This is a genomic window from Tychonema sp. LEGE 06208 (assembly GCF_015207505.1).
Classification (GTDB): Bacteria; Cyanobacteriota; Cyanobacteriia; order Cyanobacteriales; family Microcoleaceae; genus Microcoleus.
In genome coordinates this window covers 1-57671 of sequence record NZ_JADEWT010000010.1, presented here as the reverse complement: position 1 = coordinate 57671, position 57671 = coordinate 1, and the positions used below count along the sequence as shown (strand labels likewise).

The window sequence follows — 57671 nt, the reverse complement described above, 5'->3', positions numbered from 1 at the left end:
TGTGGCAGCAACGGAAGCCAGCTATTTGAATGCTGACTTTGCGGGTATGGAACAACTAGCGGCATTAGTTTTGCAGCAAGCACAGACCATTTTCGACAAAGTAAAAATCTACGAGATTCAAATTTCGGCACTAACTGCTCAGGGCAAAATGTTAGAGGCGATCGCGGTGGGAACAGAGGCTCTAGCGCAATTGGGGGTAGAATTCCCTACCGAAGTAGACGCAGCCAATATTGGCAAAGCCTTACAAGACCTTAAGCACCTACAAAGCGGTAGAGAGATTGCCAAACTGATTGACCTGCCCGTGATGAGCGATCGCACCGCCCAAGACGCAATACAACTGTTAGGAATATTATTTGCCCCAGTGTACATGGGAAGGCCAGGTTTAGTACCCCTCTTGAGCGCGACGATGGTGCGGTTGTCGCTCTCCTTTGGCAATGCTCCCGCCTCGATGGTCGGATACACGATTCATGGCTTGGTGCTGTGTGCCTTTTTCGGCGAAGTTGAAACAGGCTACGGGTTTGGTAAATTAGCACTCTCGTTGCTAGAGAGGTTGAATGCTCCGGGAATGAAGTCCATGATTCTAGCCCAGTTTGGGTGTTTTATCCAACATCACCAGCAAGCGCTGTTAAGAATGCTACCGACACTGAAAGAGGGCTACAGGACTGGCATGGAAACTGGCGATTTTCTCTACGCTAGCTACAACTTGTTAGTTTACGCCTATATTGCTTTTTTCGCAGGTGTAGACCTGGAAACGTTGTCATCCGAATTGGCTGCTTACAGTGCTGCTATGGTTCAAATGAAACAAGATTCGGCTCATCTTCTTATGTCATTCGTGCGACAAACGATGCAACAGTTGACAGAAACGGTGAGCCAACCAGATTGCTTAAGGGGTACTGCCTACGATGAAACGGTGATGCTGCCGAAGCATCAGCAGGATAATAATCTCACGGCGATCGCCTATACCTACATTTTCAAGCTGCAACTTGCTTACTGGTATGGCAATTATCAGGCTTGCCTCGACTATATCACCCAAGCCAAGTCCTGTTTGATGGCAGTATCAGGAATGGTTTTGATTCCCGTTTTCCATTTCTATGCTGCCCTGACGCACCTGGCAGTTGTTCCTACAAATCAACCAGAGCCAGCCTCCATGCTTGCTGATGCAGAAACTCATCAAATGATTCTGCATCAGTGGGCACAAAATGCCCCAATGAATTACTTGCATAAATGGCATTTAGTTGAGGCAGAAAAGTATCGGATTTTGGGCAACAAAGCAGAGGCGATCGAACATTACGATCGCGCCATTCAACTTGCCAAAGAAAACCAATTCCTCAACGAAGAAGCCTTAGCCAACGAAGTTGTCGCCAAATTCTATCTCGATTGGGGCAAAGAAAAAATCGCTCAATCCTACATGACTGATGCCTATTACTGTTACAGCCGCTGGGGAGCAAAAGCTAAAGTTGTTGATTTAGAAACCCGCTATCCCCAACTACTCGCACCTATACTGTCAAGACAGCCACAGTCTGCCAATCCGACCGAAAGGATGATTTCTCCAACGATCCAAAGTTCCACCTTCAATAAAACTAGCCTCTCAGAAGCCCTCGATCTAGCTACTATTATCCAAGCCTCTCAATCTCTGTCGAGTGAAATTGAGTTGGAGAAATTACTCTCAACCCTACTTCAGGTAGTACTCAAAAATGCGGGAGCCGATAAATGTGCGTTGCTGATGCCAAAAGGCAATCTCTGGGTAATTGAGGCATTATCCCAACTCGAACAGCCTGCCATTGTTTTGCGTTCGCTGCCCTTGGACGATGGTCAAACAGTACCTGTTAGCCTCATCAATCGGGTCAAAAATACTCTCTGCTTGGCTGCGATCGAGAATGCAGCGATCGAGCCAACCCTAGCGGCCGATCCCTATATTCTGCACCATTCACCCAAGAGTATTCTGTGTGCGCCAATTCTTAACCAAGGTAAGTTGATTGGCATTTTATATTTGGAAAATAACCTTACCGTGGCAGCATTTACGCGCGGGCGGCTCGAAGTTTTGAATTTATTAATGTCACAAGCAGCAATTTCCTTAGAGAATGCTAGGTTGTACACCGAACTAGAAGACAAGGTGCAAGAACGCACCAAAGCATTAAACCAAAAAAATGACCAACTGCAAACGACCTTAAAAGAATTACATCGTACCCAGACCCAGATGGTGCAAAGTGAAAAAATGTCGGCTTTGGGACAACTGGTAGCAGGGATTGCCCATGAAATTAACAACCCGATTAACTTTATTCATGGAAACGTAAATCACATTCATCAATATACACAACAGCTATTACAGTTATTAAGCTCCTATCAATCCCACTATCCTAATCCACCGGCATCCCTGCAAGCAGAGCTAGAAACTGCTGAATTGAATTTCTTGACAGAGGATTTACATAAAATACTTGAATCGATGCAACTCGGTTCTGAGCGAATTCGGCAAATTGTTCTATCTTTACGCAGCTTTTCGCGCTTGGATGAATCAGAATACAAAGCAGTGAATCTCCATGAAGGTATTGATAACACCTTAATGATTTTGCAGCATCGACTCAAAGGACAGGCAGAACATCCGGCGATTGAAATTGTCAAAAACTATGGCGATCTGCCCTTGGTCGAATGCTACGCCAGAGAAATTAACCAAGTGTTTATGAATTTGATACTGAATGCAATTGATGCCTTGGAAGAGACCAATCGAAAGCGTAGTTTCCAAGAGATTAGTACCAACCAGAATCGGATTTGGATTAGCACAGTCAAGACAGAACAAAAACAAGTGCAGATTATCATCGCCGATAACGGAGTCGGTATTCCAAAGAAAATCCTATCGCGCATATTCGATCCTTTTTTCACAACTAAACCCGTGGGTAAAGGAACAGGGTTGGGGCTGTCAATTAGCTATCAAGCGATCGCTGAAAAACATGGCGGTTCAATTAAGGTTAAATCGACACCAGGTCGAGGAACAAAATTTATTATCACCTTACCAATTCAAGCAAAACAAACAAGTTAATTTTTACCTGGCACTCAGACTCATTTGACCCACTATTCACTCATCAATTGTCAAACAAAAACGGCTATGAATAACTCCCATAAAAACAGCAACTCTCCCACAAGCATTCAAATTCCCAACTATCAAATCACCCAAACAGTTTATGCAGGGAGTCGAACAATAGTTTATCGGGCAGTCCGTACCGATGACCAATTACCTGTAATTATCAAGCTGATGAAACGGCAATATCCCACTTTTAGCGAACTGGTGCAGTTTCGCAATCAGTATAGCATTGCCAAAAATTTAGACATTCCCGGCCTTGTCAAACCCTACAGTTTGGAACTGTATCATAACGGATATGCCCTGGTAATGGAAGATTTTGGCGGCATTTCCTTAGAACAATTTACGCATAAAAAACCACTAACAATAGAGGAGTTTCTTCCTATTGCTTGGTCCTTGACAGATATCCTCCATTCCATACATCAACAGCGCGTCATTCACAAGGATATTAAGCCTGCCAATATCCTTATTCACCCGGATACAAAGCAAGTTAAATTAATTGACTTCTCCATCTCGACTCTACTACCGAGAGAAACCCAACAAATTCAGAGCATTAATGCCTTAGAAGGAACCCTAGCATACCTCTCCCCAGAGCAAACCGGACGGATGAATCGAGGTATAGACTATCGCAGTGACTATTACTCATTAGGTATCACCTGGTTTGAATTACTAACTGGAAAACTTCCGTTTCAGTCTGACGATCCAATGGAGTTGGTGCATTGCCATATTGCCAAACAACCGCCCAATTTAAGAACAAGGGGGAAAGGAAAAGGTATTCCTCAAGTTCTCTGCGATATTGTGATGAAATTAATCGCCAAAAATGCCGAAGACCGCTATCACAGTACATTGGGACTCAAACATGACTTAGAACAATGTCTGTTGCAATTGAATGAAACAGCAAAGATTGAATATTTTCAAATTGGACAGAGAGACTTAAGCGATCGCTTTTTAATACCAGATAAACTTTTTGGACGAGAAGCGGAAATAGAAACCTTAATCCAAGCATTTGGACGAGTCGCCAATGGCGCATCTGAGCTAATGCTAGTGACAGGCTTTTCGGGGATTGGCAAAACGGCAATTGTCAATGAAGTGCATAAGCCAATCGTGCGATCGAAAGGCTACTTCATCAAAGGCAAGTACGATCAGTTTCAACGCAATATCCCGTTTTCTGGATTAGTACAAACATTCCGCGATCTGATGGGGCAACTGCTGAGTGAAAGCGATGCTCAGTTAGAACAGTGGAAAGCCAAAATCTTGTCTGCTTTGGGTGAAAACGGGCAAGTCTTGATCGATGTAATTCCTGAACTAGAAGAAATTATTGGCAAACAACCATCTGCGATCGAACTTGCTGCTAGTGCGGCACAGAATCGCTTCAATTTACTGTTTGTGAAGTTCATTGAGGTGTTTGCCACGTTAGAGCATCCATTGGTGATGTTTCTGGACGATTTACAGTGGGCAGATTCAGCATCTTTGGGTTTGATGAAGTTGTTGATGAGTCAAGCAGAGGGGGGCTATCTATTCATTATTGGTGCTTACCGCGATAATGAAGTTTTTCCAGCTCATCCGCTGATGCTGGCGTTGGAAGAAATCCAAAAAACAATGGCAACTGTCAACACGATCGCATTGACTCCGTTAAGCCAATCTGACGTGAATCTTATGATTGCAGACACTTTGAGTTGTGCGATCGAACGGGCAATGCTGTTAACAGAGTTAGTCTATCAAAAAGCCAAGGGCAATCCGTTTTTTACGACGCAGTTTCTCAAGGCGTTGTATGAGGATGGGCTGATTGCGTTTGACTGGAATACAGGCTCCTGGCAGTGTGATGTAGCGCAAGTGCGATCGCTTGCCCTCACCGATGATGTGGTGGAATTTATGGCGCAACAGCTTCAGAAATTGCCACCCAACACTCAAGATATTTTGAAACTGGCAGCCTGTATTGGCAATCAGTTTGATTTGGGGACGTTGGCGATCGTCTATGAAAAGTCTCAGATCGAAACCGCTGCGGACTTGTGGAAAGCATTGCAAGAAGGATTTGTAATTCCAATTAATGAGGTATACAAGTTTTATCAAGCCGAGGAATCAGCCACAGTTCAAATATTATCAAAAAAGGTTGATACCTGTTCCTACAAGTTTCTGCACGATCGCGTCCAACAAGCTGCTTATTCCCTAATTCCTGACGATCGCAAACAAGCAACTCATCTCAAAATCGGACAATTAGTCCTACAAAATTCCTCAGAGATAGAGCAAGAGGAAAAACTGTTTGATATTGTCGGGCATTTGAATTTAGGAATTGAATTAATCAGCAAACCAACCGAACGCCAAACATTAGCTCAACTGAATTTGAAAGCTGGAGTTAAGGCGAGAAATTCTACAGCTTACGCCGCAGCAAGGATTTATTTACAAATAGGGATTGATTTACTCACAAGCAACTGCTGGGTTAATCAGTATGAATTGACTCTAAATCTCTATGTTGCTGCTGCCGAAGTTGTCTATTTGAATCATGACTTTGATGGCCTGGAACAGATGGCCACACTGGTGTTGCAATCAACTCAGACAATTTTAGACAAAGTGAAAATTTACGAACTTAAAATCGCTTCCCAGACAGCCCAAGGCAAGATGTTAGAAGCGATCGCGGTAGGGAGAGATGCACTGGAGCAATTAGGTGTTAAAATCCCCACCGAAACTGATGAAAATAAAATTGGCAAAGCACTACAAATCCTTGGCAGCCAACAAGGTGACAAACTGATTGAAGAACTGGTTGACCTACCAGTGATGAGTGATGCCACAACTCAGGCAGCAATACAACTATTGGGAACTTTATTTCCGCCCGTTTTTCTGGCAAGGCCAGGATTGCTACCCATCCTTAGCTCCATGATGGTGAGTTTATCGATGGACTTTGGGAATGCACCCACATCGACGGTGGGGTATGCAATTCACGGAATGGTATTATGTGCCTTTTTGGGAGAGGTGGAAACAGGCTATAGCTTTGGTAAATTGGCGATGAATTTGCTCGATAGGTTCAATATCCGCGAACTTGAAGCCACAATTCCAGCTTTTTTTGGGAGCTTTATTCAGCATCGCCAAGAAGCTATAAGGGCAACGATACCGACGCTGAAAGGTAGCTATACGGCTGCTATGGAAACAGGAAATTTTTTACAATCTGGCTATAGCATACTCAATTATCTCGAATCCAACTTTTTCGGTGGGGTGGAACTAGACACTTGGGAGACCGAAATAGCAATTTATAGTGCTGTGATGGCACAGGCGAAACAATATTCGGCTCAGACTTATTTTGATATGATGCAGCAGACTGTGAATAACTTGAGAAAAGTCTGTATTCCGTCGGATTGCTTAATCGGCAAGGCCTACGATGAAACGGTGATGCTTCCTAAGCATCATCAGAATAATGAACTTACGGTGCTCGCTAAGGTCTATGTTTACAAACTTTTACTTGCCTACTGTTATGGCAACAACAAGTCTGCCCTAGATTACATTGCCCAAGCGAAGCCGTATTTGATGGCAATATCGGGATTAATTCAAGTTCCTATTTTTCATTTATATGCAGCCTTGACGTACCTGGCAATCTTCCCCACAAAGCCAAAGCAGGAGCAATCTGAAATACTCGCCCTGGTGGAAAGTCATCAAACTATTCTGCAACAGTGGGCGCAAAATGCGCCCATGAATCATCAGCATAAATGGTATTTAGTTGAAGGAGAAAAATATCGGATTTTGGGTAATAAAGCCGATGCCATAGACTTGTACGATCGCGCCATTTCGCTCGCTAAAGAACATCTATTTCTCAACGAAGAAGCACTAGGTAATGAACTTGCCGCCAAATTTTATCTTGACTGGGGTAAAGAAAAAATTGCCCAAGCCTACATGATTGAAGCCTATTACTGTTATGCCCGATGGGGAGCCAAAGCTAAAGTGACTGATTTAGAAAAACGTTATCCTCAACTCCTCGCGCCCATCCTTCTGCAACCTCATACCTCTGTCTCCTTCAAGGAAACTATCGCACTGGGAACGATCGCTTCTACCAAAACCTCTAGTAGCGTCTCGGAAGTTCTAGATTTGGCAACTCTGCTTAAAGTATCTCAAGCTATTTCAGGGGAAATTGAACTCGATCAACTCTTGACTACTCTGTTACAAATAGTGATGACAAATGCTGGGGCAAGTAAGTGTGTGTTATTGCTTAAACAAGATATTGAGTTACAGGTAGCAGCCTTTGTGGAAGAGGGACAAGAACCGCAGCTATTACCGCCGATGCCGCTAGAATCAAGTCAGAATGTGGCGATCGCTTTGGTGAATACTGTTAAGCGGAGTTTGAAACCTCTGGTACTGGTTGATGCTAGGTTATATCCTGAGTTTTCTGGCGATCGCTATATTGAAAAACACCAGCCTAAAAGTGTGCTTTGTAGTCCAATTCTCAATCAAGGTAAGTTGATTGGAATTTTATACTTGGAAAATAATCTGACAATTGGAGCATTTACGAGCGATCGCGTCGAACTGCTCAATCTGCTCTGCTCCCAAGCAGCAATTTCCATCGAAAATGCCCGCCTCTATCAACAGTCACAACAAGCTTTGACAGAACTCCGTGCCAGCGAAGCCCGCTTCCATAAGATGGCTGACAATATTCCAGGGATGGTCTTTCAATTACAGTTGGCTGCGGATGGTGCTAAGTCTATAACCTACGCAAGTTCTGGTTGCATCAATCTGTATGAAGCTGAGCCAGAAATGGTGATGGCAGGAATCATCAATGTCTTCGATCCAGTTGATGCCGGCGATCTTGCTGATGTTGAACAAGCAATTACCAAATCTGCCCAAACCCTGACCCCATTTAATCATGAATGGCGCAGTGTCACCCCGTCCGGCACCATGAAATGGGTGCAAGCGATATCCCAACCAGAACGACGAGGCGATGGGTTAACTGTATGGGATGGTGTTGTCTTTGATGTGAGCGATCGTAAACGCAGCGAAGCTGAATATAAAGCTGCGGAAACTGCCCTACAAATTTCCGAGCAGAACCTCCGTACCATTTTCAACAACGTTAGTAGTGCCATCATAATTCACGATCTGGATGGCAAGGTGCTAGATGTTAATAACAGAGTATTAGAAATGTTTGGTGTGGAGCGAGAGCAAGCGCTGCAATGCTCGATCTTGAATGACTATTCTACACCGGATAATCCGTTCCATCTGGTAGAAGACTGGTGGAGAAGGGTATTAGCTGGGGAAACAATTCAATTTGAGTGGAATGTCAGAAAAATTGATTCTAATACAGTCTTTGAGGTCGATGTCACGCTCAACCGCATTATCCTCGATGGCAAAGCAGTGATTCTTGGTAATGTGTTAGATATTAGCGATCGCAAACGTGCTGAAGCCGCCATCATCCAAAAATCTCAAGAATTAGAGCAAGCCTTACAAAACTTGCAGCAAACCCAATTGCAAATGATTCAAAGCGAAAAAATGTCAGCATTGGGTAACTTAGTAGCTGGCGTTGCTCACGAAATCAACAACCCTGTCGGCTTCCTGACTGGTAATATTACCCCAGCCTTAGATTACATTAACGATTTGTTTGGATTGATCGATCTAGTGCAACAAAAATATCCCCAACTAGATCCAGAAATTCAAGAGGAACTTGAAACTATTGAGCTTGACTACATCCGGGAAGACTTACCCAAGTTAATTGAATCGATGCAAGAAGGCGTGAAGCGAATTCAAGACATTAGTATTAGTCTGCGGACATTCTCGCGTGCGGATAGCGATCGCCCCGTTGCCTGCAATATCCACGAAGGCATTGATAGTACAATTATGATCCTCAAACATCGTCTGAAAGCCAACGACACTCGCCCCAAAATCCAAGTTATTAAGGACTATGGCGATCTCCCAAAAATTGAATGCTATGCCGGACAATTAAATCAGGTATTTATGAATATTTTGGGGAATGCGATCGATGCTTTGGATGAGTTAAATATTGGACGTAGTTATGCAGAGATTAAAGCCAATCCTAATCAAATTATTGTCACTACAGAATTATCGGGAGATAGAAAACAGGTTGTAATTCGGATTACAGACAATGGCATTGGTATGAATGAAGCGGTGCGGCAGAAAGTTTTTGATAATTTATTTACTACTAAGATTGTAGGGAAAGGAACTGGTTTAGGGTTGGCGATCGCGCGTCAAATCGTTGAGGAAAAACATGGCGGTTCCCTGAAGGTTAACTCTATACTAGGAAAAGGAACAGAATTTATCATCACCTTACCCATCAAGGCGGTATAAACAAGTTAATTCTTCCCTAGTATTCGGACTCATGTAAGCGATCGCTCACTCATAAATCCTCAAAAAACTATGACCATTAATAACTCTGACCAAAACAGCAAACCTCACACAACCGTTCAAATTCCCAACTATCAAATTGTCGAGACAGTTTATTCAGGAAGTCGAACCTTAGTATATCGAGCCATCCGTAACCACGATCGATTACCTGTCGTCATCAAGCTGCTAAAAAATGACTATCCTACCTTTAGCGAACTCGTGCAGTTTCGCAATCAATATACCATTGCTAAAAATCTTCATAAACCTGGAATCATCCAAACTTATAGCCTGGAACCTTACCAAAATGGCTATGCGTTAATCATGGAAGATTTTGGTGGGATTTCCCTTCAGGAATGGGCGATTAAAGGGAAGAACGCACTATCTTTGAGGGAGTTTTTAGTAATAGGGATCGCACTCTGCAATACCTTAGATATATTGTATCGCGATCGCGTCATTCATAAAGATATTAAACCCAGTAATATTTTAATTAATCCCCAAACTAAACAAGTCAAATTAATCGACTTTAGTATTGCATCTCTACTACCAAGGGAAACCCTAACACTAATTAATCCCAATGTGTTAGAAGGGACACTTGCTTATATTTCCCCAGAGCAAACAGGCCGAATGAATCGGGGAATTGACTATCGGACTGACTTTTATTCTTTGGGTGTTACCTTCTTTGAATTACTAACCGGAAAGTTACCTTTTGAATCCAACGATCCAATGGAGTTGGTACATTCTCATATTACCAAATCCTCGCCATTAATACATGAAATTAACTCGGAAATTCCCTCTGTACTATCAAAAATTGTCAGCAAATTGATGGCAAAAAATGCCGAAGATAGATATCAAAATGCTTTGGGATTGAAGTTTGACTTAGAAAAATGTCTAACTCAACTTCAAGAAACTGGTGAAATTCAGAGTTTTGAAATGGCGCGAAGGGATGTATGCGATCGCTTCCTCATCCCTGAGAAACTCTATGGTCGAGAAACTGAGGTTCAAGCATTACTTAAAGCCTTCGATCGCGTTTCCCAAGGCAGTTCAGAACTCATGCTAGTGGCGGGATTCTCTGGGATTGGCAAAACCGCCGTAGTCAATGAAGTCCACAAACCCATTACCCAGCAAAAAGGCTACTTCATCAAAGGCAAATTCGACCAATTCAACCGCAACATTCCCCTGTCAGCCTTTGTCCAAGCACTGCGAGATTTGATGAATCAACTACTCTCAGAATCCGATCGGCAGTTACAAACCTGGAAAGAAAAGCTGCTCAAAGCACTAGGAGATAGCGGTCAAGTCCTCATCGATTTGATTCCTGAACTCGAATGGATTATTGGGTCACAACCTCCCACTCCAGAACTTTCCGGTGAGGCAGCCCAAAATCGCTTTAACCTCCTGTTCCAAAACTTTATTCAGGTTTTTGCGAAGGTAGAACATCCCCTAGTCATCTTTATCGATGACCTGCAATGGGCTGACTCCGCCTCCTTGGACCTCATGCAAAGTTTGTTGACGGAAGCCCAATCTCACTCTCAATGTCTCTTGGTCTTAGGAGCCTATCGAGATAATGAAGTATTTCCCGGTCATCCCTTTTTGATGACAGTTAAGACCCTAGAAAATGCCGATGTTACCCTTGAAACTCTCACCCTCAGTCCCTTGAGTGCTGATAGCCTCAATCACCTAATTGCTGATGCTTTTCAAGCCTCACAAAGCGCTGTGCAGCCCTTAACCAACCTGGTCATACAAAAGACCCAGGGCAATCCGTTCTTTGCGACCCAATTTCTTAAGGCATTACATCAAGATAGTCTGATTACTTTTGACCGGGAGGTTTGTCACTGGCAATGCGACCTAGTGCAGGTACAGGATGCAGCCTTAACCGATGATGTGGTGGAATTCATGGCTTTGCAGTTACGAAAACTGCCCGTTACCACCCAAGAACAGCTTAAATTTGCCGCTTGTATTGGGGCAAAATTTGACCTCAAGACTTTGACGATTGTTTCAGAACAAGACGAAATTCAAGTAGCCTTGACTTTGTGGTCTGCGCTCAAAGAGGGGCTGATTGTGCCGGAGGGTAAAATCTATAAGTTTTATTTGGATGATAATCAACCCCAGGAGCATCGATCCCTGAGTGAAGAGATTTCGGAGCAAATTCACTATCGCTTTTTCCACGATCGCGTGCAACAGGCCGCCTACTCACTAATTCCTGAAGACCAAAAACAGGCCACTCACCTCAAAATGGGTCAGTTACTCCAAACTCGTTTGTCAGCAGCAGAGCGAGAGGAGAAGTTATTTGATATTGTCAGTCATCTAAATCTAAGTCGTGGGTTGCTAAGTCATCAAGCCGAACGTGAGTCTTTGATTCGACTAAATCTAGCTGCGATCGAAAAAGCGAAAAAGGCAACCGCTTATGGCGTGGCGAGAGACTTGGTGACGGTGGGACTGGAATTACTCTCGGAAGATAGTTGGCAAACTCAGTATGAGTTGAGCTTAAAACTCCATGGGATCGCCGCAGATGTGGCCTGTTTAAAGGCTGATTTTGAGGAAGCGATCGCCCAAGTTCAACAGGTTTTGGATAAAGCTCAGACGGTGTTGGATAAAGTGCCTGTTTATATGGTGCAAATCAGGGTGTTGACGGCTCAGAATCAATTGGCGGATGCGATCGCCATTGCTGCTCAAGCCGTCACTCAATTGGGGATAGAATTTCCCTCAGACATCACACCGAGCCTAAGCGAACAAACCATACAAAATGTGGAAGTCGAGCTAGAGGGGAAAGTCATTGAGGATTTGGTCAACTTGCCTGTAATGACTGACCCGACGACAATTGCTGCAATGGAACTGCTGGGAACGATCATGCCAATGGTATTACAAGCTCGACCTACATTTCTGCCCTTTGTTTGTGCAAAAATTGTGAGCTTGTCGCTCCAGTTTGGCAATGCTCCTGTTTCGAGTGTTGGCTATGCTACCTATGGCTTGGTCTTAACGACGGGCTTGGGTCAAGTCGAGCGGGGCTATCACTTGGGGAAAATGGCTTTAACTTTAATCGATCGGCTCAATACAAAAGCGTACAAGTGTTTGACAATACTTCATTTTGCTGCCTGTGTCCAGCATCAAAAAGAATCTATGATTTCTATGGCTGCTTTGCTCAAGCAGGGATATTTAGTAGGAATAGAAGTCGGTGACTTTTTGTATTTAAGCTATTGTATGGCCCACTATTTTTACGCTTATTTCTATGCCGGAAAGGAATTATCTGCCCTTCAATCAGAAATCGCTCAGTTTTGTTCGGTCATTGCTTCACTAAAGCAGGATAATGCCCTAGCCTTCTTAACAATGAACCAAGCATTGTTTGGGCGCTTGCTTGAAAAAACCCATCAACCAACTCTGTTGATTGGAGATGCTTATGACGAGACGAAAATATTTCCACAGTACCTTCAAAATAAGCAACTAACAGGTCTTGGGATTGCTTACACCTACAAGCTGATCTTGGCTTATTTGTTTGGTGATTATAACCGCGCCCTTGAATATCTCAATGAAGCTAGCCAATATTTAGGTAGTATTGTCGGAATGCTGCATATTCCCGCCTTGCATTTCTATGGGGGGTTAACCTATTTAGCGGTGGTAGCAGGTAAGTCTGAGGATGAGCAGTTACAACTACTTGCTTTAGCGGAACAGCATCACGCTAGCCTATCAACCTGGGCAGAGAATGCCCCTATGAATCACCAGCACAAGGTGGCTCTCTTGGCAGCAGAAAGATGTCGAGTTTTGGGCAATATCTCAGAGGCAATTGATGGCTATGAGCGGGCCATTGCGGGCGCTAAAGCCAATGGTTTTATCCAAGACGAAGCCTTAGCAAATGAACTTGCAGCTAAATTCTATCTCGATTGGGGTAAAGAAAAAATTGCCGCAGTATATATGCAAGAAGCTTACTACTGCTATGCCCGTTGGGGAGCAAAAGCCAAAGTCGCCGACTTAGAACAACGCTATCCCCAATTGCTTGCGCCAATATTAAAGCAAACCCGTTCGCTTCTTTCTACTCACGAAACTATCTTCACTTTGGGAACTGTGACATCTACCACTTCTTCCAGTTCTAGCACCAGTGTCTCAGATATTCTAGATTTAAAAGCGATTCTCAAAGCTTCTCAAACTCTCTCAAGCGAAATCGAACTCGAAAAACTGCTTGCATCGTTACTGAGAATCGTCATTGAAAATGCTGGGGCTGATAAATGTGTATTAATGCTGTTGCGAGACAGTCACTTGCTAATTAAAGGCTCAATTACCCAGGCAACACAGCCAGTTGTGTTGCAGAACCTTGGGGTTGAAGAGAGTCAAGACATCCCCCACAAGCTCATTTACAAAGTCAAGCACAGTAATCAAACTGTTGTGTTGATTGATGCAACAGCAGATCCGATTTTAGCGAATGACCCGTATATTGTGCGTCAACAGCCTCAGAGTATCTTGTGCAACCCGATTTTGCATCAAGGTAAATTATTGGGCATTTTATATCTAGAAAATAATTTAGCCAAGGGAGCGTTTACGAGCGATCGCGTGGAACTCCTGAATTTACTCTGTGCTCAAGCTGCAATTTCCCTAGAAAATGCCCAACTTTATGAACAGTCACAAACCTATGCTCAGCAGCTAGAGCAAGCCTTGCATGACTTACAGCAAACCCAATTGCAAATGATTCAAAGCGAAAAGATGTCGGCATTGGGAAACTTAGTTGCTGGCGTGGCTCACGAAATTAATAACCCCGTTGGCTTTATTTCTGGCAATTTGAATGAAGCTAAATCCACAGTTCAAGACTTAGTGGAGCATCTCAATCTCTATCGATCTCGCGCCCCGGAAACAGAGCTTGCAGACCATGCCGAAGATATCGATTTAGACTATATTATCGCAGACTTGCCCAAAATGATTGACTCAATGCAATTGGGTTGCGATCGCATCAAAGATATCAGCACGAGCCTCCGCACCTTTTCTAGGGCTGACAAAGACTACAAAGTTCCTTTTAATATCCACGAGGGGATAGATAGCACGATCTTAATTCTCAAATATCGATTGAAAGCTAACGATGAGCGACCCGCCATTGAAGTAGTCAAAGACTACGGGAATATTCCAGCGATCGAATGCTTCCCAGGACAGCTTAACCAGGTATTTATGAATATTATGGCGAATGCGATCGATGCCTTAGAAGAATCAAATATAGGGCGGAGTTTTGCTGAGGCTAAAGCAAATTCCAACAGAATTACAATTACAACTTCAGTAGAAGATAAGGTCGTTAAAATTGCCATTGCTGATAATGGCAAGGGAATGAATGAATCAGTCAAACAAAAAGTATTTGACCATTTATTTACTACTAAGAGTGTAGGGAAAGGAACTGGTTTAGGGTTGGCGATCGCGCGTCAAATCGTTGAGGAAAAACATGGCGGTTCCCTGAAGGTTAACTCTATACTAGGAAAAGGAACAGAATTTATCATCACCTTACCCATCAAGGCGGTATAAACAAGTTAATTCTTCCCTAGTATTCGGACTCATGTAAGCGATCGCTCACTCATAAATCCTCAAAAAACTATGACCATTAATAACTCTGATCAAAACAGCAAACCTCACACAACCGTTCAAATTCCCAACTATCAAATTGTCGAGACAGTTTATTCAGGAAGTCGAACCTTAGTATATCGAGCCATCCGTAACCACGATCGATTACCTGTCGTCATCAAGCTGCTAAAAAATGACTATCCTACCTTTAGCGAACTCGTGCAGTTTCGCAATCAATATACCATTGCCAAAAATCTCAACTCACCTCTGATCGTCCAAACTTATAGCCTGGAACCTTACCAAAATGGCTATGCGTTAATCATGGAAGATTTTGGTGGGATTTCCCTTCAGGAATGGGCGATTAAAGGGAAGAACGCACTATCTTTGAGGGAGTTTTTAGTGATAGCGATCGCACTCTGCAACACCTTAGATATATTGTATCGCGATCGCATCATTCATAAAGATATTAAACCCAGCAATATTTTAATTAATCCCGAAACTAACCAAGTCAAATTAATTGACTTTAGTATCGCCTCCTTGCTACCGCGAGAAACGCAAGCTTTGATAAATATCAATATATTAGAAGGGACACTCGCTTATATTTCCCCAGAACAAACAGGCCGAATGAATCGGGGAATTGACTATCGCACTGACTTCTATTCTTTAGGTGTGACCTTCTACGAATTACTCACCGGGAAATTACCTTTTGAATCAAATGACATAATGGAGTTAGTACATTGTCATATTGCCAAACAACCACCACTTTTACCGAACAGGGAAGAAATTCCGCAGGTGATTTCAGATATTGCGATCAAATTGATGTCTAAAAATGCCGAAGATAGATATCAAAGTGCATTGGGATTAAAGTTTGATTTAGAAAAATGTTTAACTCAACTTCAAGCAACTGGTAAGATTGAGAGTTTTGAAATTGCGCGAAGGGATGTATGCGATCGCTTCCTGATTCCAGACCAACTCTATGGACGAGAAACCGCAGTATCAACCCTACTGCAAGCATTTGAAAGAGTCAGCCTTGGTGCAACAGAAATGATGCTAGTAGCAGGTTTTTCGGGAATTGGTAAAACAGCAGTTGTCAACGAAGTTCATAAACCTATTGTTCGCCAACGCGGTTATTTTATCAAAGGGAAATATGACCAATTTCAGCGCAATATTCCCTTCAGTGCTTTTGTACAGGCATTTCGAGATTTAATGGGACAATTGTTAACCGAAAGTGATGCACAAATTCAGCAATGGAGGAACAAAATATTATCAGCAGTTGGAGAAAATGGACAAGTAATTATTGAAGTCATCCCTGAACTAGAAAGAATTATTGGTAAGCAATCACCCACACCAGAATTATCAGGAACATCGGCACAAAATAGATTTAATTTATTGTTCCAAAAGTTTACCCAAGTCTTTACAAGTTTTGAACATCCTTTAGTGATGTTTTTAGATGATTTGCAATGGGCAGATTCAGCATCACTGAAATTGCTACAATTATTAATGACTGAGACAAGTCATCTTTTGTTAATTGGTGCATACCGTGATAACGAAGTTAATCCGGCACATCCATTGATGTTGACTTTGAGTGAGATTCAAAAAAAACAAGCAACGATTAATACGATTACTTTGATGCCACTGAGTCAAGTCAAAGTAAATCAATTAGTTGCTGACACACTTAAATGTTCAGAAAATTTGGCATGGACTCTTTCTCAATTAATTTATCAAAAAACTCAAGGAAATCCGTTTTTTGTAACCCAGTTTCTCAAGGCATTGTATCAAGAGAATCTCATTCAATTTGATTTTGAATTAGGCTCTTGGCAATGTGATATTGCTCAAGTACATCAGCAAGCGGTAACTAATGACATTGTGGTTTTTATGGCATTGCAATTGCGAAAACTACCGTCATCAACTCAAAATATATTGCAGCTAGCTGCTTGTATTGGCAACCAGTTTGATTTAGCAACTTTGGCAATTGTTTCAGAACGATCGGAAATCGAAACGGCTGCGGATTTATGGAAAGCGTTACAAGAAGGGCTAATTTTACCGCTGAGCGATGTTTATAAGTTTTATGTCTGGCAAGAAAGTCAAGCAGTTACTACAGAAAAATCTCAGACTGTTACATACAAATTTTTACACGATCGAGTACAACAAGCTGCTTATTCGCTGATTCCCGACGATCGAAAACAACTGACGCACTTAAAAAGTGGGCAATTGCTTTTAAGTGTAATGAGCGAGACGGAAAAAGAGGAAAAAATCTTTGAGATTGTCAATCAATTAAATAAAGGAGCAGATTTAATTGTCTCAGAAACTGAACGCGAGGAATTAGCAAAGCTAAATCTAGCTGCTGCACAAAGGGCAAAATCTGCAACCGCTTACGTCGCAGCAATTGAATACGCCACTCAAGGCATACAACTTCTCACAGCAAGTTGTTGGCAGCAATGCTATGACATAACCTTGGCTCTGTACGATTTAGCCGCAGAAGTAGCTTGTCTGAGCGGTGACTTTAGGCAAATGGAGCAGATAGTTGATGAGGTAGTACAAAATGCTCGTCAATTACTAGACAAAGTTAAGGTCTATGAAGTGACAATTTTGGCTGACGTGGCCCAGAGCCAACAGCCCAAAGCCATTAAAACTGCTCTTTCTGCTTTGAAATTATTTGGAGTGTTGTTTCCTGAGCAGCCCACTGACGCAGAGATTACTCAAAGTTTGCAACAGACTCAATATCTATTAAAAGGAAAAGATTTAGAAGATTTGTTGGAACTGCCTGAGATGAAAGACGTCCAAGCTCTGGCAGCAATCCGAATTTTGGCGACTGTGACAGCCGCAGTCTATCAAGCGGTTCCAGAATTACTGCCGTTAATCGTGTGCAAGCAGGTTAGGTTATCAGTGGAATATGGTAATGCTGCGGTATCAGCACAGGCTTATGCTTGGTATGGAGTAATTCTGTGCGGTATTGGAGAAATAGATTTAGGCGATCGCGTTGGTCAAATGGCAATGGGACTACTATCACGCTTTGAGAGTAGAGAATTTAAAGCCAGCACGATTAATATGGTTTATCCCTTCGTGAAGCCCTGGAAACATCATATTCAAGATTCACTCGCTCCTTTGCTCGACGGATACCATAGCGGTCTGGAGATGGGTACTTTAGAATATGCTGCCTACTGTGCCTACAATTACTGTTCGCTGTCCTTTTTTCTAGGAAAAGATTTGTCAATCCTAGAACCAGAGATGAAGGTTTACAATCAGGCCTTAGCTCAACTCAAACAGGAAGTCGCTCATAACTATCTTAGAGTCTTTTACCAATCTGTATTAAATTTGCTCGGTCAGAGCAAGTGTCCGTGGGAAATTCAAGGTGTAATCTATGACGAACAAATGATGTTGCCATTGCATCAGAAGGCCAACGATCTTTACGCAATGGGAGCATTGTATATCAATAAATTAATTCTTTGTTACTTGTTTAATGAGTGGGAGCAAGCAATCAAAGTGGCAGTTGATGCCAAACAATATTTGAGTGGAGTATCCGGCTGTTTTAAGGTTCCGGTGTTTCACTTTTACGATTCATTGACCCATCTTGCTATGTTACCCAACGCCCAAGGTAGGGAATGCGATCGCCTCCCCCAGGAAGTTATTGACAACCAGAAGAAGCTCAAAGAATGGGCAAACCATGCACCCACAAACCATTTACACAAATTTTATTTGGTTGAAGCAGAGCAGTATCGGGTGTTGGGGCAGATGTATGAAGCAATGGATTACTACGATCGTGCGATCGCCTCCGCAAAAGAAAACGCATATATCCAAGAAGAAGCACTAGGGAATGAACTTGCCGCCAAATTTTACCTCAATTGGGGGAAAGAAAAAGTCGCCCAAGCATATATCCAAGAAGCATATTACTGCTATGCCCGTTGGGGAGCTAAAGCCAAAGTCGCTGACTTGGAACGACGCTATCGGCAACTTCTCGCCCCCATCCTCCAGCAAACCCGTTCTCCCCTCTCCACTCACGAAACTATCTTCGCCTTGGGGAGTGTCACCTCTACCAGTTCCGCCACGTCCAGCAGTAGCAGTGTCTCTACTGCTCTAGATTTAGCTGCTATTCTCAAAGCTTCCCAAACTATCTCAGGTGAAATCGAACTGGAAAAACTGCTGGCATCGTTACTTTCTATAGTCATCGAAAATGCGGGAGCAGATAAGTGTGTGTTAATGCTCTTGCGAGACTCGCGCCTGCTGATTAAAGGGTCAATTACTATAGGGACGCAGCCAGTTGTGTTGCAACGCCTTCCTGTTGATGATAGCCAGGACATTCCCCTGAAGCTGATTTACAAAGTCAAGCACAATCGGCAGACTGTTGTGCTGCTGGATGCGATCGCCGATCCGACTTTAGCTAATGACTCGTATATTATTCGTCAGCAGCCTAAGAGTATTTTATGCAGCCCGATTTTGCATCAAGGGAAGTTGCTGGGGATTTTATATCTAGAAAATAATTTAGTAACGGGGGCGTTCACGAGCGATCGCGTCGAATTACTCAATCTGTTATGCGCTCAAGCGGCAATTTCTATAGAAAATGCCCGACTTTATCAGCAAGCGCAAACCTATGCCCAACAGCTAGAACAAGCCTTACAAAACTTACAGCAAACCCAATTGCAAATGATTCAAAGCGAAAAGATGTCGGCATTGGGAAACTTAGTTGCTGGCGTTGCTCATGAAATTAATAACCCCGTCGGCTTCCTAACTGGCAATTTGAATGAAGCCAAGCGCACAGTTCAAGATTTAACAGAACATCTAGCTTTGTATCGCACCCAAGCATCTGCTGCTAACATTGCCGACCATGCGGTCGAGATTGATTTAGACTATATCATCGAAGATTTGCCCAAAATGATTGACTCGATGCAATTGGGCTGCGATCGCATCAAAGGTATCAGCACGACGCTCCGCACTTTCTCCCGTGCTGACAAAGACTACAAAGTGCCCTTCAATATCCACTCTGGCATAGACAGCACGATCTTAATTCTCAAATATCGATTGAAAGCCAACGATCGGCGACCCGCAATCGTTGTAGTGAAAGACTACGGGAATATTCCTGCGATCGAATGTTTTCCTGGACAGCTTAACCAGGTGTTTATGAACATTCTGGCCAATGCGATCGATGCTTTAGATGAGTCAAATATTGGGCGGACTTTTACGGAAATCAAAGTCAATCCTAATTGCATTACCATTACCAGTTCAGTCGAACATAATCTAGTTAAAATCACTATTGCTGATAATGGTATGGGGATGACTGAATCGGTCAAATACAAGATATTTGACCACTTATTTACAACCAAAAGCGTGGGGAAAGGCACGGGGTTGGGATTGGCGATCGCACGGCAGATTGTAGTTGAGAAACACTCTGGTATGCTAGAAGTGAACTCAACTTTAGGTCGAGGTACAGAATTTACGATTTCACTTCCATGTTGAGCGGCGCGGTGTTTTTCTACTCCCGGCGAGGGGAATAATATCATTTCCGGTAACACCATCAGGTGATGTTGACTGTTGACTGTTCACTGTTCACTGTCAACCGTCAACCGTCAACCGTCAACTGTCAACAATGAACTCGAATTTACTATTCCGATGCAACCGGAAACGATATAAATGGGTGATTGAGTTGCCGATAGGCGAGTTAAAACAAGCGTAAACTCGGAATTATCAAAGCGGGGTTTTTGATAAATCAGACTTCTGTTAAACTTTTCACGAAATTTAGCAAGTCGCGCGTTTTTTTTTTCAGTTAACTTAAAGCCTGAAACCACCTTAATTTTGAGCTAATTTTCCTATCGTTTCCGGTTGCATCGGAATAATAAAATCGAATCAACAGTTAACACTCAACCATTCAGTTTTTCCACCCGCCCGTCAACAGTCAACAGTCACGTGACGGTGCAACCGGACTTGATATCACTTCCTACTCCAGCAAATTCTCCTTTCTTAATAGTTATACCGCCCGCTTTATAGTCACCGATAACTTCGACCAAAGTCTTGATACTTCCGTCGGACCAATTCACAAAGGAAGTTCGATCGCAAATTCCGTCCCCTCACCCAAAACTGAACTACAGGTCAAGGTTCCGCCGTGTTTTTCAACAACAATTCGGTAGCTGATGGATAACCCTAAACCTGTGCCTTTTCCTAGGGGTTTTGTGGTGAAAAACGGGTCAAACAATTGGCTGCGAACGTCTTCTGTCATGCCTAGCGCATTATCGGCAATTTTGATGCAAATACTATTTTCGTTAAGGGCTTCGGTGCGAATACTAATAGTTGGTGTCCAGTCGCTGTCGCCCGCTCGCCTTTTGTGGTTGCAAGCATCTTCTAGTGCGTCAATACTGTTGCTCGCCAGATTCATAAATACCTGATTTAGCTGACCTGAATAACATTCAATTAATGGTAATTCACCGTAATCTTTAATTATTGTGATTTCGGGATATTCGGATCGGGCTCGCAGTTTGTTATGCAAAATTAGGAGCGTGTTATCTATCCCTTCATGAATGTTGGCCGGCTTCTTTACCGAGTCGTCTAAACGCGAGAAGTTTCGCAAACTCAGAACTATTTCGCGAATCCGATCGGCTCCCATTTTCATTGAAGATAATATTTTTAGTAAATCTTCTCTCAGAAATTCTAAATCGATGTTTTCAATATATTTTTGAACTTCTACCGTTGGCTGAGGATAATGTGTTTGATAAAGTTCCACAAGCTGCAACAAGTCTTTCATGTATTGGGTGGCGTAGGAAATATTGCCGTAGATAAAACTGACTGGGTTGTTGATTTCGTGAGCCACTCCCGCTACCATTTGACCGAGACTTGACATTTTTTCGGTATGAATTAGGTGAGATTGGGTTTCTCGGAGTTCTTTGAGAGCGATTTCTAGCTGCTGGGCTCTGTTGTTGGCGATCGCCTCGGACAGCCGCAAAGCGTCCTCGGCTGCTTTGCGCTCTGTGATGTCAAAAATAGCGCCGTTGAGGGATAACATTTGACCATCTGTGTGGAAAATGGCTTGACCTTTTTCTGCAACCCACCGCACATTTCCGTCGCTGTGAATCAGGCGATATTCGATCGCGTAAGGTTGCTTTGTCTGAATCGCGCGATCGATAAATTGCTCGATCGCCTCCGCATCATCGGGATGAACTATACTAGGAAAAGCCTGCACCGGTTGAATCATAAAGTTAGCTGCGGGGTAGCCAGAAATAGCTTCTATGCCGCTGCTGATAAACGTTAGGCTCGATCGCCCCGCCGCACTGCAACGATAAACTGCGCCGGGAATGTTAGAAACTAAGGATCTAAATTCTTCTTCCCTTTCGCGCAAAGCTGCCTCAATCCGCTTGCGTTCGCTAATGTCGCGAGCAAAGGCGCACTGATATTCTTTACCGTTAAATTCCAAATGGTCGATCGTAATTTCCACCGGAAAAATGCGACCGTACTTAGTAAGGTGGTGAACTTCAATATTAACGGAACCGCACCTTTTTAAGACTTTCCAGTGCAAACTCCAAGCAGTTTCTGGAAAATCGGGATTGATGTCGTGTATAGTGAGGTCGAGCAATTCTTCGGCAGAATATCCCAAGGAAGAGCAAGCCGCGTCGTTGACGTATACAAATTTACCGTCGGCTCCGATCCAGAATACCGCATCTGCCGATCGGTCGATCGCAAATTGAGCCAACTGCCACTTTTCCTCAACCCGGTGGCGATCGGCAATTTCTTTTTCTAACTGTTCGTTAAGCGAATTGACAATGGTTTCGGGATCGGCAAGCGCGATCGATTGTTTGGCAAATTCTCCTGTATGGATATCTGGGTTTTCGTAATTTTCTTCTACTTGTTTGAACAGCATTTTTTGAAGATCTTTTGTTTTATTTAAGGTTAATTGAGTCAGTGCTTTCGGCATCAGAGCCATCGTCGCTGCGGCTAACAATAAAAAAATTACAGCAGTTGCAGCTTTGAGAGTTACAGACAACCAATAAATAGAATGCCAAAGCATCCAAACTTGCATCAATTGAGCAGCGCCGCAGGCAAAAAGACCAACAGCAAACAGCCGTCCAATCTTGCTGCGAGAACCTTGGCGGGTAAAATAGACTAAAGATAGCGCGACAGAGCAATAAGCCAGAGCCGTCAGCGAGTCAAAAACAGCGTACAGTCGCAACTCCCGCAGCGCGTCACAGCCAACGGCGGAAGATACAGGAAGTGTGGAAAAAAAAATTGTTAATTGTTCTTGCATAAAGTTCAAGAAAATTTATCTGTACCAATGCAAATCCGCTCAAATACAATTATTTGATTTCTGGGAGTGAAATATTTAGATAATTATATACTTTTTTGAGTTGGTTTGAAACAACACTTCGGAGAGTTTTTGGACATCCCACCGTATAATCATGGTTTCGGGGGCGCTTGAGGCACAGGATATGCCTGATTGAAAATCAAGGTTTTCATACTGCGAGCTAAAAACTTAGTTGGCTGATGCGCGCTGAATTCAGAAACCGGGTTTCTTCGTCGTATATTTCTCGCTATCAAACGTAAATTGTGTAGAAACCGGGTTTTTCGCCCCTGCGCTTCAACAGCAAACAGAAAACAACAAACAGTAGACAATAGTCCCCGCTCGCGTGCTTTGTAAAGCACCAGAGTTCCCGACAGCACTGGGAGCATCTGGTGTTTTGTAAAAAGCATTTTTTTATTGAGCGTGCGATCGTCCCTGCAGGCGTATTGTACTCGCGAGCAGGGACGATCGCACTATAAATGCAAAACACCAGATGCTCCCGACAGCAATTTCCAGAAAAAATGCTTTTTCCCCAGCCGGAAATGCTCCCAATTAGCGGACTTTTAAGGCAGCGCAAATATCAATTTTTGCGCTCTATAATCCACAATTAATTAAGCGCCTCCAAGCACCCAATGCACCAAAGTCCGAACTCCAAAACCTGTAGCTCCGGGGCCGTTGTAGCCGTTTTCTTTCTCGATCCAAACCGGGCCGGCAATATCTAAATGCGCCCAAGGAGTATCCTTGACAAACTGCTTCAAAAAGAGCGCCGCTGTAATCGAACCACCGGGACGGGGCCCTGTGTTTTTCATGTCAGCGTGCAATGCTTTTAAACCATCAAAATACTTCTCTTCCATCGGCATTCGCCAAAACTTTTCGCCGGCCAATTCTGAGGCGGCGACTATTTCGGCGGCGACGCTATCTTGAGGACTCCACAAACCGGCGATATCTTCGCCCAATGCAATTACGCAAGCCCCTGTCAGAGTTGCTAAATCGACAATTGCATCAAGTCCCAATTTATCAGCAAATACCAAAGCGTCAGCCAGGGTTAAACGCCCTTCTGCGTCGGTATTGTTGACTTCTATTGTTTTGCCGTTGGAAGCTGTGAGGATGTCTCCAGGGCGCATGGCGCGACCGCTAATCATGTTTTCGGTGACGGCGCTGATAAAGTGAACTTCGACATCTGGTTTGATGTGTCCGATCGCCTTTGCCGCTCCCAGGGTAGCCGCAGCGCCGCCCATGTCTACTTTCATCATTTCAATGCCGCTGCCGGCTCCTTTGATGTTCAAACCGCCGGAATCAAAGGTCAATCCTTTGCCGACAATTGCTATTTTACGGCGCGGTGTGCCTGCGGGTTTGTAAGTTAAATGGATAAATTTAGGCGGCAAATCCGATGCTAGGGCAACGCCGAGAAAGGCTCCCATGCCTAGTTTTTCACAGTCTTCCCGCTCTAATATTTCTAATTCTAAACCGCATTCTGCAGCTAGACTTTGAGCGGTTTCGGCCATTGTAATTGGGGTGACATAATTGGCCGGCGCTGCGACTAATTCCCGTGCTAAAATGACTCCGGCAGTGATTTGGCGGGCGCGGGCGATCGCACTTTCGGTACCGGCAAAACCGAGCAACTGAATTTGTTCGACCTGCGGGGTTTTATTGTCTGGTTCCGATTTGAAACGGTTGTCTTGATGCAGGGAGAGTTCTACACCTTCGACGATGGCGCTTGCTGTAGCGTCCGGCGCGTTTTTCCAGAGAGGAAAGCTAATTCCGAGGGTTTTACATTTCTCTTTTTTGGCTAACTTGGCGCAAACGCCTGCAGCTTGCCGCACGGTGTCTAATTTTAAGTCTGGGGCTTTTCCTAAACCGACGATCGCAATTTTGCGAATCGGATTGTTGCCGCCGACTCTGGCGATCGCGCTGGTGCCGGTTTTGCCCTTAAAATCTACTTCCTGAATCAGCTCTTTTAAAGTGCCTGCGAGTTGTTCGTCTAATTGTGCCAAATCGCCCGTGAGTTCCAAAGCGTCCTCAAATAGACCAATTGCTAGGGCATCTCCCGTCCAAGCAGAACGGGGCGTATCGGTGACTAGAAATTCCATGTTTTGATTTACTGTTTAGATTTGAGATTTTTGATTGTACTTTGTTGTGGGCGGTTTGTGGTTTTTCCTTGGTGCGCGTAAATATATCGATCGCACAAATTCCCCGCTCCACATCAAAATAAATTCTGGTACTATATCAGCGTGGAACGGGCTCGATGCCAGCGATGGCATGGAACAGCCAGGATGCCTGTGATGCCTCTTGACAACAGATCGGTTTTCTATTCTTAATTATCTGAAATTTTCCCATGTTAAAGCAACGTAAAACCCAACTTTCTATTTTAATCAGTGTTTCAGTTTGCGTGATGGTGCTCGGCTCTTTGGTGGCTGCAGCAAAATTGATGGGTGTCGGCCCGTTCCAGAAGGCTCAGCAGCCCCTAGATGCAGCGAATTCTGCAGCGTCGTCGGTTAAGATGCTCGTATCGCTCTCACCCCAGGAGCGATCGGCGAAATTAGTTGAACTCGCCACCCTGCAGCCTGCAAGTACCAATCCCCAGCAGGAAGTCTCCCCTCAAAGTCGCGCCCGCTACCTGCTTGCGAGCGATTTAATCCAGCAAGGAGATGCCACCAAAGCATTAGAATTATTGGACAAACTAGAGCAACAATATCCTATTTTAGCCTCTCATATTGCCCAAAAACGCGCCCAAGCTTACGAATTAAGTGGCGACAAAGGCAAAGCACAAAAAGCTTGGCAAGAACTGCTAAAAAATTATCCCAACGACCCAGTAGCAGCGGAAGCTTTATATGTTTTAGGCAAGTCAAAACCGGAATATTGGCAGCAGGCAATTACTGAATTTCCCGCTCATCCGCGCAGCATAGAAATTGCCCTGAAGAAGTTAAAAGAAAATCCCAACCAGCCGCAGTTGATGCTGCTAGTAGCAAAACACGGTCATTATGTCAAAGATTACGGTACATTATTAGAACAATTGGTGCAGCAAAACAGCGCTAGTTTAAAACCAGAAGATTGGGAAGAAATTGCCTTTGGGTATTGGGAAAAACAGGATTACGGCAAAGGAGCAATTGCTTACGGAAAAGCTCCCCGCACCGCCAAAAATCTTTACCGGAAAGCTCGCGGTTTGTGGCTTGACGGCAAAATTCCCGAATCAAAAATTGCCTATCAAGAATTAATTGCGGCCTTTCCCGATTCCGAAGATACTGGTTTGGGTTTAATTCGGCTGTCGCGACTGAATGAGCCCAAGGATGCGATGGTTTTGCTCGATCGCGCGATTAGCAAATTTCCCAATTATGCCCCCGAAGCTTTGCTAGACAAATCCAAACTTCTCGACAAAGCAAGCAGTGCTAAATCCGCCTCAGATACCCGCAAGTTGCTATTGACAAAATACAGCAATTCTGATAAAGCCGGCGAGTTACGTTGGGCGATCGCCCAACAATATGCCAAAGCCGGAGATTTAAAATCAGCTTGGCAGTGGGCGAGGGAACTAACCACCAACAATCCCGACAGCGAACCAGCGCCAGAAGCAGCATTTTGGGTGGGGAAATGGGCGCAGCAACTCGGCCGCAACCAAGATGCAAAAACATCATTTGAATACACGATTTTACGCTATCCCGAATCATATTTTGCATGGCGGTCGGCCGTACTTCTGGGCTGGCCAGTAGGCGACTTCACCACAGTCCGAGATTTGTCTCCCAAGGTAGTGCGGCCGCTTCAGCGCCCGGAACCAAGCGCAGGTTCTCCAGCATTAAAAGAACTCTATCAACTAGGTCAAGATAGAGATGCTTGGACCCTGTGGCAAATAGAATTTACCAACCGCATTGAACCGAGTATTTCCGAACAATTTACCGACGGTTTAATGCGAATTGGAGTAGGAGACAACTTAGACGGTTTGTGGATGATTGGGAGTTTGCGGCAGCGCGAAAAACCAGACGATAGAACCGAATACCTCGCCCTCAGACAGCAGTCGGCCTATTGGCAAGCATTATATCCTTTTCCGTACCTAGAAACCATTGTTAAATGGTCTCAAGAGCGCCAAATAAATTCATTATTAGTGACAGCATTAATCCGGCAAGAATCGCGATTCATGCCTGGTATTAAATCAGTAGTTGGCGCGACAGGTTTAATGCAAGTAATGCCGGAGACAGCAACTTGGGTTTCTGAGAAAATTAATCTCAAAAAATATTCATTGGAGAATATAGACGACAATATTAAACTCGGAACTTGGTATTTGGATCACACTCACGACGAATACAAGAATAACTCGATGTTAGCTGTGGCGAGTTACAATGCCGGGCCGAATGCAGTAGCAGATTGGTTGAAGAGATTTAGCTTTAGCGATCCGGATGCTTTTGCGGAAAAAATTCCGTTTCCTGAAACGAAAGGATACGTAAAATCGGTGTTTGAGAATTACTGGAACTATCTGCGGATTTACAATCCAGAAGTTAATCAGTTAATGAGCGATAATTATGAGGCTTCACAGAAAAAAGCAAAGTAAATTATTCGTGGTGTGGGGGCGGGTTTATCTAAATTGTTGCTAATCGTTATATATTTTGGGTGAACCTGGCCTACAAAATAGGGTTTTTTAGGGGCGAGTTCACCAACCATAATCGCCCCAAACACTCTCAAAAACTATCCCCCACCAACAAACAATCATCAGTAATTGACCGGAGATGGTATCAGCGACATCCCAAGGAATCGCGAGTAGAAATGCCTGTTTGAGAATTAATTCCGCTGGCTTTCGCGCACAATTCTTTAACTTGTGCGCCATCCATAATTGCGTCAGTAAAATCAGCACCGGTGATATCAACTCCATCAAAAGTAGAACGCAACAAAATTGTTTCCACTAAAATGGCATCGCTTAAATCAGCCTTAGTAAATTTAATTTGATCGATCATGGCATTAGTTAAATTTGCGCCGTGTAAATTCGCCTCAGTCATCACCGAAGCGCTCATAATTGCTCCCCGCAAATCGGCATTAGAAAAATTAGTTAAGTCCATATTAGCGTTAGAAAACTCAGCAGCCCGCAGCATTTGACCGGAAAAATCGCGTCTTGTGAGTTCGGCGTTGCTAAAGGACAGCGGCGGGGCGTAATATTTAGATTGAGCCAGGGCTGGCCGCGGGAGGATGAAGATAGTTAGCGCTAAGAGGAATGCTGCTAGTTGCCGGAGTTTCATAAGTCTGATATTCTCACAAGGTGGGTATTTTGTAGTGTATCCCGAACTTTGGTCGATCGACCAAACAGTTACAATCTCAATTAATAGTGATGGAGATGAAAAAAGCGATATGTTAAGTTTTTTCTTAACTTGGATAGTGGCCGCAGTTTCGCTGGTGATTACAGCTAACATTGTACCAGGTATTGCGGTGGTTAGTTTTCCGGCGGCGATGGTGGCTGCTGTGGTGATCGGATTGGTGAATGCGGTTGTCAGGCCGATTATTACACTGCTGACGCTTCCTTTGACTGTGATTACTTTAGGTTTGTTTTTGTTTGTTGTGAATGCAATTTCGCTTTCCTTGGCTTCCTGGTTGGCGGGTATATTCAATATTGGTTTTGCGGTTAATGGTTTTTGGCCTGCTTTGTTTGGTTCGATTGTTTTGTCGTTTGTTTCTGGGTTGATTGGTCGTTTTGTGAATCCGGGCACTTTGGATTAGGAAGATATTATCCCAGATAGTCGATCGGGCAAACAGCAACCGCTACTGTAACAGAGCCTAGTTTTTTTTCCGATCGAAAGATTTTTTTGGGAACTAAGAGGGGATGGAAAACACCCCCAAACGCAGATAAACGCGGATGACTGATGGATATCTGCGTTTCTTGATGTTGGCGGGCGGTTACAATTTGGGCGATCGCACAAAGTGCAGCCGCTTCTGCTACGCTTTTAGTCCCGACCTTTTGCGCTACCACATTGGAAGGATTCGGAACTTCTACAGAATTTAAAATATCAGCAGCAAAGGTTTTTAGCGGCCAGTTTCGCCCAGCACAAAGTTCCAGCAAACCGACTTCACCTGCTTTAGTATCAACAGTAGCAATACCTGCGATCGCACTTTCGGCCAAATGAGCGCCCCGACAGACATTTTGAATCGCAGTTTCGATTAATTCCCGTGGCGTTCCGCCTTCGCAACCTATCCCTACCCACAACACTCGCGGGTGCAACTGAACCTTTGGTAAAGTAGATTCCGGTGCAAATCTTCTCTGGGTAAAACTAATCCAAATTCGCCCTTTGATAGTTGACAGATTTTCCCCTTCCCAATACAATGAATGATTGTCTGGCAAACTGTTTTGCCACAAAGTAGAACCAACTTCTTGAATTACTTCTACAGTTTCTCCTCTCTTCATAGTTGCCGCTATTCCCGCCCAGTCGCCTTCCCCCCGATTCCAAGCGCTGGGAAAGTCTAACATATCTAACGTAAATTCATCATTCATAAGAATTAATACGGGATGCGGGAAACTCAGTGACTTTAGTCCTGAGAGGTAAGCGACACGGGGGACTTCAGTCCCCGTGTTCTTTCCCTCTTAATTGGCCGAATGATGCGGAGCTTCTATGTATTTCTTCACAACTTCACTACTAATATTACCTGCGGTAGTAACAAAATAGCTGCTCGTTCACAAGGATGGCAGCTTTTTTAGTTCTGGAAATTCAGCCCTTAAATGATGGCTAGAACGCCCTTTGAATGCCTTAACGACTAGCGCAGGAGTATCCATCGGATTGACCGCGACAAATAAATGTACGTGATCTGAGGCCACTTCTAAAGCCAGAATATCCCAACCTTTCTCGGTCGAAAGCGCTAAAAATAACTCTCGCAGTCTAGTTGCTATACTACCTACCAGAACTTTCTTGCGACGTTTGGGAATGAAAACAAAATGGTAGTTAAGCAATAATTTAACGTGGTTGTGGGTTTTGTACTCCGGGAGTGGCAACATAAAGTTTTGTTGTTATGACTTGACCTCTCCACTATATTTATCTAAACTAAATAAATCAACTAAGTAGAAAGGCGTAAATATTTGTAGTTGGGATGAGGCAGGAGTCAGGAGACAGAATGCAGGAGGGATTGGGGTTTTAGCCTCATTTATCTTTCTTAACACAGTTGTGTTTTTCCCCACCGACTTACTTAATTTACAGGAAAAAGAGGTGGCTAAGGTCAAAAAAACGATGGGAGTACAGCAAGTATTGCTGTCTCCCACTAAAGAAGTTGAGGCAGTATTAAATTATCTTTGTCGGCAATCTGGGAAGCTGTACAACAGCGCTGTCTATTTGGCTCGACAGACATTTTTCAAAACAGGAAGGTTGCTGACCGGAAAGTTTGACTTGTCTTTTGAAACGTCAATCGCAAAGTCGATGGTTGCTAAGTCGCTGCCTTCAACACCCATGCAGCAAACTTTGATGTCGGTTGCAGAGGCTTTTAAAAGTTTTAAAGAATTAAGAGCCTTATACAATGAAGGTCAATTGCCTTTCAGACCTAAGCCTCCGGGGTACTTAGAAGGATCGAAACTGTTCAAAGTTGCTTACCCAAACTCTGGAGGATTAAAGCCAGTATTAGTTGGCAATCAGTTGAGATTTTCTTTGGGCTTGACAGTTAGACGCTGGTTTGGAATTTCAGAATTTCTTTTGCCTATGCCGTCAAATCTTGACTGCTCAAAGGTTAAAGAGTTTACTATTCTCCCAAAAAATGGCGCTTTCTATTTGGAGATGTCTTACGAAGTAGAATGTCAACAACACGTTTTAGATTGTACCCAAGCCCTATCAATTGACTTGGGAACTGCTGACAACTTAGCGGCTTGCGTTGATACGCTCGGAAATTCCTTCTTGATTGATGCTCGCACCATAAAAGCGATGAATCAGCTTTGGAACAAGAAAGTAGCAACTAGAAAGGAAGGAAAGCCCGTAGGTTACTGGGATAGCTGGCTAGACCGCGTAACCCGTAAGCGCAACCACCAGATGCGCGATGGTGTCAACAAAGCTGCAAAGTTAATCGTCGATCATTGTTTGAAGCACGGTATCGGTAATCTAGTAATTGGATGGAACCAAGGTTTTAAATCTAATGTTGATATGGGCAAACTGAACAATCAAAAGTTTATTCAGATGCCTCTGGGTAAATTGAAAGACCGATTAAAACAACTGTGTAACTTACACGGCGTTAAGTTCACTGAAACGGAAGAAGCATATACTTCCAAGAGTAGTTTTCTTGATGGAGACTCCCTACCCAAGTACGGTGAAAAGCCGGAAGGGTGGAAAGCATCTGGAAAACGAATTAAACGTGGTTTGTATCGCTCTGCCGATGGAACTGTAATCAATGCAGATCTGAACGGCGCGGCCAACATTCTAAGAAAAGTAGCCAGTAAGTTAGGTGTAAAACTTGATCGACTGTGTAGACGGTGTTTGACTACCGTAGCGAGAGTAAAACTTTGGGTGTTACCTAAAGCTGCTTTGTCCGCAGAATCTCAGTGGCTTAAGCCCGCTTGAGTGTCAATATTCAGTTATTTTTTATGTAGCTTCACTGCGACCGCAATCTTAAAAAAAATTAACACTTTGTTTCTTGAAAATTTTGGTATAATTGTAGCATAAACTACAAAAAATCCAACATTTAAGATGGTAGAACTAAATCAGTTACTGTTAGAGTTTGAAAGAAACGTCAAATCGGAACAAGTCACAAAAGAATGGAAAGAGCGCCGGGAAAGTTGGGTTAGCGATGTGGCAGCATCAGTTAACCTGACATATCTAGCAAAATTGCTAGTTGAATTTGAATCCAACTTGCAGGGGGAATCGGTTGATATTCAGTGGAAAGAGCGTCGGAACAGTTGGGTAGAAGAATGTCTGGGAGCATCCATTGTTCAAGAAGTATCAAGTTTATTGCTGGAACTAGAAACCCAGACAAATTCGGAAGCTATGGCTGATGAATGGCCGGATAATCGCGATAATTGGGTACAGCAAATGCACAAGTTTAAGGAGTAGTTTCGACAATTCAGAGCCTGTAGATATGCGTTTTCAGGCTCTAAAATTTCCTAAGGACTCATGACTAAAGCATTCGGATCCATCATCGTATTTTGACTGAAGCACGCGACTGCAAACATTCCCACAAATACCTGAGCGATAATCTTCGGATTCATCTTTGGATAAACTTGTTTTTGCATCGCCGTTTCCCAAAAAGCCTCAGCCACATCGCTCATTATAAAAAACAAACAGTCTAAATCAATAAAATTTGTAATAAAATAGCAAAAACTGCAAACAAGAAAACATTTAATATGGTAGAACTGAACCAGTTACTGTTAGAGTTTGAAAGCAACCTCACATGGGAAGCTGTGACGAAAGAATGGAAAGAACGTCGCGACAGTTGGGAGAGTAAAGTGCAAGCAGCCGTAGAACCGTCACAGCTAGCAGAATATCTAATTGAATTGGAATCAGAAATCGAGTGGGAAGCGGTACAAAATTACTGGAAGATTTACCGGAAAAGTTGGGTAGAAGACTGTCATTCAGCATCGACTATGGAAGAAGTATCAAGTTTATTGCTGGAACTAGAAAGCAATACAACTTGGGAAGTATTGTCCGATGAATGGCAGGATATTCGGGAGAATTGGGTGCAGCAAGTGTACGAGTTTAACGACGAGTAGTGTCAGCGAGGTAGAGCTTTGTTAGTATGGGTTTTAAACCCCTGTCTAAAAGCGAAAGTCTTCTTGCATAGGACTAAATAACTTATGGGAGCATCTCAGCATTTAGGTGTGCATTTCGGTTAGTGTTGACTTAGATGCCCGCTCCCCAGCGCCTGATATTAAATCGGGTAGCATCGGAATTATATAGTGGGAGTGTCCCCAAAGAGCGATCGACAAATTCGCTCTTCAATGACTAATGACTAATGATATCAATTCCGGTTGCACTCATACATGATGTTAACTGTTAACAGTAAATTTACTCTTGCGATGAAGAGAGGATTTGATATGACTACTGACTACTGACTAATCCTTAATTAAAACGCCGTTCAGAAAAATATCTGCTAATCCTTCGGCCATTTCCTGCATTTCTTGCGGAGAAGCATTTGGTTCCCCAATCGTATTTTGACTGAAACCAGCTACTGCAAACATTCCCAAAAATACCTGAGCGACAATCTTCGGATTCATCTTCCGATAAACTCCTTTTTCCATCGCCGTTTCAAAAAAAGCCTCAGCTACAACGCTCATTTTTCCGATGACTTCTAACTGAATGCGATCGCGCAAATCCGGGTGAAACTGAGCTTCCAAAAAACAGACCCGCATCATATCGCTATTTGCGCGGATATTCAGCATCCGCCGGCGCATCACCTGAGCCACTGCTTTGTAACTGCCCATCTCACTCAATTCTGTCAGCAAATCTGTCAGTATTTCCACCCATCCTTCCGTCGCCACTTGAATCAAAATCGCTTTTTTATTATCAAAATGCCGAAATAGCGTACCCTCCGCCACCCCTGCCGCCGCTGCTAAATCGCGAGTTGTCGTACCGTCGTATCCGCTGCGGGCAAACAACCGCACAGCCGCTTGTAAAATCCGCTTTTTGGTTTCTGTTTCTGAAGGAGGAGACTGATTAAAAATTCGCATGGCTTAATCGGTAATTGGTGACTTGGAATTGCGGGTTTGGGACGGGCGGGCGAAATAATGTTAAGTTTTAAGTTGTGCGCGGCTTTAATCTTAAACTTCAAACTCCTCGCCGAGATCCAGATTCTTTTTGAGATTGGCTGTATCAGCCTAACATCTGCGGCGCAACAGATCGCTTATGCCTCCAAAAATCTTTATCCTTAGAAAAGTATCGCTGGCATCGATCGCCAACATTTATTTGTTTGACAATCCAAAATCCCCAATCTAAAATCTAAAATCGAATGACCCCGCAGTTCCAAAAACCACGCGCGGCGAAGCTATCCCCTAGGGAATCGCCCCGCCCAACTCGATTCATCGCCTCCCTGCTGGCTGCTGTAATGCTGTGGTGGGGAATTTGCCCTCAAATCGCCTCCGCCCGCGAGATGCCCGCTAACGGCTCTCCAGCAATGTCTGTTCAACCGTCGCTCGATCGAGTAATCGAGCAAGTCACCGAATTCAAGCTCGACAACGGCATGACATTCGTGGTGCTCGAAAGGCCCCGATCGCCCGTAGCATCGTTTTTAATTCACGCTGACGTAGGAGGCGCAAACGAACCCGACGGTCAAACCGGAGTCGCCCACTATCTCGAACATTTAGCTTTTAAGGGTACGCCAAAAATCGGCACTACCGACTACAAAGCCGAAAAGCCGCTGCTAGAAAAACAAGACGAACTCTTCGAGCAAATGCAATCCGCCAAGGCGATCGGCAAAACCGAAGAAGTCGCCAAATTTAGAGCAGAATTGGACAAAGTTGAAGCAGAAGCAGGGCAATTTGTCAAGCGCAACGAATTCGGCAAAATAGTCGAACAAGCAGGCGGAGTCGGACTAAATGCCGCTACTTCTACCGACTCAACAATGTATTTTTACAGCCTCCCAGCTAACAAATTAGAACTGTGGATGTCGCTGGAATCAGAGCGATTTCTAGAACCTGTATTTCGGGAATTTTACAAAGAAAAACAGGTAATTTTAGAAGAACGGAGGCTGCGAACTGAGAATTCTGCGATCGGACAAATGGTTGAAGCTTTTGCCAGCACAGCCTTCTCGGTTCATCCCTACCGCCGCCCCGTAATTGGCTACACCGAAGACATTAAAAACCTGACACGAGAAGACGTGCAGAAGTTTTTTGAGACTCACTACATCCCCAGCAAGCTAACAGCAGCGGTGGTAGGAGACGTGAAAGCCTCGGAAGTGAAGCGGCTCGCTCAAATTTATTTCGGTCGCTACAAAGCGAAACCAGCGCCTTCTGAATTGGAAATTGTGGAGCCTCCGCAAACGCAAACCAAGGAAGTCACGCTGAAGTTAAAAACTCAACCTTGGTATTTGGAAGGATATCACAGGCCGGCGATGAATCATCCCGACAATGCGATTTATGAAATTATTGGTTCTTTGCTCAGCAACGGCCGCACTTCTAGGCTTTACAAGTCTTTGGTAGAGCAGCAGCAACTGGCGCTAGCGGCTCAAGGTTTCAGCGGCTATCCGGGGGAAAAGTACCCGAATTTGATGTTATTTTACGCTCAAACTGCTCCGGGAAAGACGGTTGATGAAGTAGCGGTGGCTTTGAGCAAGGAAATCGATCGCCTGAAAAATGAGCCAGTTTCTGCTATGGAATTGGAGCGGGTGAAAACTCAGGCGAGAGCGGGTTTATTGCGATCGCTCAATTCTAATATGGGCATGGCTTTTTCGCTGCTGGACTATCAAGTAAAAACTGGTTCGTGGAAAAATTTGTTTAAGGAATTGGATGCGATCGCGGCTGTTTCGCCTGCTGACATTCAGCGAGTTTCTCAGGCAACTTTCCGCCCGGAAAACCGCACGATTGGTAAGCTTTTGTCGCTTTAAGAAGTCATCAGTCATCAGTCATCAGTCATCAGTCATCAGTCATTAGTCATCAGTCATTAGTCATCAGTCATCAGTCATCAGTCATTAGCTCGTTTTCAGGCTCTGCCTGGGAACGCAGATAAACGCAGATCAGCGAGCAACATCCTTCATTTCAAATCAGCGAGGCAGAGCCTCTAGATATCGGTTCCCAGGCATAGCCCGGGAACCAGTTAAACCAGTTAAAAAGGTAAAAAAAACTCGTTTCCAGGCTCTGCCTGGAAATGCAGATCCCGAGGCTCTGCCTCGTCGAATTGTCAACAGATTAAACTTAGGAGAAAGAATGAAAAGGACTAAATTGAAACTAAAAAAAGTAAAGTTATTTCTGCTATCACTTTGCATTTTTACTGTTTCATTGGGCACGTTTAATTTGTTACCTTCCTTCGCGGCAGGGCCCAAACACTATGACGAATTAACATTCCCGGCGGTGCCAGAAATTAAACTGCCTAAATACACTCGCTTCGAGCTAAAAAATGGCATCCGAGTTTATCTGATGGAAGACAGGGAACTCCCGTTAGTCGGGGGAACGGCGCTATTTCGCACGGGCGATCGCTTTGAACCTGCAGATAAAATTGGATTGGGAGGTTTGACGGGAGAAGTGATGCGAACTGGCGGCACGGGCCGGCATACGGCTGATGAATTAAATCAGTTGCTAGAACAGCAAGCGGCTGCGGTAGAAACGGGGATTGATGTTACTTCTGGTAGCGCTAATTTTAGTGCTTTAGCTGAAGATTTGGAATCGGTGTTTGACTTGTTTGCGGAGGTGATTCAAGAGCCAATTTTTGAAGAGGAAAAGTTGGATTTAGCGAAGAATCAAACTCAAGGTGCGATCGCCCGCCGCAATGACGATCCTAACGATATTACCGGGCGCGAGTTTGAAAAGTTAATTTATGGCGATCGCAGTCCCTACGCCCGCACGGTAGAATACAAGACTATCGCAAATATTTCTCGCGACGATTTGGTGAGTTTCTACCAGAAGTATTTCCACCCCAAGAATATGATTTTGGGTATTTCGGGTGACTTTGATACTGCTAAAATGCGATCGCTCGTGGAGCAAAAATTCGGGAATTGGCAACCGACTCAAAATGCAGAAGTGCCAGCGCTACCAACGGTATCGCCCGCAAAGGAGGGCGGCGTATTTTTTGTAAACCAGCCACAATTGAGTCAAAGTTACGTGCAGATGGGACATTTGGGCGGAATGCTCAACAGTCCAGATTACGGTGCTTTGGACGTGATGAATGGGGTTTTGAACGGTTTTGGCGGGCGTTTGTTCAATAATGTGCGATCGCGCCAAGGTTTAGCTTACACAGTTTACGCCGCTTGGAGTCCGAGATATGACTATCCGGGAGTGTTTGTCGCTGGTGGCCAAACGCGATCGGACGCGACAGTACCGTTTATCAAGGCAATTCGCGCTGAGATCGATCGTATTCGCACCGAACCAATTACCGCCGAAGAATTAGCTTTTGCTAAAGATTCCACCCTCAATTCTTTCATCTTCAAATTTGAAAATCCGAGTCAAACATTGTCGCGATTAATGCGCTACGAATACTACGGTTATCCCGAAGATTTCATTTTTAGCTACCGCCGCAGCATCGAAGCAGCCACAATTGCCGACGTGCAGCGCGTAGCCAAGACTTACTTGAAACCGGAGAATCTGGTAACATTAGTAGTGGGAAATACTGCGGCAATTCAACCGCCACTATCGAGTTTGGGAACTGCGGTAAAAGTGCAATCTGTTGATATCACAATTCCGTCCGCGACTTAATCGATGATTCCTGTGACGCACCAGACTATTGTGTGGTGCGTCACTGTGAGATTGTGAATCTAATTTGTAATATCAATTCCGGTTGCACTCATACATGATGTTAACTGTTAGCTGTTAACTGTTAACTGTTAACTGTGAATTTACGATTCCGATGCTAACGAATTTGATATAAATTTTCGAGTGCGAACCTTACGGCTAATGAATAATATAATGAATATAACCACACAAGAGCAATTCGAGTTAATCCTAGGTTCTAGTATAGAAAGTCAAGAATTCATCAGATTAACTTTAGGAAAGTATAGAGGAGGAGAAGACGGTTTAACTAAAATTATTGTGAGAATTGTACAATTAAAAGCAAGCATAAAGCTTTCTTTCACCTATAGTTACAAAACTAAGGAAATAGTCAAAAATCACCCAATCGAAGAGGGATTAGATTTAATCAAAACCCTGATTGGCAGTGAATTTATGAGTATTAGATTATTCTCGATCGAGCAAGATGTTCAACTTGAGTATGGCAAAAATAAAAACCCTAAAATTAATTTTATCAAGCCCACTTTTACCAATCCTGTTGATACGACTCCGCAGCAACACGACCGCAGGAAGAAACGGTATATTGAATCAGAAAATAATGTATATCTCAGAGCATTAGGCATTACCAATAGTCAAGGTAATGTCGTAAGAACGATGGAAGATAAGTTCAGACAGATAAATAAGTTTGTGGAAATCATACATGGCTTAGTTGAATCATCAGGATTGGCAGAAAAAAGTCATATTTCTGTAGTTGACATGGGTTCAGGCAAGGGATACTTAACCTTCGCAATATATGATTTTCTGAACAATATTTTAGACAAGGAAGCATCGGTGATTGGTATAGAAAGCAGAATACATTTAGTGGATTTTTGTAACTCTGTTGCCCAATCAGTTAATTTTGAAAGGTTATATTTTAACCAAGGAAACATCAGTAACTATAGCGCAGAAAAATCAGACATAACCATCGCACTTCATGCCTGCGATACTGCAACAGATGATGCAATTTATAAAGGGATACAGTCTGATTCTTCTTTGATCATCCTAGCACCATGCTGCCACAAGCAAGTTAGGAAACAAATTCATCCGAATATGGTTTTGAAGGATCTCCTAAAGTCTGGTATTTTGCTGGAGAGGCAATCGGAAATAGTGACTGATGGATTGAGAGCGCTTTTACTTGAATTGTCTGGCTATAAGACTAAGGTTTTTGAGTTTATAGCTGCTGAACATACGAGTAAAAATATAATGATTGTGGGAATTAAAAGCAATCATAGTATCAATAAGGAGCAGATTATTGGACAGATTAAGGAAATTAAAAAACTTTATGGAATAAACTTTCACTATTTAGAGACTTTACTATTTCCCCACTTCTTTCTTTCCCCCGATCTGGCCGATCTAATTAATGCTTAGTTGGTAAGCGATCGCGCTATAATACCAATTTGAACCCGATCGCATTCAAGCAGTAATGCTGGGTTTGAAGCGCCCTATGGTCAATTTGGATTGAGTAGCGATTTCCCCGATCGCCCGAGTCAGGCCAGCCGATCGATATCAACACCCAACTCCCGCAACTTAGCCGCCAATAAATCCGCCCGCAACCGTTCACGTTCCGCCCGCTGGCGTTCCTGTTGGGCCCGCAACCGTTCATATTCCGCCTGTTCCGAACTCCACAGCAGCAAATTTCCAGCTTCATCCCACCAGCGCAGCCAATTCATAGTTTGGCCCAGCCGTTCCCCCGACCAAATCCCCAGCCACAAATCAAACTCTGGAATCCGCACCCGCCCTGACGCATCAGCAGCCTGCGTTTCATAGGCTCCATTGAGCAAATACCGCACTTCCAGCTTGGGTTCGTAGGGGTCGTAAGTCACATAGGTTGGCACTTGCAGAATCTGTTCGTAGAAGTAGAGCTTGCCGTAGGGAGGAGTCGATCGCACGGACAATTCGCCGTAATCTTCATTAGACAAAAACTCCATCACCACCGATACCGGCGCACCCTCCAGATTCGGCGTGTAGCTGCGGCGAATCGTGCCCTCTGCAACTCCATGCACTTGCGACACGAAAAACCAATCCGGTGCTTTAACGACAGTCTGCTTATTTACCGTCGCTACCAGTCCAAAATTGGAACCGATCAGGGCGATCTGTTCAATGCGTCCAGCGGCTCCCAGAGCATCGGTGAGAGCAGCAGCAAGAGGCGGTTGTTGAATATTTTCCACAGGATCGTCCGGTAAAACAAAGTCGGCTGGTAGGGGTTCCCAGGTGACAGTTGGTGTTGTGGAACTTGATGAGATTTGAAGAACCATTAACTCATACCATTTGAGATTTTATATTTGAGATGGGAAAAGAAGACGCTTGCGGTTGAAACCGCGTCTATACAGACCAAACCCGCCTCTGCGGGTTAAAGAACACGCTGTGAAGATTATGTTATTGTCTTCAGTCCGCGGAGGCGGAGTTTGTTTTTGTAGGTGCGGTTTCAACCGCCGTCTGCAACTAAAAATCAATAGTCAAAGGCGCTCTCGGAAACGGAATTACATCGCGAATATTCCCCATTCCCGTCATGAATTGCACCAACCGTTCAAACCCCAAACCAAAGCCAGCGTGAGGCACAGTACCGTAGCGGCGCAAATCCAAATACCACCACAACTCCTCCTTATTCATCCCCTGCGCTTCCATGCGCCGCTCCAACACATCCAGCCGTTCTTCCCGCTGGGAACCGCCGATAATTTCCCCAATATTCGGAGCCAAAACATCCATAGCTCGCACGGTTTTCTCGTCTTCATTTAAACGCATATAAAATGCTTTAATTCCGACCGGATAATCGCTGACAATTGTCGGCTTCTTAAACAAATCCTCAGCCAAATAGCGCTCGTGTTCCGACTGCAAATCTAAGCCCCAGCTTACGGGAAAATCAAACTTTTTGTCGGCTTTTTCCAAAAGTGCGATCGCCTCCGTGTAAGTAATCCGCTCAAACTGATTGTTAATAATATTTTCAGCAGTAGCCAAAACCGTCTTATCAATCCGCTCGTTGAAAAACTCCATATCCTCCGGGCAATGCTCCAAAACGTACTTAAAAATGTACTTTAAAAACGCCTCAGCCAAATCCATATCACCCTGCAAATCGCAGAAAGCCATCTCCGGTTCAATCATCCAAAACTCAGCCAAATGTCGCGAAGTATTAGAATTTTCCGCTCGAAAAGTCGGGCCAAAAGTGTAAACATTGCCGAAAGCCATCGCCATAACTTCCGCTTCCAACTGGCCGCTAACTGTTAAATAAGCGCGCTTGCCAAAAAAGTCCTTCGCATAATCAACCTCTTGCGAATCCGTGCGCGGCACATTCTTTAAATCAAAGTTGGTAACGGCGAACATCTCCCCCGCACCTTCGCAGTCGCTAGCAGCGAGAATTGGAGTGTGAACCCACAAAAAGCCGCGTTCCTGAAAAAATTGGTGTACCGCCGCCGAACAAGCATTGCGGACTCTAAACACAGCGCCGTGGGTGTTTGTGCGCGGCCGCAAATGGGCGATTGTCCGCAAAAATTCCAAGGAATGGCGCTTTTTTTGCAGCGGATAAGTTTGCGGGTCTGCTTCGCCGTAAACTTGTACTTGCGAGGCTTTTAACTCAATTCGCTGTCCTTTCGCAGGTGACGCTACCAGCACTCCCGACACCTCTAAAGATGCACCTGTATTAAGTTGTTTGAGTATATTTTCAAAATCCGGCAAATCAGCATTGATGACTACCTGCAAATTAGCCATCGCCGAACCGTCGTTAACTTCCACAAAGGCAAATTCTTTCAATTCGCGCTTAGTACGCACCCAACCTTGAACAGTGACAGTTTCGCCCGGTTCACCACCGCGCAAAATTGCTGCAATTCGTTGACTTGTCATAATATCCACTCCTGTTTATTTAATATTTTGCACCAAAATTCTCTCTTTTCTCTTCCTCTGCGCCCTCTGCGCCCTCTGCGGTAAAAAAAATCATAAATCCCAACATAATTCAACCCGCGTAGGATTTCAAAATCCAACCGATCAAAATGCCGAGTCCCCCAAAGCGAACTGCTTGCCAAAAAGGTTGTTTTATGCTTCCCCAAGAAAACAGGCTGCTTTCTAAATTTAACTCGATCGTTTCCAATTCTTGCTCAATTTTCCGCAATTCTTGCTTGAGTTGCGGCAATGGATTTTGGCGCAGAGACTGGCGCACGTCTTCGCGCCGGTGCCCGAGTTCGTCTTGGCGCTGTCGATCGACCTGAATTTGAGTGTAACGCTCTTTGACGGCTGCGAGCGATCGCTCCACTGCTGCGATCGCCTGCACAAACTCGTCTTCTTGCTCTTTTTGACTTAACTCTGACGGCTGTTGAGGCATTTCGATCTGCAAACCTGACGAGAATAAAAAAAACCGATTCCCAATTAAATTGTTATTATTATGTGCAGTTATTTAAAAAATTCAGAAACCCTAGCCAAATCCCTATAATTGCCACCTATGCTTGAAACCGCACAAACAACCCAAACTGTCAACCTCAACGAGCTTAGCACGGTAGAACTAGCTCAAGCTCTAGCAGCGCGCCTCGCCATCTCCGAAAAAGATTGGCACCGTCTCAAAGCCAACCGTTCTGCGCGGGCGGGCGAGCAAGCTGCGGCCGCTTTGGTGTTTTTGCTCAAAAAACAGCCAGAAGAAGCTCTCCCGCGCTTACAACAAGCCGCAGGATGGCTGGATCGATCGATCTCTGCTCCTCCCTGTCCCACCCACGGCAAATAATTGTGAGTCGCTGAGTCTTGAGGTGAACAGCGGATTTGTTGCTAAAAAATCAGACGATCGCGCCGCTCGATCGAGCAGCGCGATTGCGAGTTAAAAAAGATTTTATACTTTTCTAACTCAAAACTCAAATTTTGCATTATCATCTAGTATCAATAGCCAGATAATCCAAATTTTCAATCCCTGCTTCAGCGGGGAAACGAAAAAATTTGCCAGTCTAGCCGAACCTAAAACTGCTGCAAAATATCATTTTTAGTGCAAACGAGGCAGCCGGTAGCGACTGGAAACTTCTTTGCACAGCCGTAACTCTGTACCTTGAGAATTCCACTCTACCCGATCGAATATTTGGTAAAGAATAAACAGCCCCCTACCACATTCTTGTTCCACATGGGGGAGTGCAGAGTTATCTGCAACATCCTCTGCTATGAGACTGTCAAAATTATCGGTATCAAGATCGCAACCGCAAGGAGTTTTAAAGCCAGCACCTTCATCCGATATCACCCACCAGTATTGGTTTTGGACGATCGAAAAACGGACTCCAACTGTTTTACTGGGGTCTAACTTGTTTCCATGCTTAGCCGCATTTACCAAAGCTTCTTGAAGCCCTAACCGCAATTCCGCTTGCCACCGCTGTGGAACCTCTGCTAGGAGCAGATCCAAAACAGGACAAAGGTATAGGGTAGAAGCGAAGCTAATCGTAATCCAATTGCGTCCGGTCGGACGGGTTGAAATAGCAATCACTCAGAAAACTCCCTAACTTTCAGGTGGATGAACTTCACACCCTGCATAAGTTGGCTCCCTAGTATTCAAAATGCTAATTAATTGAGCTGCGCCACTCTATTTCTATCTTAGAGTATTTGAGCATTTAAGCAAAGCAAACAACGTCACAAAATATTCTGCGATTCTCAGAAACGAATAGCGGCAACCCTCAGTAATTTTACTTATCAGTTTCACTTGCACCAGATTTTTGATCTCGGATCGAGGCAACTCACGGGCGATCGCCGCGACATCTCCCAAGCCGCAAACAGTCGCGGTACGAAACGATCCCCAGCCATAAACAATCTAAAATATCTATTAAAACATCGAGCCCTAGAACCATCGCCGATCGCGCCAGACTCTCTCGCCCCACAGAGCGATCTGGCCGCTTTAGGGCACGAACATCATACCTAGGTGTGTTGCCATCAAGATCTCATCTATTTCTCCTATGCCGGTCGGCGCAAAAAAATCGCACTGCAGTAATCTTGATTAAATCAATATTTGTTACAAAACTTATTTCACATGAGTCAAGAACTCGCGATCGCCCAACCGGCCAAAATTGACAAATCCTTTGCTGGCGAATCTCATGCGCGTTTACCGAACTTTGTAAATCTGAACGTCGCGATACAATAGTTAAAGTAAATAATTATTTCTTTACATTATGCAAACCACCCCAACCATCACCACAGCCCCTATAGCAGGCACTTACTGGCAGTGGCGGGGCCATTCAGTGTACTACGTCCGATCCGGCGATCGGCATCTCGAACACCCTCCCTTGCTGTTAATTCACGGTTTTGGCGCGTCCACAGACCATTGGCGCAAAAATATCAGCGGCCTGAGCAAAGACTTTGAAGTCTGGGCGATCGACCTGATCGGATTTGGGCGATCGGCAAAACCCGAAATCCAGTACAGCGGCGACCTCTGGCGCGACCAACTCCACGACTTCATCACCAACGTCATCGGCCGGCCCGCCGTCCTCGCCGGCAACTCCCTCGGAGGCTACGCCGCCTTGTGTGTCGCCGCCCAGCGTCCCGAATCAGCCGCCGGACTCATCTTAATCAACAGCGCCGGCCCCTTCAGCGAACCCCAACCGGCACCCGAAGCCCCGCCCGTGCAAAAAGCTATATCTGTGGTAGCTAAAACCTTATTCCAGCAAGATTGGGCAAGTTTTCTGCTGTTCCAGTACGCGCGCCAGCGATCGACAATTCGGAAAACTCTAGAAAAAGTGTATCTCGACCAAAGCGCCGTCACAGACCAATTAGTAGAAGAAATTTACCTTCCCTCCTGCGATCCCGGTGCACCCAAAGTATTCGCCTCCGTATTCCGAACGCCCCAAGGTGAAAAGATCGACCTATTGCTGAGTCAATTAACCTCTCCGCTGCTGATGCTGTGGGGAGAAGGCGATCCGTGGATGAATTCTGCAGACAGAAGCGCCAAATTTCGCCAACACTATCCGCAGTTGACAGAACACTTTATCAAAGCCGGTCACTGTCCCCATGACGAAGTACCGGAACAGGTAAACGAACTGATTCGCGGATGGATAATTAACCAATAGTCGATCGGCATCAACTCTGTTAATCTCCGTTAATCTGCGGTAAAAATACCTCAACCAAAAAACAAGACGACCTATTGGGGTCGTCTTATTTTATTTAATAAAAAATGCAATTTGTCAATAGCAAACAGCGACTATTTTTTCCGTTTAGCCTTATCTAACCGCCTGCGATCGCGCCACTCAACCGAAGTCAAATATGCAACCCCGCCTGTGACAGTCACCAGCAGTACAAAGGCCACTAAAACGAGAAAATTAGCAATAGAAAATTCCACAACCCCTCCTGCTTGGCTTAGATTTGAGATTATGTGCGATCGCACAACCGCAATCAAATTAGTTTGTAACGAGGAATATAAGTCCTCATCAAACTCTGCAGACTCGCATTCCTCACTACAAACCTTACAACAACTCTTCCAAAATTGTAAACCGGACATGATTAATTGCCAAAGTCCCCACGGAAACATCCTCCTTCTTCAGAGGAACGCCCCCGCTGGTGAGACTTTGAAACCGAATTCCCTTGCCAATTTCTACGTGGTACCAAGCTAAGCCCATAAAAAATCTCAAAGGATAAGGGCCTCTGTCTTGAATATCATCGGGATTAGATTCCATCGGTACCCAGCCAAAGCCCGGAATATAAAACTCCAGCCAAACATGATTGAAATCAGGTTCCAGCGGCACACCTTTTCTGTCAGCAAAAGCCGGACACTTGTAACGCCCAATTGTGCGGCAAGCAATCCCGTTTAACCTTGCCAAAGCCAACAATAACCCTACGTACTCGCCACAAGAACCGATGCCGCGCCGCAGTACAATATCGGGTGTATCTATGTGAGGTCTGATTCCGTAAGAAAGTTGGTCGTAAACAAAATTGCGAATGCTCAACAATTGCCTGAGAATGTTAGTTTCTGTGCCAATTGAGGCCACCGCAGCCGATCGCACAATCTCCGTATCCATCGCCAAATTATCATTATCCACCAAATACTTAGCTTCAAACTCCGGCGACAGTTTTGGAATTTTTTCCACATCCCGAGGCGACAATTGATACTTAATCGATCGCACTTCCAACAAAGCCTTCCAGCCAAAAATTCGCCGTTCCCCCTTCATCAGGCGATCGAACTTAAACACCGCCACCCGTTCCCCTTCCTGAATTTCCTCAGTAAAAGGCATCCCGACTGGCGTAATTTTCCTCACCTTTTGCCGGTGAGTTTCCGAAGGTAAAGCAATCCGCCACTCCAAATTGTCGATTTCTACCTCATCCAGAGGAGACAGTTCCTCCACATAGGACATTTCTATCAAAAAACCGTTTGACAAAGCGTAGCATTCTGCCTCATTGTAGTGAAAAGACAAAGGGTGAATAAAAGTGCGATCGCGCTTCGTCAACTGAAAAGGATCTTCCGAATTCGGGTCATCCCGGATATAAAGCTCATCGCCCGCATAAGCCACGTAGAGAACCTCTTCTCCCGTCTCTGAATCCTTGTGAAAAGCCAAACCAGAAGGATATTCAAAGGGAGTCAAAATGCTAAATTTAATTTCTCCTGTGGCCCGTTCCAAACAGTAAACAGTTTGCTCGGTTTTGTCGCAAATCCAAATTTCCTCATCCCGGATTGTGATATTTTCTACTCCGATACCCGGAGCAAAAAATCGAGTAATTTCCCGACCAGTTTTCCCGTCAAAAACCAGAATATAGCCCAATCTCTGGCAAGTCACGTAAAGCGTAGATTGCCAAATCGCAATCCCGTCAACTGGATAAGAAAGGGAAACAAAATGTTCCGGTTTGAGTTGTGCGATCGCCCCATCGCGAATTGCACCCGGACAGCAACAAATATCCTGACCTCGCGCAAACCAGAGAGTATCTTCCCAAATAGCCAGCCCGGTTGCGCCCGCAAACTTAACCGTTTGATAAGGATTCAAAACAGTAGTGTTGTCAGTTTCTCGATCGATCTCCAATAGCAGCCCTTCGGCGCGATCGACACCGAACAACCGATTTCCCAAAAAAGCAATGCCGTGCAGTGCAGATACACCGATCGGTCTGACCATTCGCAGCCCCGAAGGCTGTTTGTCCGAGATAACTGGTGAATCGAGGTTCATGCTAAATTTCTTGTCGGTATTGTACAGAAAACTTGACTTTTGACTTGTAGCCGATCGCTTGAGATCCACCGGTCTTCATTACCGAGATTCCCGGTCTCCAAAACTAACGCATCAACCGGGTTTGTTTACGAAAATACAAGTTTTAGCCTGTCGTCGTAGTTAAAAAACCCGGAATATTAGTCATTGTCAAAATTGGGTGTAACAAGGTCAACCCAACTTGCTGCTGTGAATGCAGCTAAGTATAACCACTAAACCACCGCGCCAAAACGCTACACAGAATTCTATTTCCGTCACAGCAGCCAAACTAATCGTATCTGTCTGAACATATAAATTAAGTACAACAGATTACTATATCCGCCAAAACCTTGGGTAGAATAAAAATGTGCATCGAGTTCTTAGGTTCATCAGAAGGCAGGTTCATCATGGCTTGGAAGTCTGCTCTCAATACCAGCGCCCTTTCTTTAATTCTGTCTTTACAGGCAGTTGGCACCGGTAGTTTCTTTATACCAGCGGAGGCTATCAACAGCCCCGCAAAAAGCGTCCACCGCCCCTCAACACCGCAGCTACCCCTCAACTTGCAAACAGCTCAACCCCCCGGACAGACGGGAAACAGAACCAACAGCAAGCAACCCGGAGCCGCTTGGAATAACTTTCAACCGCCGGAACAGGGAGTACCCGGAAGGCGGGAAGGGGGAGGAACCAGGGGCTTAGTCTGCCCCACTCCGATCACAGCCTTGATTCCCCAATCAACTATGGGGCAAACCATATCAGGAAAGCCGACATTTTTCTACTACATTCCCGCAGCCGTTGACAAAACAGTTCAGTTTGAGTTAGCAGACGAAAGTGACAAAACAGTATACAAAAAAAGTTTTCGGATGGTAACTAGCCGTGGTGGTATCGTTAGCGTCAGCCTAGGCTCCGACGGCAACTCGCCAGCCCTGGAAGTGGGCAAAAACTATCAATGGTACTTTACTATCAAATGTAGCCCGCAAAGCTATACAGATGATGTTCTCGTGTCCGGGTGGATCAACCGCACCGCACTCGCCCCAACAGTGAAAACACAGTTGGATCGATCGCCCGACAGTCACGCCAAGCTCAGCATCTTCGCCCAACAAGGTCTCTGGTACGAGTACCTGGCAACTCTAGCTCAACTGCGCCTAGAGTCTCCCAGCGATACCAGTTTAGCCACCAAGTGGTCAGAAGTGTTAAGCTCGGTCGAACTCGGCAAAATCGCCCAAGCACCATTAGTCGCCAGTGAGTTAACACCCATAACCAAAAAATAATTCTATTTGTGCGCGGCGTACCAAAAACTCGGTTTCGAGGGCGGTATCTGCCAGCGCCACAGATGATTTTGGGGGTGTTGGGGGTTTGTTTGTCGATCGTCCTGAATAAATTCAAATTTTTGTGTTCATGAGCATTTCAGCTTCGCTTGCCTCTTGAAAGCCGGACTGTTCAAATTTTTATAGTAAAATTGCGCCCAATACTAAATGGTAAACTTGCAGAGTCAAGCAGAAGACAAACTTATTTTACAAAACACATTAATTATGCGCCCGAGAGCAAATATTGCAATATTTCGGTTGGGGATTTCACTTCTAACAGCCCTTCCTATCGCTTGCTTTTATGCCAATAAAGCTATATCCCAAATAAATGATATTTCTCAGTTTTCGGCCGCTGACAACTCAGCAAATACGGACAACGAAGCATTAGCACTCCAAAAACTGGAAATCCAACAAGATGAAACTGCAACCAACTTAAATCAACTCCCCGATTTTCCCGAAAGCAGCCCGATCGAGAATCAGCCCGATCGCTGTTCTACAATTAATCAAACAGATTGTGATACGCGCCTGTCGCCCGAAGCCAAAAATTTCGCAGACAGCCAGCCAAAATGTCATAACCCCCTAGATTGCAATGTTTTAGCCCAAAACCAACCCCAGACACCTCCAAACCTGCCACCGCCCCCGACTCAACCAGATCCAAATCGCGATCGATTTCTGCAACCAGTCCCGCAGCCTTCCCCACAACCTCCCCAAACACCACCAACAGTTGCGCCCCAACCCCCGTCACCAGTTCCGCAGCCGCTGCCGAATACGATAATTCAGGTGCAGAAAATTGAAGTAGTTGGCAGCACCATATTAAGTGAAGACGAAATTAACGCCTTAATCAAGCCGTTTGAGGGCCGTTCTGCCACCCTAGAACAGATCCAACAAATCGCCGACAAAATTACCGAAATTTACCTCAGTCGCGGGTACATCACTTCCAGAGCAGTCTTGCCACCCCAAACTATCACCGCAGGGGTAGTCAAAATTCAAGCGATCGAAGGCAAGCTAGCCCGAATTGAGGTAGAAGGAAATAAAAGAGTGCATAAAAGTTACATCCGCAGCCGAATTCGACTCGGTGCCGGAATACCTTTAAGCACATCTTCATTAGAAAACCAACTCCGGCTGCTGCGAGTCGATCCTTTATTCGACAATGTAGAAGCCAGTCTGCGGGCTGGAGATAATGCAGCCGAGAGCATTCTGATCGTCAGAGTGACCGAAGCTAATCCGTTTCAATCTAGTTTCAGCTTTGACAACTACTCGCCTCCCAGCGTCGGTTCCGAAAGATTGGGGGTAAGTGTGCGGCATCGCAATATCACAGGAAATGGCGACGAACTGGCGGCGGCTTATTACCGATCGCTAGGCGATTCAGACTTGTTCGATTTCAGTTACCGCATCCCGCTAAATGCCATGAACGGCACTTTGCAACTGAGGGCGGCACCGAACCGCAACAGTATTGTACAAGCACCTTTTGACGCTTTTGATATTTCAGGAAAATCGCATTTATTTGAATTAAGTTACCGCCAGCCGCTGCGGAGAACGCCGAGGGAAGAATTTGCCTTATCTGCCGGTGTTACTTATCAGACAAGCAGAACTTTTCTCGCCGGCGAACCGTTTCCTTTTGGCATCGGCCCGGACTCCAAGGGTGTCAGCACTACCACTGCAATTAAGCTGGGACAGGACTACATTCGGCGCGACCCGCAGGGTGCTTGGGCCTTGCGATCGCAATTTACGATCGGCACTAGCTTGTTTGATGCTACTCAAAACGAAGGTTCTGTCCCTGACGGACAATTTTTGAGTTGGCTTGGTCAAGTGCAGCGAGTACAGCGATTGAACGACAAACATTTATTAATTTTGCAATCAGATTTACAGTTGTCTGCTAATAGTTTGTTACCTTCCCAGCAATTTGTAATTGGTGGCGGACAATCTTTGCGCGGCTACCGCCAAAATGCCCGTTCTGGCGATAACGGCTTCCGAGTGTCGGTCGAGGATCGGATTGCTTTGCAGCGCGATGCTTCGGGAAATCCCAAACTTCAATTAGCGCCTTTTTTGGATGCGGGTACGGTGTGGAATAATCCCAACAATCCTAATAAATTAACGAATCAGAGATTTTTAGGTGGTGTGGGTTTGGGGGTAATTTGGCAACCGATACCGCAGGTGAACCTGCGCGTAGATTACGCTTTTCCTTTGGTGAGAATTAGCGATAAAGGCGACAATTTGCAAGATAACGGCATTTACTTCAACCTAATTTATACGCCATGATCGCAGCGGGAGCATCTCTGTCGGAAAACAGCCCAGCTAGAAATTGGAGACAGGAGACAGGAGGAAAGAGGAGACAGGAGACAGGAGGAAAGAGGAAGAAAGAAGGAGTCAAAAGAAGTGTTTTTACAAATATTCAGATGCTCCAAAAATATTGATTTCAACATCTGACCAATCACCAATCACCAATCACCAATCACCAATCACTAATAACAAATCACTAATGACCAATGACTAATGACTAATGACCAATGACTAATGACTAATGACTTCATCATCTGACCAATCACTAATGACTAATGACTAATAACTAATGACCAATGACTAATGACTAATAACTAATGACTAATGACTAATGACTAATGACTAATGACTTCATCTATCCGATATTAATCGCCAACTTCCCCGACAACCTCCGCAGCAGCCTGAGTTTCCAGCCAGAGTTTGAGCAGCAATCGCTCGGCCCGATCGCCCAAAACAGTCGCAAACACGCCCTGGGCCCCCTCAGACGCGTCATAAATCCACGTACCGCGCAGAGTCACTTCCACAAAATCAGCATCAGCAACACAAAGATCGATCGCCTCGCTATCATTTCGGCGGGCCTCAGATTCCAACAGAGACAGCGCCGGCAAATTCGCCGGCAGCAAAAATGCCGCAGTGCTCGGTTCGACGCTGATGCTTTGACCAACTCGCATAGCCAGCACAACTCGCAGCGCCACTAACTGTTCGGGAGATTGAGCCAAACGCTCTAGATTAAAGCCCGTTTCAGTGTAAGTCAACTTCAGCATATTGACAGCCCTAAATTTGAAATTGAAAGTTGGTCAGTAGTCAGTAGTCAGTAGTCATTAGTCATTAGTTGTTAGTTGTTAGTCATTAGTCATTAGTCATTAGTCATTAGTCATTGGTTCGCGCATTACGCATGGGCAGTGAGAAACCTGGTTTATACACGAATTTTGGGACGACTCACCAGCAATGTACTAAGAAACCTCGTTTCTGGGGTCGCAAATGCGATCGCGAAATACAGTTGTTAGTTGTCAGTTGTTTTTGATTGACTAATGACCAATGACCAATGACTAATGACTAATGACTAATGACAAATTTCCTATTCCCCAATTTGGTATTCGTGCCAAAACATTTCGGAAAAAGCCACAGTGGGGTGCATAGGAGACTTCGGTTTAGTTCGCAAAGGCATTTGAGCTTCTATGGGAGTTCGATCGCCCTTACGAGAGTTGCATCCTTCGCAAGCAGTCACCACGTTGTCCCAAGTATGCAGCCCGCCCTTCGAGCGAGGCATGACGTGATCCAGCGTCAACTGTCGGTTGCTGCCGCAGTATTGACAAGAATGAGCGTCGCGGCGCAGGACTTCCCGGCGATTGACCGGTGGCACTTTCCAAAGGCGTTCGCTGTTGGCAAAAGTCAAGCGGATGTGTTCGGGTACGTGGATGCTGGTAGTGGGCGATCGCACCAGCCAGCCATTGCCGGTGCTATAATCCAGAGCTTGGGCCTTGCCTGTTACCAAAAGTACGATCGCCCGTTTGATGTTGACACGGCTCATCGGTAGGTAATTCTGGGAAAACACCACCACAGATTGCCTCAATACATCAGTTAGTACGGTCACGGCTGCCTCCTCTTCATTAGGATTTTAGATTGAAGAATTTAAATTTTTTTGACTTCGCTCAAAACAAGTTTTAGATTTGGGATTTTGGGTTTTTTACCAGCATGATTAGATTTTAGATTTGGGATTTGTGGATGTTTCACCAGCATTGTGAGATTGAAGAATTTAAAATTTTTCGACTTCGCTCAAAACAAGTTTTAGATTTAGGATTTTGGGTATTGCACCAGCATTGGCTGAATCTGGTTTTTTGCCAGTTTCCCAAGCCTTTCCCAATTTCTCAAATATCCAATCAAATGCCCCCGCTTCTGTCGTACAGAAGCGGGGGCCAAAAAAACTGCTTTCATGCAAATTTTCATCCTGTATCGGTACAGTTTTTTTAGCTGTACCTCCCGCTTCGCGTATCTTTCTCTGGCTGTGCCACTCCCAGACCGTCCCGGTCTACCTGGTTGTAATTAATTTCTGCATTTTGTCTTAATCCACTATAACCGGGTTTAATTGGGCTTATACGCGCCCGCGAGATTGCTGTGACGGTGACAAAACTCGCCATCAAGACGCGCAGTGACGAGTCGCTGCAACCCCAAGGGCGATCGCCGCGCTGCGGTTGATAGGTGGAATTGGTGGAGAGAAATATCACAGTAAGCACAAAGCGATCGGAGACCTTTAAATCTAGCTTTAAACATACTACACTGATATTACACATATGTCTACCTGTCACGGAGAAAAATAATGCATACCTTACCTAGAACGTCAACCACCGAAATGGAAGTCACCAGCATTCGACTAGAAAGAGAACTCAAGGAGAGACTCAAAGAGCTCGCCGGGAATCAAGGCTATCAAGCTTTGATTCGAGATTTGCTCTGGAATTACGTCCAGCAGAAGTCTGGAGAGTATCGCCAGATGTTTTGCAGAGAGGATATTCGAGCCAGTATTAATGCCACAGCACAGCAAGAGGAACGCTGCGCGCTTACAGGAGAAGCAATCCGAGTTAATGAGCCGATGTTATTAGGCCTGACGATGCACGGGGAAATGGTGCCGCTGAGTATGGGAAGTATGGCTGGATAAACCAGTTTACCCTTGAATTTGCCCGGCCTGGGGTGAAGGCCCCAGGCGCTGAATATCCAATCCCGAAGCATTGGGGGAATATCTATTTAACGAAAGCAAGAAGACGCGAAGTGCGCGGAGGAAGATAAGAGAAGGAAGAGGTGCAGCTAATGCTAAACTTTCCATCGGGTGTGCCGCAGGATGAATGGTCAATTTGATGGAAAAAATTAAGGTAATGCTGAAAAACCGCTACTTGACTGCTGTAAGTTCGATCGCCATTCTCACAATTATTACCGGATGCGCCGCTACGGAATCACCCCAACTTGCAACTCCCTCTCCTGTAGCCGAATCTTCCCCGCCGCCGGTTAAACCGAGTCAGCCGTTAACAGTCTCTGTCAACAATCCTGAAACCGCCACAAATACCAAAATTCAGCAATATCTCAACGGATTGACAGCCCAAGGTTCTGCCAAAGAAGACCAAGGAATCTGGATGCAATCGGGTAATACTTTGTTAGCCAACCATCAAGGTACTGTTCCTCTGTCAGCAGCTTCCATTACCAAAGTAGCAACATCTCTGGTAGCCCTGCAAGAATTCGGGCCGGAACATCAATTTATTACTTTAATTAGTACCGACGGGACGATCGAAAACGGCGTATTAAAAGGCGATTTAATTATTCAGGGTAGCGAAGATCCTTTGTTTGTTTGGGAAGAGGCGATCGCCCTCGGTAACACCTTAAATCAAAAAGGCATCAAGCGCATCACTGGTAATTTGATAATTGTCGATAAATTTTACATGAACTTTGAATTAAATCCCCTCAAATCAGGAGAATTGCTCAAACAAGCATTCAACAGTCAAAACTGGCCCAGCGAAGCCGCCGTCCAGTATCAAACACTAGCTCCAAATACCCCAAAACCTCAAATAGTAATTGATGGTACTGTCAAAGTTGTGCCAGCACCTCCCACCAGCGTGCCTTTAGTCAAACATTATTCTTTGCCCCTCACCGAACTGATCAAAAAAATGAATCAGTACAGCAATAATCTCATGGCAGATATGCTCGCCGATAGTGTCGGCGGCGCGAAAATAGTTGCACAAAAAGCAGCAGCAGCAACTGGAGTTCCTCCCGCCGAAATTCAACTCGTCAACGGTTCGGGATTGAGCGAAGATAACCGTATTTCTCCCCGCGCTGCTTGTGCATTGTTTATAGCTTTAGAAGGCTATCTTAAACCTTACAGCATGACAGTTGCCGATGTCTTAACTGTAGTTGGAAAAGATGAAGGAATCCTTTCTGAACGACCGTTGCCAAAATTAGCAGTAGTCAAATCTGGCACGTTGGACAATGTTAGCGCTTTGGGCGGAGCGCTGCCAACTCAAAAACAGGAAACAGTATGGTTTGTTATTATGAATCGAGGGGCAAATGTCGAGGAATTCCGCACTCAGCAAGAGGTTTTGCTGAAAAGCTTTTTGAAGGATTGGGGAACTGTTCAAGCCTCACCGGCGGAATTAACGCCAAATCCTGCTAGAAAGAGTAAGGTATCTCGCAACGAAATTATCAATTAATTTGGTTTGTAGTCAGGAGTTTCGTCCTTGATTGTTAAGTAGCGTAAGGTTAGCCACAAGCACCTAGCCCGCTTAGGGATGCAATGGACGGATTTGCGTCATTATTAGGTGTTGGCGATCGGCAATAAACCAGATTTATTACCGATCGCCCAATTCCGAGGAGTTCCCTATTCACGAAGGTGATGAAACACTCTAACGATAGAAACACCCGATTATTATCCCCATAAAACTGCTCTGTCTCTACAACTTGCGAAAATAGCCGTTGGAATACTCACAAGCATAGAGTACAGAGACTTTTTCAGGCTTGTCTTTAAAAAACTCGTCACAAGCACGTTTTACACCAGGCGATTTGAATGGCTCAGCAGTATATGGACGTGAAAACACCTTTTCATCATAATAAATGCCAAATAAGCAAATAGCTCCTGGCGTTAGACGCTCGTACACATAGGGCAGTACATATTTAGTAGAGCTATATATATCGCCGTCCACAATTGCAAAGCTTATCCGATCGGGAAGACATGAAGGAACAGTATCCTCGAACCATCCTTTATGAATATGTGGTAGATCCAGTCCAACATCGGAAAAATTCTTTTTGAATTTGTCGAGTTTAGCTGTCATCGAACCTTGAGCGTATATTCCATCTTTTATATCGTCTTCTTGTAGTTTTGGAAGCCCTTCAAAGCTGTCAAACACATGAAATTGTTTCTCCGGCGCATACTCATTCAGAATTTTTTGGATCACAATGGAGCTTTCGCCCGCATTACAACCCACTTCGACAACATCACCATCTACTTTGTATGCTGCTGTTTGGCTCGCCAAATGAAAAATATTCATTCGAGCTTCTATACTTGCCATACCAGGCGTTTTTGGAATAACTTGACCGTTCAATTGCAATTTATTCAATACCCGATTAGCCAAGCGATGGCGTTTGCGTGGAGTCCGGTGATCCCAATCAAAATAAGTTGCAATGAAAGTATTGTCCATGTCGTTTACTAGATGAAATTGTGAATAGTGGTTTAGAGAATGGATGACTTCACTTATAATTCTTGCGTCAGCAGCATAGCAGTGGAACCAAATTACATAGTTTTGAAGAGCGGTCGAAAAAACTTTTTGGAACCGGCTAATAGCAAGGACTTTAAGTAGAAGAAATGAAAATCCTCTCTTTGCCAAGAAGTTGAAGAACGCTCACTTCATTGAGACTAGAGATAGAGTAGCGAAAGAAAATGTTGCTACCTGAGATACTCCAAATTGGTTTACTTCTCTAGAATTACACGCAATTATGAAATCAGCATGAAATGCCGATCGCTGCAAAGCATGAAATTATCTCCTTTTCAGAAGAAAGAGGCAATTAAGCTGTTGCGGTATTTAAATTTTATGTAAAAAACAATAAAACAATGAGTGGGCCGTTGCTCTGAGCATCACCCTGAATATGCAATGTTTATTTGCGCGACAGCTTAGCAGCTTTGCTTGCGAGAATTTTATCGGCTATATTTTGGGGTGTATTGTGGAGTGGGTTTTGGTGGTTTGTCTGAAGCATAAAATCATGCAAAAATACCAAAAGTTATAACAGGTTTTTAGTAAGGGCTTTAGTTTTTTCTGTTGATAACCTCAGATATCATCTGGGAGCATCTCATATTTGTAAAAATACTTCTTTTGACTCCTTCTTTCTTCCTCTTTCCTCCTGTCTCCTGTCTCCTGCCTCCTACCTCCAATTTCTAGCTTGGCTGCAAAAGTGAGATGCTCCCTATCATCTTTATCTGGGATCGATCGCCCTAACGACTACAATGCCGATCGCGCTTTCGACTCTGCTAATATATCTTTGCAAGTCGTAAGCAACTGTCACAGCCCCAGCCGGCGAAGCATGAATTAAGCCCAGATTCCCGTCTGCATTCCTGTACACAAAACCCGTGTGGGTGACATCCAATCCTTTAAGATCCGTGGCTACCGCCACAATATCCCCCGGTTTTAACTGAGAATAAATACTTTTTATCCGATTTGTCGGGATGTAATTAACAATCGTTTTGGCTAAGTCTGCTTCTTGGTTGACTATGCACTGATAAGTTGCTTCGTCTTTGACCATTTGCGGGTAACTGCTGCGGTGCTGGCTCATGAAATTTAGTGTTTTATTCATGGGCACTCCGCCTAATTCAGCGGTGATGTTTTCTACTGTTTTCCGTTTTTGATTGTCGTTAATCCACTCAGAAAAATAGTGCAGGCGGCTGCAATAACCGTTCATTTTACCGTTTACATACCGCTGTTGTTCTAGGCGATTTACAAAGTTTTGATAGTCGTAATCTTTGACGGCTACGCCTCGCGAAATAGCCAAAACGGTTTCGACAAATAAAACGCAATCAAATTTATTTAAAGTTACGATCAACTTTTCTTTGCCGGAATTGTCAAGCAAATTCTCGGCGTAGGGTTTTCCTAGGAAATTGTCGGCGATCGCCTGTAGGATTTCTCCGATCGCGCGATCGGGCAAATTTTGTTGTTTTGCATACTGTACAATCTTTTCAAAACGTGCTATATCTTCGGGTTGTGCAGCATTTTCTCTCGCGGTATTGTCTGAGTCGGCTCCTCTAGCGAGCACTTCGAGCAATTGCGAATAGGAAATTTTAGATAAATTGTTGATTTCCCAAAACAGACTCGGGAAACTGGAAATAGTTTGGTTGTTTATTACGTCCCACTTTTCGCTTTTTTCCGTCAACTGGGCCGCTACATCCGCGCCCTGTGCTTTTGTTGGTCGATCGACAACAGCGACAGCAGGTGGAGGCTGAAATGCCCACACATCCGGTATCAAAGAATTATTCACAATGGCGATCGCAAATCCCCAAATAGCCGGACTCCAAAAATTTCTCATGTTTTTCAAAGGATTTTGCTTTAACCGAGTGCTATCCTGAAATCTTTACAATTATTAGAAGTCTGCATCAGCCTAGAAGAAAGCTCGAATTGGCAGTGGCGGACTCGGCTGATAAGTGTATCAGTCCATTTTAGATTTTAGATTTCAGATTTCAGATTTCAGAAATGAATCTCGGAGGGTCAACTACCCGGCCGCTTCGGGGTTTGTACCTGTTTTTGGGCTTGGTCATTTAAATTAGTTTCCCAAAAGAATCCGACTGTAAGCCCGCGATCCAAACCCTTATATAATCAGTGATTCGCAATTTTCAAATTTCAAATCTAAAATCTAAAATGGTATTATACGCCGACCTATTATAAACTTATCCTGCGAGTTTGATACCACAACACTGTAATGCAAGTAGACCGCCGACGCCCCCCCATCGGGCCCCAAC

Annotated in this window: 39 protein-coding genes and 1 pseudogene (1 of these 40 running past the window's edge); 21 read left to right on the top strand and 19 right to left on the bottom strand. The window is 44.5% G+C overall.

Annotated elements, in window-relative coordinates:
* The 4 genes from IQ263_RS04620 to IQ263_RS04605 all read left to right on the top strand — a co-directional run.
* On the top strand, positions 1-3034 hold the 3' portion of the coding sequence (locus IQ263_RS04620) for a trifunctional serine/threonine-protein kinase/ATP-binding protein/sensor histidine kinase (RefSeq protein WP_194066385.1). Its footprint begins 2450 nt before the window's first position; the window shows 3034 of its 5484 coding nt (coding positions 2451-5484); its start codon lies off the left edge, out of view; it ends in the stop codon at positions 3032-3034.
* A gap of 66 nt (positions 3035-3100) precedes the next feature.
* Positions 3101-9349 carry an ATP-binding sensor histidine kinase gene (locus tag IQ263_RS04615; protein ID WP_194066384.1) on the top strand — a complete coding sequence of 2083 codons (6249 nt, stop codon included), beginning with the start codon at positions 3101-3103 and terminating at the stop codon, positions 9347-9349.
* A 69-nt stretch (positions 9350-9418) separates the two neighbouring features.
* A complete protein-coding gene (locus IQ263_RS04610; protein ID WP_194066383.1) occupies positions 9419-14872 on the top strand; it encodes a trifunctional serine/threonine-protein kinase/ATP-binding protein/sensor histidine kinase in 5454 nt (1817 codons plus the stop codon).
* 69 nt (positions 14873-14941) lie between these two features.
* The gene (locus IQ263_RS04605) at positions 14942-20359 is read left to right on the top strand and encodes a trifunctional serine/threonine-protein kinase/ATP-binding protein/sensor histidine kinase (protein ID WP_194066382.1); all 5418 of its coding nucleotides are present in this window, start codon (positions 14942-14944) and stop codon (positions 20357-20359) included.
* Between the two features lie 574 nt (positions 20360-20933).
* Here IQ263_RS04605 and IQ263_RS04600 read toward each other — a convergent pair.
* Complete coding sequence (locus IQ263_RS04600) at positions 20934-23132, bottom strand: PAS domain-containing sensor histidine kinase (RefSeq protein WP_194066381.1); 2199 nt, start codon at positions 23130-23132, stop codon at positions 20934-20936.
* Positions 23133-23776: 644 nt separating this feature from the next.
* Positions 23777-25255: a leucyl aminopeptidase gene (locus IQ263_RS04595; protein WP_194066380.1), complete on the bottom strand. Its 1479-nt coding sequence runs from the start codon at positions 25253-25255 to the stop codon at positions 23777-23779.
* 34 nt (positions 25256-25289) lie between these two features.
* Here IQ263_RS04595 and IQ263_RS04590 point away from each other — a divergent pair, with 34 nt between their 5' ends.
* Positions 25290-25448 (top strand): hypothetical protein, encoded by a 159-nt coding sequence (locus IQ263_RS04590; RefSeq protein ID WP_194066379.1) that lies wholly within the window; start codon positions 25290-25292, stop codon positions 25446-25448.
* Between the two features lie 52 nt (positions 25449-25500).
* A complete protein-coding gene (locus tag IQ263_RS04585; RefSeq protein ID WP_194066378.1) occupies positions 25501-27702 on the top strand; it encodes a lytic transglycosylase domain-containing protein in 2202 nt (733 codons plus the stop codon).
* 181 nt (positions 27703-27883) lie between these two features.
* On the opposite strand, the gene IQ263_RS04580 is transcribed toward IQ263_RS04585, so the two are convergent.
* Complete coding sequence (locus IQ263_RS04580) at positions 27884-28381, bottom strand: pentapeptide repeat-containing protein (protein WP_194066377.1); 498 nt, start codon at positions 28379-28381, stop codon at positions 27884-27886.
* A 109-nt stretch (positions 28382-28490) separates the two neighbouring features.
* Here IQ263_RS04580 and IQ263_RS04575 point away from each other — a divergent pair, with 109 nt between their 5' ends.
* A complete protein-coding gene (locus IQ263_RS04575) occupies positions 28491-28856 on the top strand; it encodes a phage holin family protein (RefSeq protein WP_194066400.1) in 366 nt (121 codons plus the stop codon).
* 7 nt (positions 28857-28863) lie between these two features.
* On the opposite strand, the gene IQ263_RS04570 is transcribed toward IQ263_RS04575, so the two are convergent.
* Both IQ263_RS04570 and tnpA read right to left on the bottom strand, forming a co-directional pair.
* Positions 28864-29625 carry a cobalamin biosynthesis protein gene (locus IQ263_RS04570; protein WP_194066376.1) on the bottom strand — a complete coding sequence of 254 codons (762 nt, stop codon included), beginning with the start codon at positions 29623-29625 and terminating at the stop codon, positions 28864-28866.
* A 90-nt stretch (positions 29626-29715) separates the two neighbouring features.
* A pseudogene (tnpA, locus tag IQ263_RS04565) lies at positions 29716-30123 on the bottom strand (IS200/IS605 family transposase).
* Between the two features lie 208 nt (positions 30124-30331).
* Between tnpA and IQ263_RS04560 the strand changes: the two are divergent.
* Both IQ263_RS04560 and IQ263_RS04555 read left to right on the top strand, forming a co-directional pair.
* A complete protein-coding gene (locus tag IQ263_RS04560; protein WP_333193346.1) occupies positions 30332-31663 on the top strand; it encodes an RNA-guided endonuclease InsQ/TnpB family protein in 1332 nt (443 codons plus the stop codon).
* 126 nt (positions 31664-31789) lie between these two features.
* On the top strand, positions 31790-32152 hold the full coding sequence (locus IQ263_RS04555; protein ID WP_194066375.1) for a hypothetical protein: 363 nt from the start codon (positions 31790-31792) through the stop codon (positions 32150-32152).
* 50 nt (positions 32153-32202) lie between these two features.
* Here IQ263_RS04555 and IQ263_RS04550 read toward each other — a convergent pair whose 3' ends face one another.
* Positions 32203-32367 carry a hypothetical protein gene (locus IQ263_RS04550; RefSeq protein ID WP_370588965.1) on the bottom strand — a complete coding sequence of 55 codons (165 nt, stop codon included), beginning with the start codon at positions 32365-32367 and terminating at the stop codon, positions 32203-32205.
* Between the two features lie 75 nt (positions 32368-32442).
* On the opposite strand from IQ263_RS04550, the gene IQ263_RS04545 reads away from it, so the two are divergent.
* On the top strand, positions 32443-32808 hold the full coding sequence (locus tag IQ263_RS04545; protein WP_194066374.1) for a hypothetical protein: 366 nt from the start codon (positions 32443-32445) through the stop codon (positions 32806-32808).
* A gap of 342 nt (positions 32809-33150) precedes the next feature.
* Here the strand turns inward: IQ263_RS04545 and IQ263_RS04540 are convergent, their stop codons facing one another.
* Entirely contained in the window at positions 33151-33765 is a 615-nt protein-coding gene (locus tag IQ263_RS04540; RefSeq protein WP_194066373.1) for a TetR/AcrR family transcriptional regulator, read from the bottom strand.
* Positions 33766-34043: 278 nt separating this feature from the next.
* On the opposite strand from IQ263_RS04540, the gene IQ263_RS04535 reads away from it, so the two are divergent.
* From IQ263_RS04535 to IQ263_RS04525, 3 genes are all read left to right on the top strand, one after another.
* Complete coding sequence (locus IQ263_RS04535) at positions 34044-35636, top strand: M16 family metallopeptidase (protein ID WP_194066372.1); 1593 nt, start codon at positions 34044-34046, stop codon at positions 35634-35636.
* Positions 35637-35955: 319 nt separating this feature from the next.
* Positions 35956-37437: a M16 family metallopeptidase gene (locus IQ263_RS04530; RefSeq protein ID WP_194066371.1), complete on the top strand. Its 1482-nt coding sequence runs from the start codon at positions 35956-35958 to the stop codon at positions 37435-37437.
* A 210-nt stretch (positions 37438-37647) separates the two neighbouring features.
* The gene (locus IQ263_RS04525; protein WP_228049787.1) at positions 37648-38874 is read left to right on the top strand and encodes a class I SAM-dependent methyltransferase; all 1227 of its coding nucleotides are present in this window, start codon (positions 37648-37650) and stop codon (positions 38872-38874) included.
* Between the two features lie 119 nt (positions 38875-38993).
* Here the strand turns inward: IQ263_RS04525 and IQ263_RS04520 are convergent, their stop codons facing one another.
* The 3 genes from IQ263_RS04520 to IQ263_RS04510 all read right to left on the bottom strand — a co-directional run bounded on the left by IQ263_RS04520 (position 38994) and on the right by IQ263_RS04510 (position 41815).
* Positions 38994-39761 carry a Uma2 family endonuclease gene (locus IQ263_RS04520; RefSeq protein WP_194066369.1) on the bottom strand — a complete coding sequence of 256 codons (768 nt, stop codon included), beginning with the start codon at positions 39759-39761 and terminating at the stop codon, positions 38994-38996.
* A gap of 187 nt (positions 39762-39948) precedes the next feature.
* Entirely contained in the window at positions 39949-41340 is a 1392-nt protein-coding gene (asnS, locus tag IQ263_RS04515) for an asparagine--tRNA ligase (protein ID WP_194066368.1), read from the bottom strand.
* Between the two features lie 109 nt (positions 41341-41449).
* The gene (locus IQ263_RS04510; RefSeq protein ID WP_194066367.1) at positions 41450-41815 is read right to left on the bottom strand and encodes a sll0565 family protein; all 366 of its coding nucleotides are present in this window, start codon (positions 41813-41815) and stop codon (positions 41450-41452) included.
* Between the two features lie 117 nt (positions 41816-41932).
* On the opposite strand from IQ263_RS04510, the gene IQ263_RS04505 reads away from it, so the two are divergent.
* Complete coding sequence (locus tag IQ263_RS04505; RefSeq protein ID WP_194010122.1) at positions 41933-42208, top strand: DUF6439 family protein; 276 nt, start codon at positions 41933-41935, stop codon at positions 42206-42208.
* Between the two features lie 249 nt (positions 42209-42457).
* On the opposite strand, the gene IQ263_RS04500 is transcribed toward IQ263_RS04505, so the two are convergent.
* Positions 42458-42946 (bottom strand): ATP-binding protein, encoded by a 489-nt coding sequence (locus IQ263_RS04500; protein WP_194010121.1) that lies wholly within the window; start codon positions 42944-42946, stop codon positions 42458-42460.
* Between the two features lie 213 nt (positions 42947-43159).
* Here IQ263_RS04500 and IQ263_RS04495 point away from each other — a divergent pair, with 213 nt between their 5' ends.
* Both IQ263_RS04495 and IQ263_RS04490 read left to right on the top strand, forming a co-directional pair.
* Entirely contained in the window at positions 43160-43375 is a 216-nt protein-coding gene (locus IQ263_RS04495) for a hypothetical protein (protein WP_194066366.1), read from the top strand.
* Positions 43376-43622: 247 nt separating this feature from the next.
* Complete coding sequence (locus IQ263_RS04490) at positions 43623-44516, top strand: alpha/beta fold hydrolase (protein ID WP_194066365.1); 894 nt, start codon at positions 43623-43625, stop codon at positions 44514-44516.
* A 131-nt stretch (positions 44517-44647) separates the two neighbouring features.
* Here the strand turns inward: IQ263_RS04490 and IQ263_RS04485 are convergent, their stop codons facing one another.
* Both IQ263_RS04485 and IQ263_RS04480 read right to left on the bottom strand, forming a co-directional pair.
* Entirely contained in the window at positions 44648-44785 is a 138-nt protein-coding gene (locus IQ263_RS04485) for a hypothetical protein (RefSeq protein WP_194010119.1), read from the bottom strand.
* Between the two features lie 124 nt (positions 44786-44909).
* Complete coding sequence (locus IQ263_RS04480) at positions 44910-46595, bottom strand: transglutaminase-like domain-containing protein (RefSeq protein ID WP_194066364.1); 1686 nt, start codon at positions 46593-46595, stop codon at positions 44910-44912.
* A gap of 422 nt (positions 46596-47017) precedes the next feature.
* Between IQ263_RS04480 and IQ263_RS04475 the strand changes: the two genes are divergently transcribed.
* Positions 47018-47878 carry a DUF928 domain-containing protein gene (locus tag IQ263_RS04475; RefSeq protein ID WP_194066363.1) on the top strand — a complete coding sequence of 287 codons (861 nt, stop codon included), beginning with the start codon at positions 47018-47020 and terminating at the stop codon, positions 47876-47878.
* 204 nt (positions 47879-48082) lie between these two features.
* Entirely contained in the window at positions 48083-50173 is a 2091-nt protein-coding gene (locus tag IQ263_RS04470; RefSeq protein WP_194066362.1) for a ShlB/FhaC/HecB family hemolysin secretion/activation protein, read from the top strand.
* 386 nt (positions 50174-50559) lie between these two features.
* On the opposite strand, the gene IQ263_RS04465 is transcribed toward IQ263_RS04470, so the two are convergent.
* The 4 genes from IQ263_RS04465 to IQ263_RS04450 form a co-directional block, all read right to left on the bottom strand.
* The gene (locus IQ263_RS04465) at positions 50560-50958 is read right to left on the bottom strand and encodes an alr0857 family protein (protein WP_194066361.1); all 399 of its coding nucleotides are present in this window, start codon (positions 50956-50958) and stop codon (positions 50560-50562) included.
* Positions 50959-51272: 314 nt separating this feature from the next.
* Positions 51273-51788 carry an HNH endonuclease gene (locus tag IQ263_RS04460; protein WP_194066360.1) on the bottom strand — a complete coding sequence of 172 codons (516 nt, stop codon included), beginning with the start codon at positions 51786-51788 and terminating at the stop codon, positions 51273-51275.
* Positions 51789-51950: 162 nt separating this feature from the next.
* Positions 51951-52133, bottom strand: coding sequence for a hypothetical protein (locus IQ263_RS04455; protein WP_194066359.1), 183 nt, complete (start codon positions 52131-52133; stop codon positions 51951-51953).
* Between the two features lie 28 nt (positions 52134-52161).
* Positions 52162-52485, bottom strand: a complete 324-nt coding sequence (locus tag IQ263_RS04450) for a hypothetical protein (RefSeq protein ID WP_194066358.1) — start codon at positions 52483-52485, stop codon at positions 52162-52164.
* A 26-nt stretch (positions 52486-52511) separates the two neighbouring features.
* On the opposite strand from IQ263_RS04450, the gene IQ263_RS04445 reads away from it, so the two are divergent.
* Together IQ263_RS04445 and IQ263_RS04440 are read left to right on the top strand one after the other, a co-directional pair.
* Entirely contained in the window at positions 52512-52847 is a 336-nt protein-coding gene (locus tag IQ263_RS04445; RefSeq protein WP_194012344.1) for a ribbon-helix-helix domain-containing protein, read from the top strand.
* Between the two features lie 184 nt (positions 52848-53031).
* A complete protein-coding gene (locus IQ263_RS04440) occupies positions 53032-54384 on the top strand; it encodes a D-alanyl-D-alanine carboxypeptidase (protein ID WP_333193310.1) in 1353 nt (450 codons plus the stop codon).
* A 240-nt stretch (positions 54385-54624) separates the two neighbouring features.
* Here IQ263_RS04440 and IQ263_RS04435 read toward each other — a convergent pair whose 3' ends face one another.
* A complete protein-coding gene (locus IQ263_RS04435; protein ID WP_194066357.1) occupies positions 54625-55368 on the bottom strand; it encodes a TylF/MycF/NovP-related O-methyltransferase in 744 nt (247 codons plus the stop codon).
* A 445-nt stretch (positions 55369-55813) separates the two neighbouring features.
* Here IQ263_RS04435 and IQ263_RS04430 point away from each other — a divergent pair, with 445 nt between their 5' ends.
* Complete coding sequence (locus IQ263_RS04430) at positions 55814-55951, top strand: hypothetical protein (RefSeq protein WP_194066356.1); 138 nt, start codon at positions 55814-55816, stop codon at positions 55949-55951.
* A gap of 186 nt (positions 55952-56137) precedes the next feature.
* Here IQ263_RS04430 and IQ263_RS04425 read toward each other — a convergent pair whose 3' ends face one another.
* Entirely contained in the window at positions 56138-57241 is a 1104-nt protein-coding gene (locus IQ263_RS04425; RefSeq protein WP_194066355.1) for an N-acetylmuramoyl-L-alanine amidase-like domain-containing protein, read from the bottom strand.
* Positions 57242-57671: the final 430 nt, after the last annotated feature.

Excerpts from the sequence above, each read along its gene's own strand:
- IQ263_RS04440 (WP_333193310.1), top strand. The coding sequence starts at position 53,032 with ATGGTCAATTTGATGGAAAAAATTAAGGTAATGCTGAAAAACCGCTAC.
- IQ263_RS04430 (WP_194066356.1), top strand. The coding sequence starts at position 55,814 with ATGCAATGTTTATTTGCGCGACAGCTTAGCAGCTTTGCTTGCGAGAAT.
- IQ263_RS04520 (WP_194066369.1), bottom strand. The coding sequence starts at position 39,761 with ATGGTTCTTCAAATCTCATCAAGTTCCACAACACCAACTGTCACCTGG.
- IQ263_RS04480 (WP_194066364.1), bottom strand. The coding sequence starts at position 46,595 with ATGAACCTCGATTCACCAGTTATCTCGGACAAACAGCCTTCGGGGCTG.
- IQ263_RS04595 (WP_194066380.1), bottom strand. The coding sequence starts at position 25,255 with ATGGAATTTCTAGTCACCGATACGCCCCGTTCTGCTTGGACGGGAGAT.
- IQ263_RS04610 (WP_194066383.1), top strand. The coding sequence starts at position 9,419 with ATGACCATTAATAACTCTGACCAAAACAGCAAACCTCACACAACCGTT.
- IQ263_RS04465 (WP_194066361.1), bottom strand. The coding sequence starts at position 50,958 with ATGCTGAAGTTGACTTACACTGAAACGGGCTTTAATCTAGAGCGTTTG.
- IQ263_RS04570 (WP_194066376.1), bottom strand. The coding sequence starts at position 29,625 with ATGAATGATGAATTTACGTTAGATATGTTAGACTTTCCCAGCGCTTGG.
- IQ263_RS04445 (WP_194012344.1), top strand. The coding sequence starts at position 52,512 with ATGCATACCTTACCTAGAACGTCAACCACCGAAATGGAAGTCACCAGC.
- IQ263_RS04585 (WP_194066378.1), top strand. The coding sequence starts at position 25,501 with ATGTTAAAGCAACGTAAAACCCAACTTTCTATTTTAATCAGTGTTTCA.
- IQ263_RS04435 (WP_194066357.1), bottom strand. The coding sequence starts at position 55,368 with ATGGACAATACTTTCATTGCAACTTATTTTGATTGGGATCACCGGACT.
- IQ263_RS04600 (WP_194066381.1), bottom strand. The coding sequence starts at position 23,132 with ATGCAAGAACAATTAACAATTTTTTTTTCCACACTTCCTGTATCTTCC.
- IQ263_RS04530 (WP_194066371.1), top strand. The coding sequence starts at position 35,956 with ATGAAAAGGACTAAATTGAAACTAAAAAAAGTAAAGTTATTTCTGCTA.
- IQ263_RS04490 (WP_194066365.1), top strand. The coding sequence starts at position 43,623 with ATGCAAACCACCCCAACCATCACCACAGCCCCTATAGCAGGCACTTAC.
- IQ263_RS04525 (WP_228049787.1), top strand. The coding sequence starts at position 37,648 with ATGAATATAACCACACAAGAGCAATTCGAGTTAATCCTAGGTTCTAGT.
- IQ263_RS04545 (WP_194066374.1), top strand. The coding sequence starts at position 32,443 with ATGGTAGAACTGAACCAGTTACTGTTAGAGTTTGAAAGCAACCTCACA.
- IQ263_RS04510 (WP_194066367.1), bottom strand. The coding sequence starts at position 41,815 with ATGCCTCAACAGCCGTCAGAGTTAAGTCAAAAAGAGCAAGAAGACGAG.
- IQ263_RS04450 (WP_194066358.1), bottom strand. The coding sequence starts at position 52,485 with ATGTGTAATATCAGTGTAGTATGTTTAAAGCTAGATTTAAAGGTCTCC.
- IQ263_RS04475 (WP_194066363.1), top strand. The coding sequence starts at position 47,018 with ATGGCTTGGAAGTCTGCTCTCAATACCAGCGCCCTTTCTTTAATTCTG.
- asnS (WP_194066368.1), bottom strand. The coding sequence starts at position 41,340 with ATGACAAGTCAACGAATTGCAGCAATTTTGCGCGGTGGTGAACCGGGC.
- IQ263_RS04550 (WP_370588965.1), bottom strand. The coding sequence starts at position 32,367 with ATGAGCGATGTGGCTGAGGCTTTTTGGGAAACGGCGATGCAAAAACAA.
- IQ263_RS04505 (WP_194010122.1), top strand. The coding sequence starts at position 41,933 with ATGCTTGAAACCGCACAAACAACCCAAACTGTCAACCTCAACGAGCTT.
- IQ263_RS04575 (WP_194066400.1), top strand. The coding sequence starts at position 28,491 with ATGTTAAGTTTTTTCTTAACTTGGATAGTGGCCGCAGTTTCGCTGGTG.
- IQ263_RS04615 (WP_194066384.1), top strand. The coding sequence starts at position 3,101 with ATGAATAACTCCCATAAAAACAGCAACTCTCCCACAAGCATTCAAATT.
- IQ263_RS04580 (WP_194066377.1), bottom strand. The coding sequence starts at position 28,381 with ATGAAACTCCGGCAACTAGCAGCATTCCTCTTAGCGCTAACTATCTTC.
- IQ263_RS04555 (WP_194066375.1), top strand. The coding sequence starts at position 31,790 with ATGGTAGAACTAAATCAGTTACTGTTAGAGTTTGAAAGAAACGTCAAA.
- IQ263_RS04425 (WP_194066355.1), bottom strand. The coding sequence starts at position 57,241 with ATGAGAAATTTTTGGAGTCCGGCTATTTGGGGATTTGCGATCGCCATT.
- IQ263_RS04470 (WP_194066362.1), top strand. The coding sequence starts at position 48,083 with ATGGTAAACTTGCAGAGTCAAGCAGAAGACAAACTTATTTTACAAAAC.
- IQ263_RS04540 (WP_194066373.1), bottom strand. The coding sequence starts at position 33,765 with ATGCGAATTTTTAATCAGTCTCCTCCTTCAGAAACAGAAACCAAAAAG.
- IQ263_RS04535 (WP_194066372.1), top strand. The coding sequence starts at position 34,044 with ATGACCCCGCAGTTCCAAAAACCACGCGCGGCGAAGCTATCCCCTAGG.
- IQ263_RS04605 (WP_194066382.1), top strand. The coding sequence starts at position 14,942 with ATGACCATTAATAACTCTGATCAAAACAGCAAACCTCACACAACCGTT.